Annotated in this window: 61 protein-coding genes, 1 tRNA gene and 1 riboswitch (1 of these 63 cut by a window edge); of the genes, 32 read left to right on the forward strand and 30 right to left on the reverse strand. The window is 61.3% G+C overall.

Features of this window, described 5'->3' with window-relative positions; genetic code table 11:
* A protein-coding gene (locus GRF63_RS14470) for a sulfatase family protein (RefSeq protein WP_160486731.1) crosses the window boundary here: on the forward strand, positions 1-203 show its end. It extends 1,504 nt beyond the left edge of the window; only the last 203 of its 1,707 coding nucleotides appear in the window; its start codon lies off the left edge, out of view; the stop codon is at positions 201-203.
* 71 nt (positions 204-274) lie between these two features.
* Positions 275-1,615 (forward strand): sulfatase-like hydrolase/transferase, encoded by a 1,341-nt coding sequence (locus GRF63_RS14475; RefSeq protein ID WP_160486732.1) that lies wholly within the window; start codon positions 275-277, stop codon positions 1,613-1,615.
* A 21-nt stretch (positions 1,616-1,636) separates the two neighbouring features.
* On the opposite strand, the gene GRF63_RS14480 is transcribed toward GRF63_RS14475, so the two are convergent.
* The gene (locus GRF63_RS14480) at positions 1,637-2,935 is read right to left on the reverse strand and encodes an MFS transporter (RefSeq protein ID WP_160486733.1); all 1,299 of its coding nucleotides are present in this window, start codon (positions 2,933-2,935) and stop codon (positions 1,637-1,639) included.
* A 78-nt stretch (positions 2,936-3,013) separates the two neighbouring features.
* Positions 3,014-4,513: a sulfatase gene (locus GRF63_RS14485; RefSeq protein ID WP_160486734.1), complete on the reverse strand. Its 1,500-nt coding sequence runs from the start codon at positions 4,511-4,513 to the stop codon at positions 3,014-3,016.
* A gap of 253 nt (positions 4,514-4,766) precedes the next feature.
* Between GRF63_RS14485 and GRF63_RS14490 the strand changes: the two genes are divergently transcribed.
* The 4 genes from GRF63_RS14490 to GRF63_RS14505 all read left to right on the forward strand — a co-directional run bounded on the left by GRF63_RS14490 (position 4,767) and on the right by GRF63_RS14505 (position 8,622).
* Positions 4,767-5,930 carry a DUF2235 domain-containing protein gene (locus tag GRF63_RS14490; protein WP_160486735.1) on the forward strand — a complete coding sequence of 388 codons (1,164 nt, stop codon included), beginning with the start codon at positions 4,767-4,769 and terminating at the stop codon, positions 5,928-5,930.
* A gap of 93 nt (positions 5,931-6,023) precedes the next feature.
* Positions 6,024-7,358 (forward strand): alkaline phosphatase PhoX, encoded by a 1,335-nt coding sequence (locus tag GRF63_RS14495; protein ID WP_160486736.1) that lies wholly within the window; start codon positions 6,024-6,026, stop codon positions 7,356-7,358.
* Positions 7,358-7,831, forward strand: coding sequence for a low molecular weight protein-tyrosine-phosphatase (locus tag GRF63_RS14500; protein ID WP_160486737.1), 474 nt, complete (start codon positions 7,358-7,360; stop codon positions 7,829-7,831). Before GRF63_RS14495 ends, GRF63_RS14500 begins: the two co-directional genes overlap by 1 nt.
* Complete coding sequence (locus GRF63_RS14505) at positions 7,831-8,622, forward strand: fructosamine kinase family protein (protein WP_160486919.1); 792 nt, start codon at positions 7,831-7,833, stop codon at positions 8,620-8,622. The genes GRF63_RS14500 and GRF63_RS14505 overlap by 1 nt, the downstream gene beginning before the upstream one ends.
* A gap of 1 nt (position 8,623) precedes the next feature.
* Here GRF63_RS14505 and GRF63_RS14510 read toward each other — a convergent pair whose 3' ends face one another.
* The 5 genes from GRF63_RS14510 to GRF63_RS14530 form a co-directional block, all read right to left on the reverse strand.
* The gene (locus tag GRF63_RS14510; protein WP_160486738.1) at positions 8,624-9,688 is read right to left on the reverse strand and encodes an enoyl-CoA hydratase/isomerase family protein; all 1,065 of its coding nucleotides are present in this window, start codon (positions 9,686-9,688) and stop codon (positions 8,624-8,626) included.
* A gap of 8 nt (positions 9,689-9,696) precedes the next feature.
* The gene (locus GRF63_RS14515) at positions 9,697-10,842 is read right to left on the reverse strand and encodes an acyl-CoA dehydrogenase family protein (protein ID WP_160486739.1); all 1,146 of its coding nucleotides are present in this window, start codon (positions 10,840-10,842) and stop codon (positions 9,697-9,699) included.
* A gap of 127 nt (positions 10,843-10,969) precedes the next feature.
* Entirely contained in the window at positions 10,970-11,344 is a 375-nt protein-coding gene (locus GRF63_RS14520; RefSeq protein WP_160486740.1) for a hypothetical protein, read from the reverse strand.
* On the reverse strand, positions 11,341-11,745 hold the full coding sequence (locus GRF63_RS14525; protein WP_337189683.1) for a Rid family hydrolase: 405 nt from the start codon (positions 11,743-11,745) through the stop codon (positions 11,341-11,343). Before GRF63_RS14525 ends, GRF63_RS14520 begins: the two co-directional genes overlap by 4 nt.
* Entirely contained in the window at positions 11,738-12,058 is a 321-nt protein-coding gene (locus GRF63_RS14530; protein WP_237392509.1) for an I78 family peptidase inhibitor, read from the reverse strand. The genes GRF63_RS14525 and GRF63_RS14530 overlap by 8 nt, the downstream gene beginning before the upstream one ends.
* Positions 12,059-12,220: 162 nt before the next feature.
* Here GRF63_RS14530 and GRF63_RS14535 point away from each other — a divergent pair, with 162 nt between their 5' ends.
* Positions 12,221-13,180 carry a TauD/TfdA dioxygenase family protein gene (locus tag GRF63_RS14535; protein ID WP_160486741.1) on the forward strand — a complete coding sequence of 320 codons (960 nt, stop codon included), beginning with the start codon at positions 12,221-12,223 and terminating at the stop codon, positions 13,178-13,180.
* A gap of 6 nt (positions 13,181-13,186) precedes the next feature.
* On the opposite strand, the gene GRF63_RS14540 is transcribed toward GRF63_RS14535, so the two are convergent.
* From GRF63_RS14540 to GRF63_RS14560, 5 genes are all read right to left on the reverse strand, one after another.
* On the reverse strand, positions 13,187-13,750 hold the full coding sequence (locus GRF63_RS14540) for a septal ring lytic transglycosylase RlpA family protein (protein ID WP_237392510.1): 564 nt from the start codon (positions 13,748-13,750) through the stop codon (positions 13,187-13,189).
* A gap of 112 nt (positions 13,751-13,862) precedes the next feature.
* Positions 13,863-14,858, reverse strand: coding sequence for a dihydroxyacetone kinase subunit DhaK (gene dhaK, locus GRF63_RS14545; protein ID WP_160486742.1), 996 nt, complete (start codon positions 14,856-14,858; stop codon positions 13,863-13,865).
* Between the two features lie 28 nt (positions 14,859-14,886).
* Entirely contained in the window at positions 14,887-15,567 is a 681-nt protein-coding gene (gene dhaL / locus GRF63_RS14550) for a dihydroxyacetone kinase subunit DhaL (RefSeq protein ID WP_160486743.1), read from the reverse strand.
* Between the two features lie 28 nt (positions 15,568-15,595).
* Positions 15,596-16,339 carry an HAD-IA family hydrolase gene (locus GRF63_RS14555; protein WP_160486744.1) on the reverse strand — a complete coding sequence of 248 codons (744 nt, stop codon included), beginning with the start codon at positions 16,337-16,339 and terminating at the stop codon, positions 15,596-15,598.
* Complete coding sequence (locus GRF63_RS14560; protein WP_160486745.1) at positions 16,339-17,226, reverse strand: class II fructose-bisphosphate aldolase; 888 nt, start codon at positions 17,224-17,226, stop codon at positions 16,339-16,341. Before GRF63_RS14560 ends, GRF63_RS14555 begins: the two co-directional genes overlap by 1 nt.
* Before the next feature lie 346 nt (positions 17,227-17,572).
* Here GRF63_RS14560 and GRF63_RS14565 point away from each other — a divergent pair.
* From GRF63_RS14565 to GRF63_RS14600, 8 genes are all read left to right on the forward strand, one after another.
* Positions 17,573-17,646: transfer RNA gene (locus GRF63_RS14565), tRNA-Gly, on the forward strand.
* 228 nt (positions 17,647-17,874) lie between these two features.
* Positions 17,875-18,912 carry an FUSC family protein gene (locus tag GRF63_RS14570; RefSeq protein ID WP_160486746.1) on the forward strand — a complete coding sequence of 346 codons (1,038 nt, stop codon included), beginning with the start codon at positions 17,875-17,877 and terminating at the stop codon, positions 18,910-18,912.
* Between the two features lie 160 nt (positions 18,913-19,072).
* Positions 19,073-19,780, forward strand: coding sequence for a DUF6629 family protein (locus GRF63_RS14575; protein ID WP_337189684.1), 708 nt, complete (start codon positions 19,073-19,075; stop codon positions 19,778-19,780).
* A gap of 128 nt (positions 19,781-19,908) precedes the next feature.
* A complete protein-coding gene (locus GRF63_RS14580; RefSeq protein ID WP_160486747.1) occupies positions 19,909-21,105 on the forward strand; it encodes an NAD-binding protein in 1,197 nt (398 codons plus the stop codon).
* Positions 21,106-21,209: 104 nt separating this feature from the next.
* Positions 21,210-21,758: a hypothetical protein gene (locus GRF63_RS14585; RefSeq protein WP_160486748.1), complete on the forward strand. Its 549-nt coding sequence runs from the start codon at positions 21,210-21,212 to the stop codon at positions 21,756-21,758.
* A gap of 110 nt (positions 21,759-21,868) precedes the next feature.
* Positions 21,869-22,330, forward strand: a complete 462-nt coding sequence (locus GRF63_RS14590; protein WP_160486749.1) for a Dps family protein — start codon at positions 21,869-21,871, stop codon at positions 22,328-22,330.
* A gap of 75 nt (positions 22,331-22,405) precedes the next feature.
* A complete protein-coding gene (locus tag GRF63_RS14595) occupies positions 22,406-23,026 on the forward strand; it encodes a 6-phosphogluconolactonase (protein ID WP_160486750.1) in 621 nt (206 codons plus the stop codon).
* Positions 23,014-23,484 (forward strand): NUDIX domain-containing protein, encoded by a 471-nt coding sequence (locus GRF63_RS14600; RefSeq protein WP_160486751.1) that lies wholly within the window; start codon positions 23,014-23,016, stop codon positions 23,482-23,484. The genes GRF63_RS14595 and GRF63_RS14600 overlap by 13 nt, the downstream gene beginning before the upstream one ends.
* Here GRF63_RS14600 and dinB read toward each other — a convergent pair.
* The gene (gene dinB / locus GRF63_RS14605; RefSeq protein ID WP_160486752.1) at positions 23,481-24,632 is read right to left on the reverse strand and encodes a DNA polymerase IV; all 1,152 of its coding nucleotides are present in this window, start codon (positions 24,630-24,632) and stop codon (positions 23,481-23,483) included. The two genes, GRF63_RS14600 and dinB, sit on opposite strands and share 4 nt — an antisense overlap.
* A 75-nt stretch (positions 24,633-24,707) precedes the next feature.
* On the opposite strand from dinB, the gene GRF63_RS14610 reads away from it, so the two are divergent.
* Both GRF63_RS14610 and GRF63_RS14615 read left to right on the forward strand, forming a co-directional pair.
* On the forward strand, positions 24,708-25,973 hold the full coding sequence (locus tag GRF63_RS14610; protein WP_337189685.1) for a multidrug effflux MFS transporter: 1,266 nt from the start codon (positions 24,708-24,710) through the stop codon (positions 25,971-25,973).
* Positions 25,973-27,445 (forward strand): glycerol-3-phosphate dehydrogenase, encoded by a 1,473-nt coding sequence (locus GRF63_RS14615; protein WP_160486924.1) that lies wholly within the window; start codon positions 25,973-25,975, stop codon positions 27,443-27,445. Before GRF63_RS14610 ends, GRF63_RS14615 begins: the two co-directional genes overlap by 1 nt.
* Here GRF63_RS14615 and GRF63_RS14620 read toward each other — a convergent pair.
* From GRF63_RS14620 to crtY, 5 genes are read right to left on the reverse strand one after another with little or no spacing between them, the layout of a single operon-like run.
* Entirely contained in the window at positions 27,442-29,313 is a 1,872-nt protein-coding gene (locus GRF63_RS14620; RefSeq protein ID WP_160486753.1) for an acetyl/propionyl/methylcrotonyl-CoA carboxylase subunit alpha, read from the reverse strand. The genes GRF63_RS14615 and GRF63_RS14620 overlap by 4 nt on opposite strands.
* Positions 29,314-29,363: 50 nt before the next feature.
* The gene (locus tag GRF63_RS14625; RefSeq protein WP_337189694.1) at positions 29,364-30,407 is read right to left on the reverse strand and encodes a phytoene/squalene synthase family protein; all 1,044 of its coding nucleotides are present in this window, start codon (positions 30,405-30,407) and stop codon (positions 29,364-29,366) included.
* Positions 30,408-30,445: 38 nt separating this feature from the next.
* Complete coding sequence (locus tag GRF63_RS14630; protein WP_160486755.1) at positions 30,446-31,039, reverse strand: LOG family protein; 594 nt, start codon at positions 31,037-31,039, stop codon at positions 30,446-30,448.
* Positions 31,040-31,063: 24 nt separating this feature from the next.
* Entirely contained in the window at positions 31,064-32,560 is a 1,497-nt protein-coding gene (locus tag GRF63_RS14635; RefSeq protein WP_160486756.1) for a phytoene desaturase, read from the reverse strand.
* Complete coding sequence (gene crtY / locus GRF63_RS14640) at positions 32,557-33,771, reverse strand: lycopene beta-cyclase CrtY (RefSeq protein ID WP_160486757.1); 1,215 nt, start codon at positions 33,769-33,771, stop codon at positions 32,557-32,559. The genes GRF63_RS14635 and crtY overlap by 4 nt, the downstream gene beginning before the upstream one ends.
* A gap of 127 nt (positions 33,772-33,898) precedes the next feature.
* Here crtY and GRF63_RS14645 point away from each other — a divergent pair, with 127 nt between their 5' ends.
* The gene (locus GRF63_RS14645; protein ID WP_237392511.1) at positions 33,899-34,798 is read left to right on the forward strand and encodes a MipA/OmpV family protein; all 900 of its coding nucleotides are present in this window, start codon (positions 33,899-33,901) and stop codon (positions 34,796-34,798) included.
* 109 nt (positions 34,799-34,907) lie between these two features.
* On the opposite strand, the gene GRF63_RS14650 is transcribed toward GRF63_RS14645, so the two are convergent.
* From GRF63_RS14650 to GRF63_RS14665, 4 genes are all read right to left on the reverse strand, one after another.
* Positions 34,908-36,950 carry a S9 family peptidase gene (locus GRF63_RS14650; RefSeq protein WP_160486758.1) on the reverse strand — a complete coding sequence of 681 codons (2,043 nt, stop codon included), beginning with the start codon at positions 36,948-36,950 and terminating at the stop codon, positions 34,908-34,910.
* A 227-nt stretch (positions 36,951-37,177) separates the two neighbouring features.
* Positions 37,178-37,798 (reverse strand): SOS response-associated peptidase family protein, encoded by a 621-nt coding sequence (locus GRF63_RS14655; protein ID WP_237392512.1) that lies wholly within the window; start codon positions 37,796-37,798, stop codon positions 37,178-37,180.
* A 50-nt stretch (positions 37,799-37,848) separates the two neighbouring features.
* Positions 37,849-38,253 (reverse strand): DUF6152 family protein, encoded by a 405-nt coding sequence (locus GRF63_RS14660; protein WP_160486759.1) that lies wholly within the window; start codon positions 38,251-38,253, stop codon positions 37,849-37,851.
* A gap of 82 nt (positions 38,254-38,335) precedes the next feature.
* The gene (locus GRF63_RS14665; protein WP_160486760.1) at positions 38,336-39,934 is read right to left on the reverse strand and encodes an AbgT family transporter; all 1,599 of its coding nucleotides are present in this window, start codon (positions 39,932-39,934) and stop codon (positions 38,336-38,338) included.
* Between the two features lie 139 nt (positions 39,935-40,073).
* Here GRF63_RS14665 and GRF63_RS14670 point away from each other — a divergent pair, with 139 nt between their 5' ends.
* Positions 40,074-40,670: a DUF2585 domain-containing protein gene (locus GRF63_RS14670; RefSeq protein WP_160486761.1), complete on the forward strand. Its 597-nt coding sequence runs from the start codon at positions 40,074-40,076 to the stop codon at positions 40,668-40,670.
* A 19-nt stretch (positions 40,671-40,689) separates the two neighbouring features.
* Here GRF63_RS14670 and GRF63_RS14675 read toward each other — a convergent pair whose 3' ends face one another.
* A complete protein-coding gene (locus GRF63_RS14675; RefSeq protein ID WP_160486762.1) occupies positions 40,690-41,286 on the reverse strand; it encodes a hypothetical protein in 597 nt (198 codons plus the stop codon).
* 108 nt (positions 41,287-41,394) lie between these two features.
* Positions 41,395-41,505: riboswitch (TPP riboswitch) on the forward strand.
* Positions 41,506-41,543: 38 nt separating this feature from the next.
* On the opposite strand from GRF63_RS14675, the gene thiC reads away from it, so the two are divergent.
* A complete protein-coding gene (gene thiC, locus GRF63_RS14680; RefSeq protein WP_160486763.1) occupies positions 41,544-43,457 on the forward strand; it encodes a phosphomethylpyrimidine synthase ThiC in 1,914 nt (637 codons plus the stop codon).
* 178 nt (positions 43,458-43,635) lie between these two features.
* Positions 43,636-43,950 (forward strand): hypothetical protein, encoded by a 315-nt coding sequence (locus tag GRF63_RS14685; RefSeq protein WP_160486764.1) that lies wholly within the window; start codon positions 43,636-43,638, stop codon positions 43,948-43,950.
* Here GRF63_RS14685 and GRF63_RS14690 read toward each other — a convergent pair.
* Positions 43,947-44,471: a PIN domain-containing protein gene (locus GRF63_RS14690; RefSeq protein ID WP_160486765.1), complete on the reverse strand. Its 525-nt coding sequence runs from the start codon at positions 44,469-44,471 to the stop codon at positions 43,947-43,949. The genes GRF63_RS14685 and GRF63_RS14690 overlap by 4 nt on opposite strands.
* On the reverse strand, positions 44,468-45,217 hold the full coding sequence (locus GRF63_RS14695; protein WP_160486766.1) for a hypothetical protein: 750 nt from the start codon (positions 45,215-45,217) through the stop codon (positions 44,468-44,470). Before GRF63_RS14695 ends, GRF63_RS14690 begins: the two co-directional genes overlap by 4 nt.
* A 157-nt stretch (positions 45,218-45,374) precedes the next feature.
* Between GRF63_RS14695 and GRF63_RS14700 the strand changes: the two genes are divergently transcribed.
* Complete coding sequence (locus tag GRF63_RS14700) at positions 45,375-45,680, forward strand: hypothetical protein (RefSeq protein WP_160486767.1); 306 nt, start codon at positions 45,375-45,377, stop codon at positions 45,678-45,680.
* A gap of 82 nt (positions 45,681-45,762) precedes the next feature.
* Here the strand turns inward: GRF63_RS14700 and GRF63_RS14705 are convergent, their stop codons facing one another.
* Entirely contained in the window at positions 45,763-46,275 is a 513-nt protein-coding gene (locus tag GRF63_RS14705; protein WP_160486768.1) for a YaiI/YqxD family protein, read from the reverse strand.
* Positions 46,276-46,440: 165 nt separating this feature from the next.
* Here GRF63_RS14705 and GRF63_RS14710 point away from each other — a divergent pair, with 165 nt between their 5' ends.
* Complete coding sequence (locus GRF63_RS14710) at positions 46,441-46,731, forward strand: hypothetical protein (protein ID WP_160486769.1); 291 nt, start codon at positions 46,441-46,443, stop codon at positions 46,729-46,731.
* Between the two features lie 71 nt (positions 46,732-46,802).
* Here GRF63_RS14710 and GRF63_RS16705 read toward each other — a convergent pair whose 3' ends face one another.
* Complete coding sequence (locus GRF63_RS16705; RefSeq protein ID WP_272914674.1) at positions 46,803-46,937, reverse strand: hypothetical protein; 135 nt, start codon at positions 46,935-46,937, stop codon at positions 46,803-46,805.
* A 194-nt stretch (positions 46,938-47,131) separates the two neighbouring features.
* On the opposite strand from GRF63_RS16705, the gene GRF63_RS14715 reads away from it, so the two are divergent.
* Entirely contained in the window at positions 47,132-47,470 is a 339-nt protein-coding gene (locus tag GRF63_RS14715; RefSeq protein WP_160486770.1) for a hypothetical protein, read from the forward strand.
* Between the two features lie 295 nt (positions 47,471-47,765).
* Positions 47,766-48,185 (forward strand): DUF6491 family protein, encoded by a 420-nt coding sequence (locus tag GRF63_RS14720; RefSeq protein WP_160486771.1) that lies wholly within the window; start codon positions 47,766-47,768, stop codon positions 48,183-48,185.
* Here GRF63_RS14720 and GRF63_RS14725 read toward each other — a convergent pair.
* Positions 48,182-48,490 (reverse strand): alkylphosphonate utilization protein, encoded by a 309-nt coding sequence (locus GRF63_RS14725; RefSeq protein ID WP_160486772.1) that lies wholly within the window; start codon positions 48,488-48,490, stop codon positions 48,182-48,184. The genes GRF63_RS14720 and GRF63_RS14725 overlap by 4 nt on opposite strands.
* Positions 48,491-48,752: 262 nt before the next feature.
* Here GRF63_RS14725 and GRF63_RS14730 point away from each other — a divergent pair, with 262 nt between their 5' ends.
* The 4 genes from GRF63_RS14730 (at position 48,753) to GRF63_RS14745 (ending at position 50,579) form a co-directional block, all read left to right on the forward strand.
* A complete protein-coding gene (locus tag GRF63_RS14730; protein WP_160486773.1) occupies positions 48,753-48,965 on the forward strand; it encodes a cold-shock protein in 213 nt (70 codons plus the stop codon).
* 27 nt (positions 48,966-48,992) lie between these two features.
* Complete coding sequence (locus tag GRF63_RS14735; protein ID WP_202131757.1) at positions 48,993-49,295, forward strand: hypothetical protein; 303 nt, start codon at positions 48,993-48,995, stop codon at positions 49,293-49,295.
* Positions 49,296-49,448: 153 nt separating this feature from the next.
* Positions 49,449-50,027 carry a fasciclin domain-containing protein gene (locus GRF63_RS14740; RefSeq protein ID WP_160486774.1) on the forward strand — a complete coding sequence of 193 codons (579 nt, stop codon included), beginning with the start codon at positions 49,449-49,451 and terminating at the stop codon, positions 50,025-50,027.
* A gap of 147 nt (positions 50,028-50,174) precedes the next feature.
* On the forward strand, positions 50,175-50,579 hold the full coding sequence (locus GRF63_RS14745; protein WP_237392513.1) for a DUF3429 domain-containing protein: 405 nt from the start codon (positions 50,175-50,177) through the stop codon (positions 50,577-50,579).
* Positions 50,580-50,591: 12 nt separating this feature from the next.
* Here the strand turns inward: GRF63_RS14745 and GRF63_RS14750 are convergent, their stop codons facing one another.
* Entirely contained in the window at positions 50,592-51,104 is a 513-nt protein-coding gene (locus tag GRF63_RS14750; RefSeq protein WP_160486775.1) for a hypothetical protein, read from the reverse strand.
* A gap of 220 nt (positions 51,105-51,324) precedes the next feature.
* On the opposite strand from GRF63_RS14750, the gene GRF63_RS14755 reads away from it, so the two are divergent.
* Positions 51,325-51,741, forward strand: coding sequence for a COG3650 family protein (locus GRF63_RS14755; RefSeq protein WP_237392514.1), 417 nt, complete (start codon positions 51,325-51,327; stop codon positions 51,739-51,741).
* Positions 51,742-51,750: 9 nt separating this feature from the next.
* On the opposite strand, the gene GRF63_RS14760 is transcribed toward GRF63_RS14755, so the two are convergent.
* A complete protein-coding gene (locus GRF63_RS14760) occupies positions 51,751-53,139 on the reverse strand; it encodes a S41 family peptidase (RefSeq protein ID WP_237392515.1) in 1,389 nt (462 codons plus the stop codon).
* Between the two features lie 327 nt (positions 53,140-53,466).
* On the opposite strand from GRF63_RS14760, the gene GRF63_RS14765 reads away from it, so the two are divergent.
* Both GRF63_RS14765 and GRF63_RS14770 read left to right on the forward strand, forming a co-directional pair.
* The gene (locus GRF63_RS14765; protein WP_160486778.1) at positions 53,467-54,069 is read left to right on the forward strand and encodes a YbhB/YbcL family Raf kinase inhibitor-like protein; all 603 of its coding nucleotides are present in this window, start codon (positions 53,467-53,469) and stop codon (positions 54,067-54,069) included.
* Between the two features lie 50 nt (positions 54,070-54,119).
* Positions 54,120-54,371, forward strand: coding sequence for an SWIB/MDM2 domain-containing protein (locus tag GRF63_RS14770; RefSeq protein WP_160486779.1), 252 nt, complete (start codon positions 54,120-54,122; stop codon positions 54,369-54,371).
* The last annotated feature ends 195 nt before the right edge of the window (positions 54,372-54,566 follow it).

Here is a 54,566-nt window from a genome sequence, read left to right on the forward strand (position 1 = left end):
GGCGCATGGAAGGCGGCACGCGCGCTGCCGATTTTCCCGATCGCTGGTATGTTGAGCCCAACCGCCTGGACCGGCTGGACGATATTTTCGCTGACAGTCCAGCCAAGGAAGCAGCGCACGAACGCGGAGAGGCCATGTCCGAATTCCCCGTTCTGGGCACCGGCAGCAACAGCGTGGAGCAGGCCAGCAAGGGGCTGGAATAATGATGACTGGCGGTGCAAAATTGCGCACAGGAGCTCTTTGCCTCATCGCCTTAGTCGCGGCCCTGGCAACCGTGGCCCTGTCATCCGCGGCTGGGCTGGCGCAGGATAATTCGCCCCGCGAACGGCCCAATGTCATCGTGATCCTGGCTGACGATGTCGGCGTGGAAGCATTCCGGGCCTATGGCGGAGAGCACGATACGCCCAACATCGATCGCCTGGTTCGCGAAGGTGTGACTTTCGACCATGCCTTTTCCACTCCCCTGTGTTCGCCCAGCCGGACGCGCCTGATGACGGGCAAGGAAAATGCACGCAATTACGAGGCTTTCGGATATCTGGGGCCGGACGAGCGGACTTTCGGCAATCTCTTCAGCGATGCAGGATACGTCACCGGTATCGTGGGCAAGTGGCAGCTGAGCGGCAACGGGTTCGACGGGCGCACCGGCATCAGCCCCGCGCAGGCGGGCTTTGGTCAGTCCCTGCTCTGGCAACTGGAGCCCGGTCCGCAGAAAGGCTCCCGCTATTGGGGGCCGACCCTGTGGCGGGACGGCGGCTGGCTGATCCCGGAAGAGGGGTTCGGCCCCGATTATCTGAGTGATTATGCATTGTCCTTCCTGGACGAGCACGCGGACAGTCCGTTCTTCCTCTATTACCCTATGGTGCTGGTGCACGATCCCTTCGTCGCCACCCCGGCAGAGCGCGTGGGCGGTGATGAACAGCACAATTTCGGCCTGCTGATGCAATATATGGATCGCATGGTGGGCCGCCTGCTAGACCGGCTGGATGCGCTGGAGCTGACAGACGATACGCTGGTGGTGTTCACGGCGGACAATGGCACCAACCGGCGCATCTATTCGCAGCGTAACGGGCAGCGGATCAGGGGCGGCAAGGGTTTGCCCACGCTGACAGGAACCCACGTACCGCTGATGATGCGATGGCCGGGCACCATCCCGGCGGGCGAAAGGCGCAGTGGCCTGTTCGACTTTACCGATGTCCTGCCCACCATTGCAGAGGCCGCCAGCCTGCCTGTTGCCGCAGATGTAGACGGCGTGAGCCAATTGTCCGTGGCGCAAGGCAGATCACGCTCCGCGCGCGAGACGATTTTCCAGCATTACGCCCCTGTGTGGAGATGGCCGTCGACCCGCTTCGTGTTCGACCTTCAGAGGAAGCTTTACGAAGATGGCCGCTTTGTCGCGCTGGACCTTTCGCTGGGAGAGGAAACCGAGCTGGATCGGCAATCCCTTACCGCTAAGGATAGTGAGCAACTGGCGCGGTTCCAGGCCATTCTTGATGCCGATACAGCCCCGCTCGATCAGGAACGCTACCCCTGGTGTGCAGGTCTTGAACCGAGTGTCGAGGGTGGTGACCCCGTGCTCGTCGGATGCGGTACGGCTCCGGGCAACAGGGCTGACTGACAGGGCCAGCTAGCCGAATGCCTATGAAGTGACCGTGGCAGGCACGCTGGCTGGCGCAAAGAGGCTGCGGATGCCTGTCAGCAGGATGGCCAGCGCAGCCACCGATCCAACAGCGGTCACGATAGCCAGCGAGTCCGCCAGCCTCTGCGGGTCTGCGAAGACGAAATCCGTTGTCAGCGCCACCGCCACCGGAGCCAGCGCGCCGCCAATCAGGTTGAGCGTGATGCCCGCCACCGCCAGCAGGCGCGCCCTTTGGGCCGTCGGCGCGAGATTGAGCATGATGGCGTAGCCGAGCGAGACAATGATCCCGCCCAGCAGCGAACGGCAAAAGAATAAGGCCAGGCACGCATAGGGAGAGGCGACCAAAGGCAGGCCGATGGCGAGCGGTGCCGAGACCGACGCCGCCATGATCAACAGCAGCACTTGTGGCTTGCGGGTGCGCGTGATCCGCTGCAGCAGTTCGACGAGATAGCCGCTGCCAAGGGTGCCCAGCAACCCGGCTGCAATCGTGATCGCGCCTGCCCAGAACCCGATATCCTCGATGGCCCAGCCATGCTTGCGCAGGAACAGCGCAGGCAGCCATGCGCCGACAGCGGTCGCCACGAACACCAGCATGGTCAAGGTGAGCATGACCCGCAGATAGTTCGATGGGGGCGCAAACAGGAAGGTGAACACCGGCCCTAAAGGTTTGCGAGGTGCGGAGCTCGTTTTGCTGCGGCCATGGTCCGCCTGTCCAAAAAGTACGGCGGCGAGGACAAGGCCGGGCAGCCCTGCGATCAGGTAGATGATTTTCCACCCGCTGATCGCTGGCAGGGGACCGATCGCGAAAATGCCGAATGGATCGAACCAGGCGGCCAGCGCGCCGCCGATCAGCATGGAACTCCCCACGCCGAAATAGATGCCACTGGCGTAGACGCCCATGGGCTTTGCGATTTTCGGGCCAGCGTAGCGTTCGGCAATCAGCGAACCGGCTGCGGGCGTGATGCCCGACATCGCGGCCGCCGAACCCACTCTCAGCAACAGCAGAGCGGCAAAGCTGGACGCAGCTGCCGCAAAACTGGTGAGCAGGCTCCAGACCGTGACGAGAATGCCGAGCAGGCGGAACCGATCCTCATGATCCGCCACGTGCCCCAGGGGCAGTGCGGCAATAACGTAGCTGATGGAGAACGCAGCGCCGATAAACAGCCCGATCAGCGTATCGCTGACGCCGAATTCAAGCCGGATCGGCTCTGCCAACAGCGTGGCGAGGGTGCGGTGGAAAAAGGCGAGCGTCTGCACCGACGCCAGCAAGGCAACTGCTTTCCAGCCCGCAGACAACATTGCTTGCTTTCCCTCGCCCGTACACCTTCCCGGTTTCATCGGGCACTAGCGAGGAAGCTGCGGTTTGTCTCGGCTCTCTTACGGATCGATATACCTGGCGCATGGCGTGCCCAGCGTGATCGTGGCCCGTTCCGGCTGGTGAAGGCAATCGCGCTCCGGGTCGTAACGCAGCGGAGCGGGGCGATCTTCCACCTCGTCGGGTAGGAGTGCGCCCAGGCGTTTCACGACATCTGCATAGCGGGGATCGTCCGCCAAATTGCGGGTTTCATCGGGGTCTACCGAGTGATCAAAAAGCTGCCTGCCTTTGCGGCCCGCCTCGAATTCGGCGTAGTGCCACCGCGCGGTGCGCACGCTGCGCCCGCCTGCGATCTGCGTGTAGACGGGTCGATCCCAGCCTTCCAGTGCCGGTTCGGACAGCAGCGGCATCAGGCTGCGGCCCTCTACGGCGTCCGGCACAGATAAGCCAGCCAGTTGGGCAAGCGTTGGGAAGAGATCGATCAATTCGACAAGGCGCGATGAAGCAGCGCCATTGCCCATCGCATCAGGTGCATAGATCACCAGTGGAACGAGGGCCGAAGGCTCCCACAAAAGGCGCTTTGCCCACTGATCATGTTCACCCAGAAGGAAACCGTGATCGCTGACGAACACGACGATGGTGTTATCGGCAAGACCGTTTTCATCCAGCGCGGCGAGCAGTCGGCCAACCTGTGCATCCACGAAGCTGGTGGCGGCGTAGTATGACTGGATAAAGCGGCGCTGCTCAAGTTCGGTCATGCCCATGTCATCCGGAATGAACAGGGCGGCGGCTTCCGGCGGCGCTGTCTGATCGGCAGCAGCCCAGGCCGGTATGTCAGCCAGATCGTAAAGATCGAAATAGGCTGCTGGGGCAACCTCTGGCACATGCGGACGGTAGAAACCTGCCGCGATAAAAAACGGTTCGTCCCGGTGCTGCGTAATCAGGTCGATGGCCTTGGTCGCAACCATTCCGTCGGTCTGCTCAAGATCTCCCACCTCGTCCCGATAGAACGCGAGGGCGGAGCCGATATGATTGCCGGGCGTCATGTTCTGAAGGCGATCGAGAACCTCCAGGTCATGACCTGCAGGATCGATAGCGATGTCCCAGCTTTGCGGATCGTCGGGGCCGGGGCGGCCCACACCGCCGGGAACGCCCTGGTGGAAGATTTTCCCCACGCGCCCGGTAAAGTACCCATTCTGCCGGAACAGTTCCGGGATCGTCACGAGGTCCGGGCGTTTTGCGCGAAGGGGCGTGGATAGATTGGTGACGCCCACGGTATCGGGCCGAAGTCCGGTCATAAAAGAGGCGCGGCTGGGCGCGCACCACGGATATTGGGAATAGGCACGGTCGAACCGCACGCCCTTGCTGGCCAGTTCATCGATATGCGGGGTCAGCACTTGCGCGCCGTATGTTCCCAGGCGGGCATTGAGATCGTCCGAAACGATGAAGAGGACGTTCGGCCTTTTCGCGGATGTTGCAGCGGCAGACGGCTGCGGATTGCTGACGCACGATGTCAGCAAGGCGGCTGAGAGAATGAGCCATAGTGATGCGAAAAGTTTCATGTCAGATCTCAACCATATGCCTGCTTTGCCAGCAGTGGATTCATGATCTAGCCGCTTGTGACAACGTTGTCCATCGCTCCTGCCGGCTAACCGCAGGCCGTGCCTTTTGCGCCCTTCACACAAGCAGCTTGGTGCGAATACTTCTCCCGCAAGCGTCGGTTTTCAATAGTTTGCCGCTTTATGCTAGTCAGGCTGTCCCGCATGGGTAGCCACTTACGTTTGGAGCTGTTTTCGCGGGGGAAGGGGATGCGCTTTGGCGAAGAATATCGTCATTCTGCTTGATGGAACGTCGAACCAGATCAGCAGCAACCGATCCAATGTGCTGCGGTTTTACGGTATCCTTGCCAAGAGCGATGAGCAGGTCGTCTATTACGATCCGGGCGTCGGCACATTGGGAACGGGCAGCCGCTTCTCGCACTATCGTACCAAGATGGTTGAACTGCTGGGCCTGGCGACAGGATACGGCCTGGATGACAATGTGAAGGAGGCTTATCGCTTCCTCGTCGAGAATTACGGAAGCCGGGGCGCTGACGAGGAGCGCGACCGCATCTACATCATCGGTTTCAGCCGCGGCGCGTATACTGCGCGTGTCCTGGCGGGATTTCTGAACGCGTTCGGATTGATGGAGAAGCGCAACCTCAACCTGCTGGACTATGCCTATCGCGCCTACAAGCGGATTGGGGAGGAGGGGCAGGACGAGGCGACCGCCTTTGCCGAGATGCGCCTGTTCGAACGCATCCTGCGGCCCGACCGTGCTCCGGTGCGCATGCTTGGCCTGTTCGATACTGTGGCCTCTGTGATCGAGCATGGCCGATATGGCCTGCGCCTGAAATCCCACGCTTTCACCAGCCGTAACCCGTCTGTCGAAAGCGTGTTTCATGCCGTTGCGATAGAGGAACGGCGAACGATGTTCAGGCCCGTTCTGTGGGAGAAGGACCAGGAATATCGCGGCAATCCCTTCAATGCGAAAGGGGCCAGACCGCAGCAGCTGAAGGAAGTATGGTTTCCCGGCTATCACGCCGATGTCGGGGGCGGCCATGCAGAAGAAGAAAGCGGTTTATGCAAGGTGCCACTGGTCTGGATGATAGAGCAGGCGCGCACCGCGGGACTTCAATTTACCACGCGCAGCGTCAACAGCCTGGTGCTGGGGTCCGATCCCGCTTCCAAATATGTTCCGCCAAACAGGCTGGGTGAAACCCATGATTCAATGAATCTGGCCTGGAGCATCCTTGAGATGCTGCCGCGCCGCAAGGCGGTCTGCTCCAGGCGTCCTTCCATCTTCGGGTGGTCCATTCCATGGTTTGAACGGCGCCATATTCCAACGGGCGCCAGTATCCATCGCGCGGTGGAGGATCGAAAGGCGGCAGGGATGGGGTGGCCAAAGAATATCCCGGAGGATTTTACCTTCGTCGAATAGGGCACGCACCGGCACGGGCTGTCATAACCTTGGCGCATTTGGCATGTATTGCGCCGTCTCGAATCGAAACTCCTTAATAGGCACGCATTAGTTATGATGGCAGCAGACCGCCGCAAGTTCCTGGCCGCAACGGGTACGGCTTTTGCCGGGCTTTTCCTCAATTCCTGCACGGCGACCGGGGCGCGCGTTTCCAGCAGCCCTGCGCTATCGGGCGCGGATAGCCCAGTCGGCCCGCTGGTTCGCGATCCGGCGGGTATCCTGGATCTGCCGCAAGGCTTCTCCTATCGCGTGATCTCCCGCCATGACACAGCGATGAGCGATGGCGGCACCGTGCCCGATCGCGCCGATGGCATGGGCTGTTTCGATCTGGGCAATGGCAAGCTGGCACTGGTGCGCAACCATGAATTGCAGCCGCAGCATGATGGCGGAAGCATCCCCGCCGGCCCGGCCTTCGATACAGTCGCGCGATCGCTGCGCCCGCTGCCCGGTGGCACCACCACGCTAGTGCTGGACGCCGCCACGCTGGAGGTTGAACGCGAATATCGCAGCCTTGCCGGCACGATCCGCAATTGCGCCGGCGGCATCACGCCCTGGGGCAGCTGGTTGACTTGCGAGGAGAACACCGCGCGCGCGGACGGTCGTATCAACAAGGATCACGGCTGGGTTTTCGAAGTGCCGGCCAGCGCACCCGGACTTGTCGATCCCGTGCCGCTCACCGCTATGGGTCGCTTCAATCACGAGGCGGCCTGCGTCGATCCGGCCAGCGGCATCGTCTATCTGACCGAAGACCGTGACGATTCCGTGCTCTACCGTTTCCTGCCCCTGCGCCCCGGACAATTGGCGCAAGGTGGCACCTTGCAGGCGCTGGTGCTGGAGAACGTCGCCGATACGCGCAACTGGTCGAATCGCAGCGTGGCCGTGGGGCAGCAAATACGCGGATCCTGGATCACGCTGGATAATGTGGAGGCCCCCGATGACGATCTGCGTGAGCGTGCGGCGGCGCAAGGTGCTGCCCTGTTCGCACGCGGAGAAGGCATCTGGATGGGCGATGGCGAAATGTATTTCACCTGCACCAGCGGAGGCGTTGCGCGGCAGGGGCAGATATTTCGCCTGAAGCCAGCCATCCACGAGGCCGATATGCTGGATCTCTTTTACGAGAGCCCGGAAGAAAGCGAATACAGCTTTGGCGACAATATCACCGTTGCGCCTTCGGGCCATTTGGTGGTGTGCGAGGATTCCTACAATGACGTGGTGCACAATCACCTGCGCGGGATTACGCCTCAGGGCGCTGCATATGCACTTGGTCTGCTGACCATGCAGACGGAGCTCGCCGGGGCGTGTTTCTCTCCAGATGGCAAGACGATGTTCGTCAATGCCTACAGCCCCACGATGACCTTCGCCATCACCGGCCCGTGGCCCGCGGCCTGATGTCGTCTGCTGAAGACCCGCCTGCCATTCTGTTCGTCTGCCTCGGCAATATCTGCCGCTCTCCCATGGCGGAAGGGGCCATGCGCGCCGCGATCAGCCGCGCCGGGCTGGACCTGCAAATTGACAGCGCCGGAACGGGCCACTGGCACGTGGGCAATCCGCCAGACCCGCGCGCCATCGAAACCGCGCGCCGCAACGGCGTGGACATTGCGGATCAGCGCGCGCGGCAGGTTACGGCAGAGGATTTCACGCGCTTCACCCATATCTTTGCGCTGGATGCCGATAATTTGCGGAACCTTCGTGCGTTGGCGCCAGGCAGCGCAACTGCCGAGGTGGCGCTGTTGATGGATGCAGTGCCAGGGCGCGGGGGGCAGGCCGTGGCCGATCCCTATTACGGCGGTGATGACGGGTTCATGGAAACCTGGCGCGATGTATCGGCCGCGGCAGAGGCGCTGGTGTCGCGCTTCTCGTGATGTTGGCAGATCGGATCGGCGCGGCACTGGGATTGGCGGTGCGCGAGATCCGGCAATTGCCGGGCGGCGATCTGGGCGGTGCATCACTGGCGACGCTGGCTGACGGGCGGCGCGTAGTGGCCAAAACCGGCGCGCTGGTGGCGAAGGAGGGCGCAATGCTGCGCGCAATCTCTGCCACGGGCGCCGCCTCACCATCGGTGCTACATTGCGAGCCCGAATTGCTGGTGATGGAATTTATCGAAAGCGATGGCCGCGCAGGCTGGCAGTCGCTGACGGAAAATTTGCACGCTCTGCATGCGCCGCAGGATCGCCCCTACGGCTGGCATGCAGACTATGCCTTTGGTGAAGTGGCTATTCTCAATTCTCCGCTGAATGATTGGGCCCAGTTCTGGGCGCAGCGGCGGCTCTTGCCCTTTTGCGATCACGTGGACGCCTCAATCGCCGTTCGGATAGAGGCGCTGTCTGCTCGGCTCCCGCAAATGCTGCCAGCATCGCCGCCCGCAGCTTTGCTTCATGGCGATCTGTGGGGAGGTAATTTCCTGTTCAACGACGGATGTCTGGCAGGATTGATCGATCCCGCCAGCTATTATGGCGATCGCGAGGTGGATTTCGCTATGCTGCAGGTGTTCGACAATCCGCCCGACGCCGTCTTCGAGGCAAGCGATCTTGCGCCGGGGTGGCAGGACCGCGTGCCGGTCTATCAGCTCTGGCCGATGCTGGTGCACCTGCGCCTGTTCGGCAGTGCCTATCGCAGCCGGGTAGAGAGATTGCTGTCAGCCTGCGGCGTGTAAATCAGGCGCTTGCCGCCTCAGGGAAGGGCGTCCACTCCTCGCCTTCGGGCATATCTTCGAATATCGCGCTCACCATATCGTCATCGATGTCTGCCGGATCGGACGGTTGCCATTGCGGATTGTTGTCCTTGTCCACCAGCACGGCGCGCACGCCCTCTGCAAAGTCTGGCCGCATGATCATCCTGCTGGCGATGCGATATTCCATGGCCATGTTCGCGGCGAAATCCCGGCAGTCGGCATTCTCTGCAAACTGGCACAGCGCCACCTTTGCCGTCATCGGGCATTTCGCTTGCACTGCGGCCAGTTCCTTGGCCGCCCAGGCGCTGTCATCATTCTGCAGGGCGGCGATGATGCCTTCCAGCGTGCCGGGCGCGAACAGCGTATCGATCTTGCGCTTGTTTTCGGCGATGCGCGCCTGGGGCGCTTCGCTGGAAAATTCGTCGAGAATGCGCCCGATTGCGGCAGGTTCCGCGATGATGCGTGCCTTCACCTCGGCCAGCTTTTCGCTTTCGATATAATGCGTGGCAAGGCCCGCCCACAGACATTCCGCCCCGTCCAGCCGCGCACCTGTCAGCGCCAGGAACTTGCCCGTCTGCCCCGGCAGGCGCGGCAGGTAATGCCCGGCGCCCACATCGGGGAACAGGCCAATTGCGCCTTCGGGCATGGCGAACTTGGTATTCTCCGTGGCGATGCGGAACTTTGCCGGCTGGCTGATGCCCACGCCGCCGCCCATCGTCACCCCGTCCATGAAGGCCACAACGGGCTTGGGATAGGTGAACAGCAGGTGGTTCAGCCTGTACTCCGCATGGAAGAACTCGCGCCCGCGCGCGCCGCCGTCTTCCATTGCCGAATTGCGCAGCAGTGCCACGTCGCCGCCGGCGCAAAATCCGCGCCCCTCGGCATGATCGATCATCACCGCCTCAATGGCATCGTCAGCAAGCCAGCACAGCAATGCCTCGCTCATGCTCTGGCACATGTCCAGCGTCAGCGCGTGGATCGCCTTTGGACGGTTCAGGGATATATGCGCCACGCTGGCGTGGCTGTGAATGTTCAGTTGTTCGGTCATCGGGGGGGTCAGTCTTTCAGAAGGTCGCGGCCCACGATCATGCGCATCACCTGGTTAGTGCCCTCCAGGATGGAATGCACGCGCAGATCGCGCCAGAAGCGTTCGATCGGGTAATCTTTCAGATAGCCATAGCCGCCCAGCAGTTGCAGTGCATCGTTCACCACCTTGCTGCCGGTGTCGGTGGCAAGCCGCTTTGCCATGGCGGAGAACTTGCTCTTGTCAGGCGCGCCGTCGGTGACCTTGGCGGCAGCGAGGTACAGCAGCGCGCGCGCTGCCTCCAGTTCTGTGGCCATGTCGGCCAGCATGAACTGGGTGTTCTGAAATTCGGCGATCGGCTGGCCGAACTGCTGGCGATCCTTGGTGTAGGCTACCGCCTCGTCCAGGCAGCGCTGCGCCCCGCCCAGCGAGCAGGCGCCGATGTTCAGCCGTCCACCGTCCAGACCCGCCATGGCGAACTTGAAACCGTCGCCCTCGTCACCGATGCGATTGGCCACGGGCACGCGGGCATCCTCGAAGATCAGCTGCGCAGTCGGGCTCGCGTTCCAGCCCAGCTTCTTCTCCGGCGCGCCGAAGCTGAGGCCGGGGGTATCCTTGTCCACCACGATGGCAGAGATGCCGCGGCTCTTGTGCTCGCCCGTGCGCACCATCACCACGTAGACATCGTTCACCCCGCCGCCGGAGATAAACTGCTTGGTGCCGCTCAGCACATAGTGATCGCCGTCCAGCTTTGCCGAGGTCTTCAGCGCTGCCGCATCGGAGCCGGAGCCCGGCTCGGTCAGCGCATAGCTGGCGAGCTTTTCCATGGTGACCAAATCGGGAAGGTAGCGATCCTTCAGATCCTGACCGCCGTAAGTGTCGATCATCCAGGCGGCCATATTGTGGATGGAAATAAAGGCGCTGGTGGTGGGACAGCCATAGGCCATCGCCTCCATGATCAGCGCAGCCTCCAGCCTGCCGAGCGCAATGCCGCCAGACTCTTCCGACACGTAGATTGCGCCGAAGCCAAGCTCTCCGGTCTGCTTGATCACGTCCACCGGGAAGTGGTGCTTCTCATCCCACTGGGCTGCGTGCGGCGTGATGTTGTCCGCCGTGAAGCGCCGCGCCATCTCCTGGATGGCGAACTGGTCTTCTGAAAGCTGGAATTGTCCGGTCATGCGGGTCTCCTGCGCGGCATTGGCGCATGGGGTGAATGCCCGGCCGCAATGTCAAAAACTGCGATGCGTTACAACCGGTTGCTTGCGTAACTTTAGGCAATTCGCGGCCCGCTTTGCGCGCCTGAAATTACTCTGCGAAGGATTCAGGCTCTATCGACTCCGGCGCGAAACCCTGCGGTGCTTCTGGGGAGGGGTTGAGGCCCGACGTATCGTCAATCGGATCGGTGGAGAAGCCTTGCGCACTGTCGATCAGCGCATCGGGCGTGGCGTCTTCAATGACCTCGCCATCATCGGAAAGCGCGTCATCATCCGCGAAGCCTTCTGCCTTGGTCGCGGGGGCAGGCTGTACCGTAAGCCGCGTTTCGCGGGGCTGGGGCTGCTGACCGGAAAGGTCGCGCCCCGGCGTGCGTTCCTGCACAGCCGACTGGCGGCTTTCAAGATCATCCCCGCAGCCTGCCAGCGCGGCTATTGCGGCGAGACCGATAAGCAGGCGTGTTGTCATTGCAGGCTTCCTATCACGGCTTCTGCCTCGATCTCGCATTTCCATTGCACATCATAAAGCGCCGATATCGCCACCAGCGTAGCGGCCGGGCGGGCATGGCCGACGGCGCGGGTGAAGGCGGCGGTTACCGCATCGGCATCGGCCATATCGGTTACGAACATGCGCACGCGCACCACATCGCCCGAATATCCGCCAAGCTGTTCGATATAGGCCAGTATCTGTTCGAAACAGCGATCCGCCTGTCGGCCAGCATCGGAGCTGACGCTGCCGTCTTCCTCCACGCCGACATTTCCCGACACGATGATGCGATCTCCCACGCGGATGGCGCGGGTGAAACCGGCCGCTTCCTCAAACGGGGCAAGCGGCGGGATGCGCTGGCGGCCGTCCTCGGGGTCAGCCACACGTGATCCTTTCGATGATCATGTCGTCATCATAGGAAACCGTCAGCCGATCGGGCCGGAAATCCATGGTCACCGCGGTGCGTGGCGGCACCCAGCGAAGGCTGCGTACGCCGCTTTGGCTCAGCAGGCTGGCGCCCACTTCGGCGCTGGCACGCTGGCCGAGATGACCCTGCACAGCGTCCGCATCGCATTGGCCGGCGGATTCACGAGCCCTGGGATTGCCATCCTCGTCGAATGGTGGGGGCGTTGCCGTGGCGCAGGCGGCCAGCACCAATGGCGAAAGGCACAGGATGATGTTTCTCATACCGCGCATCTTAACGCCAAGCCGGGCGAGAGACCAGACGGGACTGATGTTTTGGGCATAGTCAATTTGCCGAAAGTGGCGTATACAAGTGGGGAAGGCCAAAGGCGCGCGCAAACATGCGCCCGCGCCGCACCAGGCCAATGCCGACAGAGCAAGATTGGAGAGCGAACGATGGCCCTTAAGTGTGAACCTATTCTACCCAATTTCGGGGCGGTGTGTTCCGGGCTGGACCTGACGCGTGAACTGAACGCGAACGAGGTGCGGCAGATTACCGATGCGATGGACAAATACGGTGTCACCGTGTGGCGCGATACCGGCATGAGTGACGAGGACCACGTGAATTTCAGCCGCAATTTCGGCTATCTTGAACGGGTGCCCAAGCGCGCCGAAGGTGCCCGCACACGGCTGCCCTATCGCGAGCTGTTCGATGCTTCCAACCTCAACATCGATGGGGAGATCACCCATGATCCTGCCGCCGTTGAATATCGCAAGGGCGACAGGCTGTGGCATACGGACAGCGCATTCCTGGACAAGCGCACCAGCTATTCCATCCTGCTGGCTCATATCACGCCGCCTGCCGAGGCTGGCGGAGAGACCTGGTTCGCCGATGCGCGTACCGCCTATGACGATCTGCCGCAGGAAACGAAGGACCTGATCGAGGACAAGATCGGCGTCAATTCATTGTGGTGGAGCCGCAAGAAGGCGGGGGCAGAGATCGAGGAAGCAGAAGTTTACGAACGTCCGCTGGCCCATCATCCGCTGGTCCACACCCATCGCGGATCAGGTCGCAAGAGCCTGTTCATCGCGGCGCACACGATGGATGTGAAAGGCATGGACAAGGCGGAGGGTCGCCAGCTGATCGAAGACCTGATCGCCCACACCACGCAGGACAAATACACGTTCAAATGGCAGTGGCAGCCGGGTGACATGGTAATTTGGGACAATCTGTGCAGCATGCATCGCGGCGGTGAATATGATTACACCACCTACAAGCGGGACATGCGCCGCACGACGGTGCGTGAAGGAACAGAGCCGCACACCATGGAAACAGGCGACGATCCCTACACTGCGCTGTTTTCCAAAAGCCCGAAGGCGGTGGACATCAATACCGCGCGGGATGCGGGCCGATAAGAATGGTCAGGTGATCAGCGCCAGGCTTACGCGGCCTGTGCCGCTGCGGATAAGCCCGATTTCCTGCGCTGCGGCATAGCTGAGATCGATTACGCGGTTGCCATGGTATGGCCCGCGATCATTGATGCGAACGATAACGCTCTGGTCATTGCGCGGATTTGTCACCCGCACTTCACTGCCGAGCGGCAGGGTGCGATGCGCGGCGGTAAGCTGGTGGGGATCGAAAATCTCTCCATTCGCCGTGCGGTTGCCCGCCAGTTCTGTGCCGTAATAGCTGGCATGCCCATCACCCATGGCGCTTTCGCGCGGTGTGGGCGTCTTCATCACAGGCTCAATGTCCGAGACCGGCATGGTTTCCACACTGGCCACGCCCTTGCCAAGTTTCACCACGTCAGGCTGAGCACGGTCCTGCATCAGCCCTGCACCAAGTGCCAGCGAAAGCGCGGCGAAAATGCCGGTGCCCGCCAGCGCCATCTGACGCTGTGATTTCAGGCGCATGAAGGCGCGCAGGCGCTCCCTCCGGCTGGGCAGATGAGGGGTATGCGGGGTCGCCTGATTGTTATGTTCCATACCAAATCAAGGGATGGGAGGGGGTGGATGTTCCGAGAAAGACAGCTTCGCAACAAAACGCCCGACTCCCAAGGGAAGCCGGGCGAATCTTGCGTGAGGATGTTGCAATCAATCAGAAGATACGTGTCGCCGTTTGCGCAGGAGCGGCCAGATATGCCTCCAGCTCATCGTCCAGTTTCAGCATGGTGATGCTCGCACCGGCCATTTCCAGCGAGGTGCAATATTCGCCCACGTAGTTGCGCGCCACGGTCAGCCCGCGCTCTTCGCAAAGCTGTGCGGCCTTGTTGTAAAGCACGTAAAGCTCGGCAGGCGGGGTGCCACCAAGGCCGTTCACCATCAGCGCCACGCGGTCACCATCGTTGAACGGCAGATCATCGGCAACGGCATCGAACAGCGTCTTGGTGATCTCGTCCGCGCTGGTGATCTTGGTGCGTTCGCGGCCCGGCTCGCCATGGATGCCCACGCCCACTTCCATCTCGTCGTCAGCAATCTCGAAGATCGGCGTGCCCTTGGCGGGCGGAATGCAGCTGGTGAGCGCCACGCCCATCGTGCGCACGTTGTTGTTCACCTTTTCCGCAACGGCCATCACCTCTTCCAGCGACTTGCCTTCCTCGGCAGCGGCACCGCAGGCCTTCATCACGAAGAAGTTGCCGGCCACGCCGCGGCGACCCACGGTGTAGAGCGAATCCTTCACCGCCACATCGTCATTGATCCAGAACTGTTCGACCTTGATGTCTTCCGCCTGGGCCAGTTCCACGGCGGTGTCCCACGCCATGCGGTCGCCCTGGTAGTTGTTCACCAGCACCAGCACGCCCGCAGGGGTCGCCAGCGCCTTGATCGTTTCATAGCAGGCATCCACTGGCGGTGCGGCGAACACGGGGCCCTGGCAGGCACCGTCCAGCATGCCGGGGCCAACGGCCATGACATGCGCAGGCTCGTGACCGGAGCCGGAGCCCTGCACGATGGACACCTTGTTGTCGACCGGACGATCCTTGCGCTTCACCATCTGGAATTCCAGATCGCCTTCCAGCAGATCGGGGTTGGCGGCCAGCACGCCAGACATGAATTCCGGCACGAAATCTTCGGCTTTGTTGACGAACTTCTTCATGGATTTCCTCTCCGTATATGTATCGATATCAGGCCTTGGCCTTGTTTACTTCGGCGGCCTTGGGCGTGAAATCCACGCCGTTCGCGGTGCACCAGTCTGCCAGGATGGTGGCGATGGCCACGATGCCGGGATCGGGCGTATTGGCGCTGCGTTCACCCACCTGGCTGGCCCGTCCGCGATGGGCGACGAGGGTGCGTGTTTCATCCACGGCATTGTCAGCGATTTCGGCGCAGTCGCGCAGCACCGCGCCTAGATCCTTCGTGCCGGTGGCGGCGTGATCCTTCAGCTTGTCCGAAACCGGGATCAGCGCATCCAGCAACGTCTTGTCACCCAGTTGCGCGCCGCCGCGCGCCATGATGCCATCCACCGAATTGCCGATCATGGCGGCAAATTCGGTCAGCGAAACCTCTGATTTGCCCTTGGAGGGAAGGGCAGCCTTCATGAAACCGGTGCCCCAGATGGGGCCGGACGAACCGCCGATATGCTTTGAAACAAGCATGGAGATCTTCAGCAGCATGGCACCGATATCGGGCTTGTCGAGATCGGGCAGGTCCTTCTTGATCACCTTGAATCCGGTGGCCAGCGATGTGCCGAAATCACCGTCTCCGGCCAATCCGTCGAGGTCGGAGAAATAGTGTTCGTTGCGGATCACCGTATCGGCGGTGGTGTCGATACCCTTCTCTATGGTGTCTAGCGATATGGTCGCCATTATCGTTGTCTCTCCCGTGTTTGCCCGTTTAGTGGTTGGAACCCGCGTCCGTCAGGGCGGAAAGATCCGCCAGCGTGATAATCGCGTTCGGCGCATCGCCCAGTTCCGGCACGACGCGCGCGGCTTCGCTGAAATCCTCGTCGATCGTGTATGTGCTGGTGGTGATCAGCGTGGGATAGCCCGCGCCGGTTGCTGCCAGCAGACCGTTGCGGCTGTCCTCTATCACCACGCATTCCGATTGCGGCAGGCCCAGCGATTCCTGGGCGAGCATGTAAATCTCCGGATCGGGCTTCTTCTTGCTGACCACGTCGCCCGCATGCACGAATTCGAACTTTGCCTTGCGCTCCGGCCCCATCAGATCCAGCACGGCATCGATGAATTTGGGATTGGACGTGGTGCAGACGCCAAGCCGCACATCATTGGCAATCGCTTCATCGACGATGCGCAGCACGCCGGGGCGCAGCGGCAGGTCCGTCACGATCTGGCTGACCTGATCGGTCTTGTACTTGTGCAGCGCCTTGATCAGCGCATCCTTGCCCGTATCGCCGCCGCCGTATTCCTCAACCAGCGCATCGGGCCAGCCATCATCATCGAAATAGGCGCGCATCCGTTCCTTGCCGCCTGCCACTTTCAGCAGCTCGGCATAACGCTCCACGCTCCATTTTGCATCGATATCGAAGTGGGTGAACGCCTGGTTGAAGCCAACGCGATGCGCATCCCGCTCCGTATCCACGAGCACGCCGTCACAATCGAAAATCAGCGCCTTCAGCATCAGGCGCTCTCTTTTTGCATGGCGAGGAACTGGCTGCCCTGTCCCTTGCCGCCGAACTTCTCGATGAAGTCGGAGAACAAGGTCTTGCAGGCCTGATATTGTGCATCGATCACGCGCAGCGGTTCGTAATCGTCGGGGTTGGCCTTGCGATAGGCCTCGAAACTTTCGACGAAGACGTGCTTCAGATTGGTGGAGATGTTCACCTTGGCACTGCCGCGGGCGATGGCCTTGGCGAATGTCTCGTCAGAAAGGCCCGTGCCGCCGTGCAGCGCCATGGGCGTTTTGGTGGCCTCGTTGATCGCCTTGATCCGTTCGAAATCGACCTTGGGCTCGCCCTTGTAGAATCCGTGCGCGGTGCCAACGGCGCAGGCGAAGGCGGAAAGGTCCAGCGCGTCACAGAACTTGCGAGCATCTTCCGGGTCGGTGAGGACGCTGTCTTCCTCTGCCACCACCATGTCGTCTTCCACGCCCATGATCTGGCCCAGCTCGGCCTCCATGCCAACGCCGTATTTCTCGGCGATGTCACGCACCCGCTTGGACATTTCCAGGTTCTCCTCGAAAGGATATTCGGAGGCATCGATCATGATCGAGGTCCAGCCCGTGGCCGCGCATTTCTCGATCATGGCAAGATCCTTGCAGTGATCCAGATGCAGCACCACCGGCACGCTGGAATCCGCCGCTGCCGTGCGCACCCAGGACACGATTTCCTCGTGGCTGTAATAATCGATTGTCTTGGAAGAGGTCTGGCAGATCACCGGAGCGTTCAGCTCCTCTGCCGCCTGCACCATGCCCTTGGTGGTGTTGTAATCGACAAGGTTGAAGGCAGCCACGGCATAGCCATTGTCCATGGCGTGCCGCAGCAGTGGTTTCATATTAACAAGTGGCATCTCGTGCTCCCTACGAATAGCCGCCGTGAAACGGTTGGTCCGGTGATTGTGTCCGGTCAATTCGAATCAAGTCCATAGCGAGAGAACAGGCGGTAAACCACCCGTCTTTGCGCCTTTTTACAGGCGCGAGATTGAATATGTCCGAAATTCGCATGCGCGCCTGCTGTCTGCTGGCAGGGTCGGCAGCAGAGCCGATTTCTTGCGGCGCTTTGGGCGATCACCGGCCCCGCGCCTGCATCGGTCCTAATGGATCCCTGTCCCGGCGAAGTCCATTGACCGGATCGGCGGAATACAGCAGAGAGCCGCGCATAGCGGCAGCGCGTTCAAGCGTGCCCAACTGCGCTAAGCGGGTGTAGCTCAATGGTAGAGCAGCAGCTTCCCAAGCTGACGACGAGGGTTCGATTCCCTTCACCCGCTCCAGCACCGCCCCGTCGGTTACGGCGCCCGGCATGACCGCCCCAGCGTCAAGCGCGTCTTGTCACCCTCCTGCAGATCGCTAAATGCATCGACGGCCGCGATCGGTTTTGCGGAGTTTTAACCCGGTCCGGGGTGGGAAATGAGCAGGATTACTACGATCAGCAGACCGGCCCCTGCCTTGACTCTCAGAACGGGCGAAAGCGGTTGGCAATCTGTCAGGATTGCTACGGCATGAGCAATCCGCAGAACAATAGCGAGTTTCAACAGGAGCTCGGCGATTCCGTGCCGCGGCAGGATTTGACTGCGCTTGAGTTCTGGCTGATTGATGGCGATGCAACGCCCTGGAAATCCGTCGCGGTGAATTGCCTTGCTATCCTGGCGCTTCCGCTGGTGCTTGGCCTATCCTTTGGAATGATCGCGGGCATCGGTGCATTCATGGGGGCGTTCCCCGGAACGATGGGCGCGCGGCGGACCGGTGTCCTCTACACCGCGCCCTTTGTTCTCCTGGCGATCATTGCAGGATATTTCACCCTGCATCACGAGGCGTGGGCACCGGCTATTGGTGCGGCCCTGGCGATGGTTGCCGGGCTGGCAGGCCGCCGCGGGGTATCCATGCCTGCGATTATCGCGATGGTGACCTGGACGATCTACACAGGTTCGATCCTGCCTGTTGAAAAGGATCTGGTGATTGCCGCTGCCCAGGTCGGCGGATTGGCGTGGAGCCTTGCGATCATCAAGCTGTTCGGAGGGGGCGGGGACCACACCGATTCAAAGCCGTCGCGCGCCTATGCGCTGATCTTCGGCGCACTGTTCGCGGTCGGCATCGCCTTTTCCACCTGGGTCGGGCAAAATCTGCTGGGCGGCCATGGCTTCTGGTTTCCCCTGTGCCTCGCGATCCTGAGCCTGCCGCCGCACACGCGATATTTCACCCGCGCAGCCAAGCGCGTCATCGGAACGGCCCTTGGTTGCGGGCTGGCTTACATAGTCGGCAGCCTGGCCCTGCCGCCCATGCTGGTGGCAGCGATCGCTGTCACCGCGTTTGTCTTCACGCAAAGATACATCCCGAAAACCCAGATCTTCGGGTCTGCCTCGATCACCTTGGCGATCATCCTCATCGTCAGCGAACACTCTCCGCTCAAACAGCTTGCCGTTGCGCGATTGGTGGACTTCGCTGCCGGAGCGGGTCTGGCCGCCTTGCTGGCGGCATGCGGCGTGGCGTTGCTCTATGTTTCCGACAAGGAAGCGTTGAGAGCCTTGCAGCAACGCTAGTTGGAGGATGTGACCACCGATTGGCGGTGCACCGGGCATGGGAAGGCAGGCTTGCCGCGGAAATCTTGCCCGCGGCCTGTTGCAATGGCTTTTGCAAGAGGTTCTAACTGAGGTCGGCGGGCGGAGGTCTCGCCTGCGACGAGAAGATGGGGCGGATCACGTGTGTATTTCGGCGGAAGTGAATTTTGCTGCTGCAGCGATCATCGGCACAGTAGGCATTGCGACATTGCGACATGCAAAGCATCCGCGCGAAGTGCTGCTTGCCTCGATGCCGCTGCTGTTCGCGCTTCACCAGTTCATCGAAGGCTTCGTCTGGCTGGGGCTTGGCGGTACGATCGGCGATCTGGCGCTGCAGAACTCGTCGTTACTTTTCATATTATACGCACAGGCGATCCTGCCATTCCTCATGCCTCTCAGCGTCCTTCTGATCGAACAGCCGGGCTGGAGGCGCACTGTCATAAGCGTGATCGTCGCCATTGCCTTCGGACTGATGATCTACATGACCTATGGGGTGATGGGCTTCCAGACACAGGTCGCGGCAGAGCATCACTCCATCGCCTATCGCAATGCAGAGACCGAAAGCCTTGTGACAGGCGGCCTCTATATATTCGTGACCTGCGGCGCGCTGATCCTGTCCGGGCACAAGGTCGTTCGCTGGTTCGGCATCCTCAACCTGATCGGCCTGAGCGTGGTGGCTTTGGTGAAGCAGTACGCGTTTTCATCCGTCTGGTGCCTCTATGCGGCTATCATCAGCGTGATGCTGTATTGGCAGTTCAGCCAGGGAAACATTCGCTGGATGCGGCATCGCGACAAGGATGCGGAGAAGAATTCCGCTTCCATAGGCGCCACGGCGAGCCCCTCGGCTTGACGCGAATCCGGATCCGCATTTGAAGCGTCCCTTCGTGAGGCTATGCCCTTTTCTCGTCAAGGAACCTTTCCCACGGGGATGCCCGATGAAGCGAAGGACCTTGTGCGCGCCGATATGAGAACCGACACATGCACCTTGTGAAACTCAAGCCGATGACGGCCTTCGCCCGCATTCGCGAGTTTTCCCATTTGTTCATCGCCGCAGGCGTGTTGGTGATGGGTCTTGTGCAATTGGGCAGCCTGTGGGCCGAATTGCGAACCGGCGGCTTTACCGTCGACACGCTGCAAAAGCTCCCCCAGCTGATCGAGACCAGTCTGATATCGGGCGGCAACAGGATGGTGTCGGGCGTGTTCATGGTGATCATGGCCCCTGGCCTTGCCATGCGTTCACGTCTTGCGTGGGTGGTGGTGACCCTGCTGACGATCATTGACATCGCGCTCTGGCTATCGGTCTCCCACACGCATTTCGTCTTCGGCGCTCTTCAGATTGCGTTGCTGGCAGCGCTCTACCTGTTTCGCGCGCAATTCAGCCATACGAGCATTGCAGCAGCCTCGATCTTCTCCACCGGGAGCCTGTTTCTGGTGGTGGCCTATGGCGTGCTGGGTAGCCTTTTCATGGGCAGCCAGTTTTCCACCCCGATCAATGATCTGGGTACGGCTTTCTATTTCACCATCGTTACCATGTCGACGGTGGGGTATGGCGATATCTACCCGACGACGCCCGATGCCCGGCTCTATGTCATTTCACTCATTCTGCTGGGTCTGACGGTCTTTACCGCCGCAATCAGTACGGTGCTGCTTCCCTTTTTGCAGAAGCGCCTTCAAAATTTCCTCGCCGGAAAGGAAAGAGCCATGAAAATGTCTGGCCATTATGTGATTACGAGCAGGTCGAACCTGGCGCTCAACACATGCCGCGAACTGCAGGAGCGCGGAGAGAGCGTGATGTTCATCGTGGAAACGCCGGGGGATGACCTCCCCGACGATGCGCAGGTGGTTACCGGCAATCCTACCGATATCGAAACGCTAAAACACGCATCGGGCAAGACGGCGAGAGCCATTATGGCGCTGGGCGAGGACGATGCCACCAATGCCTTCGTCGTTCTGGCGGCCAAGGAATTGCAAGGATCCGCGCAGACGGTGGTGGCAGTCAACAACACGAAGAACCTGGCCAAGGTGCAACGGGTGCAGCCCGACATGGTGATCGCACCCACCATTCTGGGCGGGGAGCTGCTGGCCATGGCATTGACCGGTGAGGAAGTGTCGGATCAAAGTTTGGTCGATCGGCTGATCAACCCACACGCGTCCGATCGGGAAAACGCGACATAGAAACGCAATCGCCAGTCTTGTTCATCGCCATCCCCTCAATCTCTCGACCAACCGCCCGCATCGAAGGAATAGCGCCTTAACCGGGCGCTGTTATAGGGGCGGGCATGCCTGCCTTTTTCCTTACCTTCATCGCCGTTGCGGCTGCCATGCTGGCGGGGCGCGATGCTGTGCGTGTTGCGCGGTTACGGGCCGGGCTTGGCTGGATAGGGCCGCTGCTGGTGACTGTGCTTCTGGCCGCGCTGGCAGGGGCCGGACTGGCGGCATGGATCGCGCAGGAGCTTTCACCGCTGATCCGCCCGCATGTGAAGCCGCTGGTCGTGGGGTTGGCGCTGGCGCTTGCGGCTGGCGAGGTGTTGCTGCGATCATCGCCTGCTACCCCGAAAGAGCCAACGCGGTCCATGGGCGCGATCACGCTGGTATTGCTGCTGGGCATGGTGACCGATGCCAGCGGCTTCATCATCCTGTCGCTGGCCATCGCAACGGGGGAGCCGATGCTGGCAGGCGCGGGCGGCGCGCTGGGTGCCATCGTGGTGCTGGGGGCCGCGATCGTGGCGGGGGAGGACTGGCACGCGCTGCCCTTGAAGCCGATCCGCATCTTCGTGGGCGCGGCCCTGCTGGTGACGACAGCCGTGATCGTATTTAGCGCGCTTTAGCGCGCCGAGTGATCGCGTAAGGCGATCACCGTGGCCGGTCTATTGCATGAAACGCGAAGCCGCCTCGTCCGTTGGTTTGATGAACCGATAAACGAGGACAGATACATATAATGGCTACCACCGGAGACAATTCGAAGACCGCGCTGATCGAGGAGCTGAACGGCTTGCTGGCAGATCACACGGCCTTGTATTTCAAGACCAAGAACTTCCACTGGCATGTCACGGGGCCGCGCTTTCGCGATCTGCACCTGCTTTTTGACGAGCAGGCCGTTGAACTTCGTGACCAGATTGACGTGATCGGGGAACGGGTGCGCAAGAACGGCGCCGCCACTCTTACCTCCATCGCCTCCGTCGCCAAGCATACGCAGATCAAGGATCAGGATGACACCAATCTTGAAGCCGAAGAAATGGTGCGAGAGCTGCGCGACGATAACCAGAAGGTGGTCGACAGGCTCAAAGGAATGAAGGAACTGGCCGAAAAGGCGGGCGACAATGCCACCGATGGCCTGCTGGACGATTGGACCGACATGGCCGAACAGCGCGTGTGGTTCCTCACTTCCACGCTGAAATAAGCGCCTCAAAACCTGTAGTCAAATCCGCCACGTTGCCCCTCGCACCGTGGCGGTTTTGCGTCTAGGTATCGCGGCATGACCGATATCGAAATCGTAGAGAACGCCAGCGTCACGCAGATCGCCCAATTCATCGAGACCGCGCTACGCAATGCGCTGTCGGCAAATGATGATCCGGTGGCGATCAGCGTGCCGGGCGGCTCAACCCCGTTCCCGATGATGGAAGAGCTGGTGAAGGCCGATCTGGAATGGTCTCGCGTTACCGTGTGGCCGGGCGATGATCGCGTGGTTCCGGAAGATCACGAGGCCAGCAATACCGGCAAGATCCGCGCGCTGTTCGAACCCGTTGGCGCGCATGTTGCCACGTTGACGGTGATGGAACAGGTGCCGCATTTCGCGCTGGTGTGGCTGGGCATGGGCGCAGATGGCCATATCGCCAGCCTGTTTCCCAACACCGATCCCAAGGCGGACGATCCCGCCCCGATCCGCCGCCTGACGCCCGATCCCCTGCCGCCGGAGGCTCCGTTTGACCGGGTGACGCTGACCATGCCTTCGCTGCTGAACAGCGATGCACTGATGTTCGTGATCCGCGGTGATGACAAGCGCCCCGTGTTTGACGCTGCGGCCGCTGGCGAATCCGATCTGCCGGTTGCGCGCCTGCTGAAGGCGGCGCGCCAGAAGGTGACATGCTTCACCTGATACCCGCGCCGCTGCACCGCGCGCTATACCGGTTTGGCCACGGGCTGCGGCGGCTGTTCCTGCGCCATATCGCGGGCGAAGTGCACGGCTGCTGTATCATCGGGCGGGACGATCAGGGCAGGGTGCTGCTGGTGCGCCATTCCTACGGCCCGCCGGTGTGGGCCTTGCCGGGCGGGGGTATGCACCGGGACGAGGACCCGCAAACCGCCGCCTTGCGCGAATTGCGCGAAGAGCTGGACTGCGGCCTTGCAGAGCCCATTCACCTCGGCATGCAGAGCAATGAATTCCTCGGCTCCACCAATCATGTGCAGATATTTACAGGCGTGGTGGTGGGCGAACCGACGCCGGATATGCGCGAAGTGGTGGAGTGCCGCTTCTTCGCGCTGGATGACCTGCCGCAAAAACGCAGCGCGACGATCAACATGCGGCTGAAACTGCTGCAGGACAGCGCGGACTAGAGCAGCGGGAGCTGCGCACCATTCTCGCGGCGGGCCGTATCCCCATCGTCACGATCAAGATTGCTGAGCGTCAGCCCCATCAGGCGGATCGGCATGGGCAGCGGCATCTCGTCCTCCAGTATCTGCCGCGCAATTTGCGAAAACCGCGCCTTGTCCGCCACGCCCTGCGTCTGGCTGCGAGAGCGTGTGGCAATCTGGAAATCGTTGAATTTCAGCTTCAACGTAACGGTGCGGCCCGTCGCCTGTTTGGCGGCGATGCGATCCCACACAATGTCGATAATCCGCTCCAGCGTTTCGCGCAGTTCATCCTCGGCAGAGATATCCTCGCTGAAGGTGCGCTCCCCGCCAATACTCTTGCGGATGCGATTGGTGCGCACGGGGCGAAGATCAATCCCGCGCGCCGCCCGGTACAGGTAATCGCCGAAACTGCCGAAATTCGCTGCCAGCCATTCGCGATCCTTCTGCGCCAGGTCCGCGCCTGTTTCTATGCCCAGCCGCGCCATCTTCTCCGCGCCCTTGGGGCCGACGCCGTGAAAGCGCCGGATCGGCAGGCTCTGCACAAAGGCCGCACCCATGCCGGGCCGGATCACACACAAACCGTCCGGCTTGTTCTGATCGCTGGCGAGCTTCGCCAGGAACTTGTTGTAGGAAACGCCGGCGCTGGCCGTCAGCTGCGTTTTCGTGCGAATATCCCTGCGAATGGCCTCCGCAATGGCGGTGGCAGAGCCGAGGCCGTGCAGGTCTTCGGTCACGTCCAGATAGGCTTCGTCCAGGCTCAGCGGTTCGACATGCGGGGTATAATGGTTGAAAGTCGCGCGAATCTGCTCGGACACTTCGCGATAAACATCAAACCGGCTTTTGCAGAAGATCAGGTCCGGGCATTTGCGCTTTGCGGTGACGGAAGGCATGGCGCTGCGCACTCCGAACTTGCGCGCCTCATAACTGGCGGCGGCCACCACGCCGCGCCCGCTGGACCCGCCCACGGCCACGGGTTTTCCTCGTAATTCAGGGTTATCGCGCTGTTCCACGCTGGCGAAAAAGGCATCCATATCAACATGGATGATCTTGCGCAGGCCTGCCGCCTCATGCGGCAGTGCATCACCGTCTGCGTCCGTATCTTCGGGTCCGAAAGGCTCGGGATTCGTCATCGCATCGCTATAGCCTTTTGGCGCTTGCTTGACTTAATCCTTTTCTCGCCAGCAAATCTTGGCCAAAGGGGCCGGGTGACCACCCTGACTATCTCTGCCGCCGACGGCTCGGGCCGAAAGGTCGGTCAACGCGAGTTCATCACCTTGATGGCCGCCTTGATGAGCCTGAACGCGCTCGCCATCGATGCAATGCTGCCTGCGTTGGACGATATCGCCAGCAGCTTTCAGATCGCCGATCCCAACAAACGGCAATATGTCGTGGGCATCTATCTGCTGGCCACCGGCTTTGGTAGCCTGGTGCCCGGCCTGTTTGCCGATCGTTACGGCAGGCGGCCCGTGCTGTTTATCAGCATGGCGATCTATATCGTCACCTCCCTGCTGTGCATGATCGCACCCACGTTCGAGGTGTTGCTGGGCCTGCGCGCGTTGCAGGGTTTCGGCACGGCGGGCCTGATGGTGCTGCCCGCCGCGATCATCCGTGATCGCTTTGAAGGCGACAAGATGGCGCGGCTCATCTCTATGATCTTCATCGTTTTCATGGCCGTACCCGTGCTGGCGCCCAGCGTGGGGCAGGCCGTGCTGGTGTTTGCCAGCTGGGAATGGATCTTCTTCACGCTGGCCCTGTTTGCCATTGCCGCATGCACATGGGCGGCCCTGCGCCTGCCCGAAACGCTGGACCCGGATCACCGCCAGAAGATCGATCCACGCACCGTTGTTCGCAATCTGCCACTCACCCTGCGCACCCGCGCGGCGGTGGGCTATGTGCTGGCCGCAGGCCTAACCTTTGGCGGCATGTTCGGCTATATCAATTCGGCCCAGCAGTTGATCGGAGAGCATTTCGGCGCGGCGGAACAATTCCCGCTGATCTTCGGTGCATCGGCCGCAACACTGGCATTTTCCAGCTGGGCGAATTCTCGCATCGTCGAACGTTTCGGCGCCCGCCGCGTATCGCATACGGCACTGATCGCGTTCTTCCTCGTCAGCGCGGTGCAGGTGTTTGCGGCGATCGAGAAAGCCGATTCGCTGGCGTGGTTCTTCCCGCTGATCAGCATCAACCTGTGCCTGCTGGGGTTCCTCGGTGCCAATTTCGGCTCCATCGCGATGCAGCCTTTCTTTAACAGCGCGGGCGCGGCCAGCTCGGTGCAATCGGCAATTCGCATGCTGCTGGGCGCAGCCATGGGCATCGCGATCGGCCAGCTTTACGATGGCACGGCGCTGCCACTGGCGATGGCGCTGCTGATCAGCAGCGTGCTGTCCCTCTGCCTCGTATTGTTCAGTGAAAAGGGCAAGCTGTGGACCCGTCCGCGCCAGCCACGCTATATCGGGGAAAGCCCGCATTGATGGATGCCACGTTCGATCTGATCGTGATCGGCGGCGGCGTGAATGGCGCAGGCGTTGCCCGCGATGCGGCGGGTCGCGGGGCAAAGGTCCTGCTGCTGGAAAAGGGCGATCTGGCCAGCGGCACCTCCAGCAAGAGCACCAAGCTGGTGCATGGCGGGCTGCGTTACCTCGAATATTACGAATTTGCCCTGGTTCGCGAAGCGCTGGGTGAGCGGGAAATGCTGTGGAACATCGCCCCGCACATCATCCATCCCATGCGCTTCATCCTGCCGGTGACGAAGAACATGCGCCCGCGCTGGATGCTGCGTGCCGGCCTGTTCCTGTATGATCATATCGGCGGCAGGGGATCCCTGAAGAAAACCCGCAGCGTGGACATGCGCAGGCATCCGGCGGGCGTGCCGCTGGAAAAGCAGTATCGCCACGGTTTCGAATATTCAGACGGCTGGGTGGACGATGCACGGCTGGTGGTGCTGAACGCGCTGGATGCCGCCGAATGCGGCGCGGAAATCCGCACGCGCACCGCCGTCACCGCCGCAAGGCGCGAAGGCGATTTGTGGCATGTCGAGGCAGGGGCTGAGAGCTTCACCGCGCGCGCCTTGGTAAATGCCGCGGGGCCGGGGGCGGACGATGTTGCGCGGCTGGTGGGAGAGAACCCCGCCTATGGCATTCGCCGCGTGCGCGGATCGCATATCGTGGTGCCAAAGCTGTTCGATCACGATTGCGCCTATATCCTGCAGCAGCCCGACACGCGCATTTGCTTTGCCATACCGTGGGAGAATGATTTCACCCTGATCGGCACGACCGATGCAGACCATCCTGGATCGCTGGACGATGTGGAGGCCAGCGAGGGCGAGATCCGCTATCTGTGCGACGCCGCCAACCGCTATTTCGAGCAAGACGTGACACCGGACGATGTCGTGCACACCTATGCAGGGGTTCGCGCGCTGGTGGATGATGGCTCCGGCCGTCCCGAAGCAGCCTCTCGCGGATACGAGCTGGCGCTGAGCGATGCGGGGCGTGGTGCGCCGATCCTCGCCATTTATGGCGGCAAGATCACCTCCTATCGGCACGTAGCTCAGGACGCGATGGAGAAGCTGGCCGAGCGGCTGCCGGTGCTAAAGGGCAAGGGCTGGACAGCCAACACTCCGCTGCCCGGCGGTGATTTTGACAAGCACGCGCAGCCCTATCTTTTCGAAGTGCTGGGCGAGGATTATCCCTTCCTCTCCGCAGAAGACGTTGTCCGCATCGGCCGCGCCTATGGCACCCGCGCGGTGGACTGGCTGGGCGAAGCGAAATCGTGGGACGATCTGGGTCGCAGCTTCGGCGCGGGCCTGTCAGAGGCCGAAGTCACCTACCTGCGGGACAGGGAATGGGCGCAGACGGCCGAGGATATCCTCTGGCGGCGCACCAAGCAGGGATTGCAGATGAGCGATGCTGAAGGGGCCGCGCTGACCGAGTATCTCGGCGGTTAATCTCCGGCTGGCTCCACCACCGCCAGCACCGCTTCTACCTGAACCTGCCCGCCTTCGCTGGCGGAAAGCTGCGTCACGGTCCCGTCGAACGGCGCGGTGAGCGCGTGCTCCATCTTCATTGCTTCCAGTACCATTAGACGCTGGCCTGCCGTCACGGCATCGCCCTCGGCCACATCGACGGCGATGACCTTGCCCGGCATCGGCGCAAGGATCGCACCGTCGCCCGCTGCGGCTGCGCCGGTGCCGCGCGCATCGCGGGCGAATTCGAAGCTCTGGCCGTCTGCGAAGACGAGGGTTCGCGCTTCTTCCACAAAGCCCGTGACATGGGCTGCCATCTCGCTGCCGGACGCAGAAACCGTGCGCGTTTCGCCGCGGTGCGTCAGCGTGGTGGCAATGCGCGGGGCCGCGTTCAGGCGAAAGCCCAAGGCGCTGGGCACATCCTGATCCAGATCTGCCATCAGCGTGAAATCGGCAGCTGACTGCCAGATCGCGTCATCGGCATCGTCAGCGGGGACGAGGCTGTCCAGCTTTCGTTCGATGAAGCTGGTGTCCAAGACGGCATCGCCAAAATCATCGTCCAGCAGGGCGTTTGTCAGGAAGGCGGCGTTGGTCTTCACCGGCCAGATTTCCACGCTGCCCGCGATCTCGGCCAGTTCATCGATGGCATCATCGCGCGTTTCGCCCCAGGCCACCAGCTTGGCCACCATCGGGTCGTAATGCGGGGAGATGACATCGCCCTCTGCAACGCCGGTTTCGATGCGGCCCACGATGCCGAGGTCAAAATGGTCGAGCGGTCCGGTGCTGGGCAGAAATCCGCTGGATGGATCTTCCGCATAAAGCCGCGCCTCGATGGCGTGACCGTTGATGGAAAGCTCTTCCTGCTTCAGCGGGATCGGCTCACCGCTCGCCACGCGCAATTGCCATTCCACCAGATCGACGCCGGTGATTTCCTCGGTCACCGGATGCTCCACCTGCAGGCGGGTGTTCATTTCCATGAAGAAGATGCGATCCGCGCGCAGGCCTTCGCTGGCGTCGGCAATGAATTCGATCGTGCCCGCGCCTTCGTAATCCACCGCCTTGGCGGCGCGGACGGCAGCGGCGCAGATTTCCTCGCGCGTGGCATCGTCCATGCCCGGAGCGGGCGCTTCCTCGATCACCTTCTGGTGGCGGCGTTGCAGAGAGCAATCGCGTTCGAACAGGTGGACGACATTGCCATGACTATCGCCAAAAACCTGCACCTCGATATGGCGGGGCGAGGTGATCCATTTTTCCAGCAGCACTTCATCGTTGGAGAAGCTGGCCTTGGCCTCTCGCTTGCACGATTGAAGGTCCGCCTCGAAATCTGCGGCCTTCTCCACCTTGCGCATGCCCTTGCCGCCGCCGCCTGCCACGGCCTTGATCAGCACGGGATAGCCGATGGCATCGGCCTCGGCTTTCAGCCGATCTACCGACTGGTCTTCCCCCAGATAGCCGGGGGTGACGGGCACGCCTGCATTCATCATCAACTGCTTGGCCGAATCCTTCAGGCCCATCGCCTCTATGCTGGAAGGCTTGGGGCCGACCCAGATCAGCCCTGCATCGATCACGGCCTGCGCAAAGCCCGCATTTTCGGACAGGAAGCCATAGCCGGGATGGATCGCTTCGGCCCCGGTCTGTTTCGCGGCGGCGATGATCTTCTCGCCCAGCAAATAGCTTTCGGCAGCGGGGGAGGGGCCGATATGCACGGCCTCGTCAGCGGCTCGCACATGCAGCGCCTTGGCATCGGCATCGGAATATACCGCCACGGTGGCAACGCCCATATCACGGGCTGTGCGGATGATGCGGCAGGCGATTTCGCCGCGATTGGCGATGAGAAGTTTTGCGATCATAATCCTGTGCTTTCGCGAATTTCGTCACAAATGCAACCGGAGTAGCGCCGTCAGTCTTCCTTGCGCCTGACGCTTTCGTCACGAATGGGCGTGTTGGGAACGCCTGCCACGGGGCCATCCATGCGCGCCATCACCATCAGCTTGCCACGATCCCATTTGGGATCCTTACCCGGCTCCCACGAACCGGAGATCGTTTCCTTCAGGGCGGAGAAGACATGGCCGATCTTGTCGAAGAAGCCTGTGTGGATGCGGTGATCCCACGCCAGTTCGGCCTGCTGAACCACCTCTTCCCCGATTGCGCCATAGATATTGGCGGCGGACAGCACGGCCCAGCGCTGCCGGAAATTCAGCCGGCCTGCACCGATGCGCGCGCGGGCATCGTGCAATTCTGCCATGCTCACCAGGCGCTGCGCCAGCTTCACCAATTGGGGACGGTATTGCGGCCTCATCACCTCGCCCGGCGGAATATCATATTCGGCCAGCCATTCCGTGGGCAGGTAACAGCGGCCCGCGGCATCATCTTCAGAGATATCGCGGGCAATATTGTTGAGCTGGAAGGCAAGGCCAAGATCGCAGGCACGATCCAGCGTATCCTGCGCATCGCCGGGCACGCCCATCACCTTTGCCATCATCACGCCAACGGCGCCTGCCACGTGATAGCAATAGCGCATCAGATCGCCCTCGGTACGCGGGCGCCATCCCCTGGCGTCGAGCTCGAAACCGTCGATCACATCGTCAGCCATGTCGCGGGTGATGCCTGTTTCGGCGGCCACCAGACCCAGCGCATCGAAGGCAATGTCCGCCGTCGGCTGGCCATCCAGCGCGCGGTGGGTGAGGATGCGCACGGCCTCCACCCGGTCTTTCGAATTGGCGTTGGACAGGTTCAGCGTTCCGCCGTGATCCTGCCCGTCGGCAATATCGTCACACCGGCGGCACCACGCATACAGCAGGTGCGCGCGTTCGCGAGTCGGCTTGTCGAACAGCAGGCTGGCCGCCATGAAGCTTTTGGAACCCCTGGCGATGCTTTCGCGCGATCGGGAGACCAGAGCCTTTCGCGAGCGTCCGCCACCGGCCTGCCGGGGTGTGTTCTTCACCAGCTGGCTGGCCACCAGCGGACGGGGCTTTACGCGTTTCACAGGTCTTCGCCGCGCATTTGCACGATTGTTTCGATGGGCTCGTAAGCTGCCATTTTCTCGAGCAAGTCCCTAATATTGTCGCCCACGATCACGATGCCGCGGTGCGCTTCCCTGACGAAGCCTGTATCGGCCATATGCCGGTTAAAAGCCACAAGTCCGTCATAATATCCCAAGGCATTGAGAAGTCCGACGGGTTTTGCGTGGTAGCCAAGCTGCGCCCAGCTTACCGCTTCCCACAATTCATCCATCGTTCCAACGCCGCCGGGCAGGGTAACGAAACCATCCGAAAGATTGGTAAACGCCTGTTTGCGCTGATGCATGGTGTTGACCACGTGCAGCTGCGTGCAATCCCGATTTGCCACCTCCATATCCATCAGCGCCTGCGGGATTATGCCGATCACTTCGCCGTCCGCTTCCAGCGCGGCATTGGCCAGCGCCCCCATCAGCCCCGCCTTGCCGCCGCCGTAGACGACCCCGATGCCAAGCTGCGCCAGCGTGGTGCCCACCTCGCGGGCAAGGTCGATATAGCGCGGGTCTGCCGGTGTGGCAGAGCCGCAATAAACGGCGAGGCGATTGAAGCTGTCAGACATGGCAGTCAGCCCTAGTGAGGCCAATCAGGATGACAAGTCATCGATCATCAGGCCCGCTGTCGCCTTGGCGCTGCCGACAACGCCGGGGATGCCAGCGCCTGGATGCGTGCCTGCGCCGACGAGGTAGAAATTGTCGATCACGTCATCCCGGTTGTGCCCGCGGAAGAAGGCGCTTTGCCACAGCACCGGCTCCAGGCTGAAGGCGCTGCCGTGGTGGGCGTTCAGGTCTACCGCGAAATCCAGCGGGGAATAGCTGAACTTGGTCACGATGCGATCATGAATATCGGGGATGAGGCGGCGGCCCACCTCGTCCAGAATGCGCTTTTCCAGTTGCGGGCCAACCGTGTCCCAGTCGATCGGCATCTTGCCCAGATGCGCCACGGGCACCAGCGCGTAAAAGGTGCTCATGCCCTCCGGCGCCATGCTCGGGTCTGTCACCGTGGGATGATGCAGGTAGATGGAGAAGTCGGCGGGCAGTATGCCCTTGGAATAGATATCGTCCAGCAGGCCGTGATAGCGCGGGCCGAACAGGATCATGTGGTGCGGGATGCCGGGCCAGGTGCCCTCTATGCCGAAATGCACGACGAAGAGCGACGGCGAAAAGCTCTTTTTCTGCAAGGCCTTGGCCTCCGTCTTGCCGCGGTGGCTATCGCCCAGCAAATCCTTGTAGGAATGCATGATATCGGCATTGCTGGCCACGGCATCAAAGCGCTGGGTCCACCCGCTCTTGGTGTGCACGGCCCTGGCGCGCTTGCCCTCCGTCTCCACGCGAGTGACGGGATCGCCCACGCGCATCGTGCCGCCCAGCCGTTCAAAATGGCGCACCATTCCGGCGATCAGGCGATTGGTGCCGCCGCGCGTCCACCACACGCCGCCATCCTTCTCCAGCTTGTGGATCAGGGCATAGATGCTGGAGGTTTTCATCGGGCTGCCGCCCACCAGCAGGGTGTGAAAGCTCAAAGCCTCGCGCAGCTTCTCGTTCTTGATGTATTTCGACACCATCGAATACACGCTGCGCCACGCCTGCTTTTTCGCCAGCGCGGGGGCGGCCTTGATCATGCTCTTGAAATCAAGGAACGGCACGGTGCCCAGCTTGACGTAGCCTTCCTCGTAAACCTCTGCCGCATATTCGGAGAAGCGATCGTACCCCTCCACATCCTGCGGCTCCAGCTTCATGATCTCGTTGCGCAGGTTCTTTTCATCGTTCGAATAATCGAAATTGGTGCCGTCGGGCCAGTTCAGCCGATAGAACGGCATGACGTTCATCAGCTCCAAATCGTCATCCATGTCGTGGCCGCTGATGGCCCACAGTTCGCGCAGGCAATCAGGGTCTGTCACCACGGTTGGCCCGGCGTCGAAGGTGAAGCCGTCCTTCTCCCAGTAATAGGCGCGGCCACCGGGCTTGTCGCGGCTTTCGACGACGGTGGTGGCGATGCCCGCGCTTTGCAGGCGAATGGCCAGCGCCATGCCGCCGAAACCGGCGCCGATGACGCAGGCGGTCTTGCCTTCGGGAGTGCTCATGGAATGTCCTTCCGGGGGGAATTGCTGAGGGGAGGGGAGGAGGATAGCAGCGCCGGAATGGCGCGGTGGACGGGAACGGGCGGCTTGCCTACCAGCACGCGCAGTTTCTGCGCGATGGTGGATCGCCCGGCGTAGAAGCGTTCGATCAGGTCGGGCGACAAGCGATAGAAGCGCTCGAACACCTTGTATCGTTCCTCCGGCCGGGCAGCACCGAACAGCATGGAGCCAAGGAAGCGGTAATAGCCCATGGCAGACCAGTGGCGGCGGGCCATGGCATCCAGCTTTGCGGCCATCTGATCGCCCGGCGGGTCCGCATCTTGCGCCACGGCCAGCGCCACCTCTACTGCAATGGGCAAGGTATAGCTGGTGAGCGGGTGGACAAAGCCGCCCCGCGCGCCCGCCACGGCCACGCCCGCTATGTGGTGCTCATCCTGAAAGGCGCGAAAATCGCCGCCAGTGATGACGGGAAGAACACCGGTTTCAAAGCCCACAGGCTCTCCATGCCAGCCCATCTGCTGCTGATACTGATCAATGCGGGAAGACAGCATGGAGCGATCGATATCCGGCTTATCGGCATAATAGGTGTCTTCGATAAACAGGTCATGCGCGCCCAGCGGGAGGACGTAGACGAAGCGATAGGCCCCGCCATTGCCGTGCGGCGCATGCTGATCGACCGTGGCATCCATGATGATGGGATCGGCCACGCCATGCGGCTGCGGCGTGCGCAGGTGGCGGCCCATGAACACCTGCCACCCGCCTTCAAGATGAGAGGTGGGGGCAAAGCCGCGGCAATCGATCACCGCGCGTGCCGTGATGCGCCTGCCATCGGCAAGGTCCACCCCGTCTGCATCCACGGCGGCCACTTCCTGCCCTGTCATGATGGTATCGCCCGGCAGTTCCCTGTGCAGGCAGGCGGCAAAATCCGCGCTGGCCAGCGATCTGTAGGCCGTGTCCAGCTTGCGCTGGTGGCCGGGGAAGCACACGTGATAGCCATCGTTCCACTCGGCCCTGCGGAAATCGGCCATCAGTGCCGTGCCCGCCGGTGAAAGATCGCTGGCAAACCAGCTCCACCGGTGATTTCCGCCAAGCTGCGCGCCAGCCTCCACCAGCCTTACGGTGAGCTCCGGGCGATGCCGCGCCAGCGCCAGCGCGATCAATCCGCCGGAAAGACCGCCTCCGATAATGGCAATGTCGCAGTCGCGTCCACTCATGCTGTCGGCCTTAGCCTATTGACACTGCGGCGCAATCACGGCCCTTGGTCCGGTATTGAATTGCAACGCGTGCGTGGAACCGGCTGGGCCAAGGCACGTTCTAGCGCAAAACAGGACGGGAATATTCATGCAGATCAAGCCAAACACCACCACCACCGCTGCTTTTGCCGCGATTATCGCCGCTTTCATGGCGCAACCCGCGCTCGCCCAGGATATTGGCGAGGCAGAGGTTGGTCCGCCGGTGATCGATATGGACGATACGGTGTTCTCTGGCGATTTCATTTCAATAGGTGCGGGCGTGGCGATCAGCCCGTCCTATACCGGTTCGGATGACTACGTATTTAACGTTCTGCCCATCGTGCAGGGTTCGCTTGGCGGGGTGGATATCAATCCGCGCGCTGGCGGCATCACGCTGGATTTCATTCCGGACGCGGCAGAGGGCGTTGCCTTCGATCTTGGCGTTGCAGCGCGTCTTCGCTCCGATCGCGCGCAGCAGATCAAGGATGAAGTCGTCAAGAATTACGGAGAGCTGGACCGCGCCATCGAAGTCGGCCCCAGCGCGGGCGTAAAATTCCCGCAGGTGCTGAACCCTTATGACAGCCTGTCCATCAGCACGGCCGTGATGTGGGATGTAAAAGGCGCGCATGATGGGATGGTGGTTTCGCCATCCATCACATATTTCACGCCGCTGTCGCGCGCGATGATCGCCAGCCTTTCCGTCTCTGCCGAATGGGCGAACGAGGATTTCCAGGATTACTACTTCGGCGTGGACGATGCCGATTACATCGGCCCCGGCATCGCGCCGCTGGCAGAGTTCGAACCCGATGGCGGCGGCTTTACCAAGGCAGGCGTAAACCTGCTGCTGGGTTATGACCTGGATGGCGATGTCACCAACGGCGGATTTGGCATCATCGTGGTGGGCGGATATTCCCGCGTGCTGGGCGATGCTGCCAAGACGCCTTTCACCACCGTTCGCGGTTCGAAGGATCAGTTCCTGGGCGCCGTGGGCGTCGGCTACACGTTCTAGACAGTATCTTGCGCCCCTCCAATGGTGGGGGCCAGAACTGCAATACGCATAAAAAAGAGGAGCAACCCATGCAGGGCTGCTCCTCTTTTTTCGTTGATGGCGGATGATCCTATTCGTCGTCGATCATCAGGTCCGGGCGGCTAGGCGGCAGCGGCGCGCTGCGATCCCCGGTTTTCAGATAGGTGTCGAACCAGCGCATCATCCGCAGGTTGTAATCATAGCGGGACGCGGCGGAAGAATTGCCGTGGCCTTCGCCCGGATATTGCACCAGACGCAGCGGTGTGTCTGGCTGGCGCAGCTTGATATAGCGATACAGCTCCAGGCTCTGCCCCGGATCGACGCGGGTATCGGCGGTGCCGCCCATGATCAGCAGCGGTGTTTCGGCGCGGTCGGTGTAGTAGATGGGGCTGACTTCAAGGAAGTGCTGCCAATCCTCCCACGGCCACTGGCGCGCGTGGACGAGGTACATCTCGTTCGGAATGTCGCCCGTGCCCACCTTGCTGATTTGGTTGGAAATGCCCACGAACATCACTCCCGCGGCAAATTCCTGCGAATTGAAGGTGGATGACCATGCCGTGGCATATCCGCCGTATGATCCGCCGGTCATGCCCACCCGGTCAGGATCGGCCACGCCCGTTTCCACCAAGAAGTTCTTCGCATCCACCAGATCGGTGAATTCAGGATCGGTGTAATTGCCCGAATGCTGCTTTGAAAACGCGGTGCCATAGGCGGTGGAGCCGCGATAGTTGGGCAGGAATACGGCATAGCCTTGCCCGGCGGCAACTTGGCCCGGACCGCTGTAATTGGTGTTCCAGCCATTGCTCTCATGCGCTTCCGGCCCGCCGTGCACATCGAAAATGGTGGGCGCGCCTCCTGCGGGCACACCGTCCACCGGCAGGATCAGGATGCCTTCAACCTGCTGCCCGTCACGCGCCTGATAGGTGACGGTGCGCTGTTCGCCGAAATCGATCTCGGACAGCCAGGGATTGTGGTTGGTCCAGCGGGTGAATTCGCCGCGGTTGAACGAGAACAGTTCATTGGGGTGCTGCGGCGAATTGGCCTCCACCACCAGACGATTGCCGCCCTGTTCCAGGCTGGTGAGGATCAGATCCCCCGGATTGAACTCACGCTGCACATCGCCGGTGTCGGAATAGAAGCGCAGCAGGCTTTGCGCGCCCACGTGGATCACGGCGGCGAGGCGCCCGTCAGCCATCCACTCTGCATCCACAGCAGCTTCGGCAGCGCCTTCGTTCAACGCGCGATATTCGCCTGTGCTCACGTCTACCAGGTGCAGCGTGGTGGCGGCGGGATCGTTCTCGTCCACGCCGGCGATCAGCGAAAGCTGCCTGCCATCGGGAGAGAACTCCGCATCGCCGATCTTGCCCGGCGTGGCCACTGTTACCAGTTCGCCATTGGCCAGGTTCAGCAGGTTCACCCGCTGTGACGTCAGCGAATCGTCAACCAGCGGGCTGGGCGCGGACATTACTGCAACGGTTTGCCCATCGGGCGCGATCTCGATGCCGCTCACATATCCGGGCACCTCGATCTCGGCCGGCTCTGCATCCACGTCACCGCCGGCCATGCTGCCCGTCACATCGGCTACGAACATGCGGTTGAACTTGAACTCTTCCTCGTAAACGATGGAATCGAAGCCATCGTCGGCCTCAGCCTCCCGATCATCATCGGGCGCGGCAGAGGTGAGCATGTAGACCCGGCTGCCATCGGGAGAGAAGGCATAGTCGCGCACGGAGGCATCGGTTACGCCCGCCAGCTTGCGGTAGGACCCGCCATTGATGGGTATGCCCCACACGGCGCGATCGTCATCCTCGTCCGTCCACAGGAAGGTGGCCATCGATCCATCGGGGGTGAAGCCGATGGAGGATACGCTCATATCCTCGGGCAGATAGGCGCGCACATCCATCGCGCCATCGGCCAGGAACAGCTGCTGCTTGGCAGAGCCGTTCTTCTCCCCCTTCGTGACATCGGGATAGTGCACGCGGGTATAGGCGACATGGCTACCATCCTGCGAAACGGCGACGGTGCCGGTGTATTCGATGCGGGCCACATCCTCTGCCGTCATGTCACGGGCGAGGGCGGGGGTGGCGGGAAGGGTCAGAACGGATGCAAGCAAAGCAAAGCGTAGGCTGGTCATATCTATGGAGCGTCCCGTTTTATAGTTACAATAGCAACCGCATATAGCGGCTGAAATTCTCGGCGCAAATGCCGGCTTTTGTCCGGGAATTCTCGCGACCCGGAAATGTGGCGACTGAACCGGTGAAGGAATGGTCGCTACAAAGGTGAACACATTAAGGCGCTGATAGTGCCCGTGAAACCCATCGGCCTCGGCATAACTGGCGCGCGGGATGCTGCGGTTTTAGATCAACGTAACGCCTCCTGCATCAGGGAGGAGGAATAGGGCTGGAGCAGCTTGGCAGCCTTGTCCCAACCGCCGTGCAGCCAAGTGGCCCATGCGCCCCTGTCAGGCGGCAGGATGGCCGGCATGGCATCGCGGCCAGCCTGTTTCAGCACGGCGTTGGGCGCACAGGTGACGAGCGCCATGCCCGGCACTTCGCTATCCTTCCACACGCCAGCAAACGCGAACACCGGCTGGTCTGCACAGGCGAACCAGTGCTGGCGGCGCTTGCCATCGGGTCCGATGCGGCCCCATTCCATGAAGGCGGTGGCAGGTACCAGACAGCGAAATTCGGGATTGCGCAAATTTCCGATCCAGAACGGACTATCGAGATTGCGCACGCTCAACACGGCACGCGCGGCGTCATGTGCGGATGGCGGAGGCGGCACGCCCCACAAGCGCGGCACCATGCGCCACGGCTGGCTGGGTTTGCCCGGCCCGGCGATGAATTCGCGCCCCGCGGTGATGATGGGCGCAAAGCCTTGCGGAGCGACATGGCCACCCGCCCACGGATCGCCGCCCGTATCCACGCCGAACGCGCGACCAAGTGCCGCGGCATCGGCATCCAGACGGTAGAGCATGGTCATGGCCCGCGCTCCCTAGCCCGCTGCATCAGGGAATGGGAGGGGCCTTGCGTCTATTCTGGCTGGAGCGATTTCTCGCGCTGCGGATAGACGTTGAAGGTGCGGCCCCTCACCGTGATCGTCTCTGCCTTGAAGCCAAGCGTATCTTCGTCGCGGGCACGGTGGCCGGTCAGGATAACCATGTCGCCCGGCCCGGCATGTTCTGCAGCAAAGCCGGATCGGCTGGCCACGATGGGCGGCGACAGGTCGACTTCCCAGATCTCGCTACCACCAAAGCCGCTGCGCTCCCGCTCCAGTTGCAGGTGCATATGCGGATTGCCGAAACTGATCGTCACGATCTTTCCGTCGAGGCGGCTTTCCTCGTCCTGTGTCCAGCCCCAGCCGTGATGGGCAAATGCGGCGGCGGGCAAGGCAAGGGCCGCGAGGGCGACCGTCAAACGCGTTGCAGAAAAGCGCATGGTTCTCTCCTTCTTCCCCCGTTGGGATGGATATTACCATCACTGCAACCGATTGTCTCGCCCGCGTGCCGACGCCAGCCTGCTAAGGGTTATAAAGCGTGGGCGAGCCCGGTCCCACCGGCAGGCCGAACACGAAGGTCCACAGGTAGAAAAACACGCTCCACGCCGTGATGAAGAAGATGGTGTAGGGCAGCATCATCGCGATCAGAGTGCCGACGCCCAGATCCTTCTGATAACGCGTGGCCCAAGCCAGGATCAGCCCGAAATAGCTCATCATCGGGGTGATGATATTGGTGGTGGAATCCCCGATGCGGTAAGCCGCCTGGATGACTTCGGGCGAATAGCCGATCAGCATCAGCATGGGTACGAAGATGGGGGCCGTCACCGCCCATTGCGCCGATGCAGAGCCCAGCGACAGGTTGATGACGGCGCAGATGGCGATGAAGGCGAAGAACACCACCGGCCCCGTCATCCCGCTTTCCACCAGGAAATTGGCGCCCGTAACGGCGGTGATCGCGCCAAGATTGGTCCAGCCGAAGAACGCCACGAACTGCGCGGCGAAGAACACGAGCACGATATAGAGGCCAAGCGCGGACAGCGCGGCGGACATCGCATCGATCACGTCGCGGTCCGTCTTCATCGAACCCGTGGCGCGGCCATAGGCATAGCCGATGGCGATGAAGAAGATGAGGATCCACACCACGAAGCCATCGAAGAAGGGCGAATCCATCCGGTCGCCCGTTTCGGCGTTCCGCAGCACGCCCCATTCGGGAACCAGCGTCAGCGCCATCAGGGCCAGCACGCCCACCAAGGCCACGCCTGCCCAGCGAAGGCCCTTGCGTTCCGTATCGGTCAGCGGCTGCATCATGCCTTCGTCCAGCACGTCGGGATCGGCTTTGCTGGCGTCATACGGCCCCAGCTTTGGCTCCACGATATAGATCGAAACGAGAGAGCCGATCCCTGCAACAAGGAAGGTGGAGACAAACATGAAATACCAGTTGGCGGTCGCCAGCACGGTGTATTCCGGGTCGATAAGCTGCGCCGCTTCCTGCGTGATACCGGCCAGAAGCGGGTCAATCGTGCCGATCAGCAGATTGGCGCTGTAGCCGCCCGAAACCCCGGCAAAGGCCGCCGCCATGCCTGCCAGCGGATGGCGGCCCAGCGCGTAATAGATCGCGCCGCCCAGCGGGATAAGAACGACATAGCCCACCTCGCTCGCGGTGTTCGAAATGATGCCGGCAAACACGATGGCCACCGTCACCAGCTTTGGCGGCGCGCCCAGCACCATGGAGCGCACGGCGGCGGATAGCAGCCCCGATTTCTCCGCCACACCCACGCCCAGCATCGCCACCAGCACCACGCCAAGCGGGGCAAAACTGGTGAAATTGTCCACCAGCCCGGTGAAAATGCGCCGCACCCCATCGCCATTCACAAGGCTGACGGCGCGGATCATGCCATCCTCTGCCACATTGGGCGATCCGGCCGGGCGCGGGTCTTGCACCGCCACGCCCATCCATCCCATCAGGCCGGACAACAGCACGATGCCCAGCGCCAGCAGGGCAAATAGCGTGACCGGGTGCGGCAGCAGATTGCCCAGCCATTCCACTCCGTCCAGGAACCGGGTGAAGGCATTGCGCTTGCCTTTTTCGTGCTGGGCGGTGGGCGTGGGAAATTCTGTCATGAAGCGGCCTCGTCGAAAGGTCGGAAGGGATTGTTATTGCTTTGCCTACGGGCTTTGGTGGCTTTCTCAAGACCTTCCCCTTGCCCTAAGCTGACTCGCCACTTGCCACGCGGGCCGATTTGATTAGCGTCCCGGCGCAATGGCCCGACTTGCTCCCAACCGCCTTGCCCTCATCGTCTCGGCAGTTATTGCGGTGCTGGCCATCGTCATCCTGCTGGCGATGGGTCGGCCGCCCATTTGCGAATGCGGGTATGTGAAATTGTGGCACGGGCAGATCAACGATAGCGGCAACAGCCAGCATATCGCGGACTGGTACACGCCTAGCCACATCATCCACGGCATGCTGTTCTACGCGCTCGGCTGGTGGCTGTTCGTGAAGCGCGGGATTGGCGGCAAGAATGCCGCGCGCTGGGGATTGGCGCTTGCGGTGTTTCTCGAGGCCGCATGGGAGGTGGTCGAGAACACCCCCTTCGTCATCAACCGCTTCCGCGAGGCGACCGCCAATGTCGGCTATTCGGGAGACAGCGTGCTCAATTCTGCCGCCGATATCGGCTGGATGGCGTTCGGCTTCTGGCTGGCATTGCGCCTGCCGGTGAAGTGGACGATTGCGCTTGCATTGATCGGAGAGTTGGTCGCGGCCTACGTGGTGCGCGACAATCTGACCTTGAACGTGATCATGCTGCTGTTTCCGATCGAAGCCATCGCCGAATGGCAGGCCTCGGGCGGGGTGAAGTAGCGGGCAGACCCGGCAGGCGTCAGTTTCCCCAATCGCTTTCGTTTGCGTCCGCGCGTCGGCTCTGGCTGCGCAACGCGGCGGCTTGAGCCATCCGGTCGTGATCGCGCACGATGTTTTCGGTGCTGTGCCCGACATACATCCAGGCGCCTTGGGTCTGATAGAAATAGCCGCGCGCGGTTCCCTTTGCCTTGATGTTGTGCTGCTGGGTCAGGAACACCTCGACATCGCAGCGCCAAGCAGGGAAGGGATCGCCCGCAACCCGCGGCTCCGACACCCGGCGCACTTCCTCAGGATCGACCCAGCCCCATTCGCAGTTCGACGGGAGCACGCGGTCATAGGCCTTGTTGGAATTGCGCAGCGCGGCGATCGAGCCGCTCCGCTGCATTGTGTCCCACCCTGCCGACCATTCGGGCGCCACCAGCTCGATTGCAATCGGCAGGTCGGTAAGCTCGCCGATCTCGAGCCCTGTCAGGATTTCCGCGTCGAGGGTGTTTGCGGCCTTGAAGGCGGTGATAGCTTCCTTCTCATCGGGCGGGTCGTAGCCCGGCTCGGGCAGGCTGTTGCACCCGCTGAGCGCGAGCGGGACTACGAGGAGAGGGCTGAATTTGAAAGACATTAAGAGCGACCCCGTCCAGACTCGATGTGCATCAGGCTTCTAGGGGCACAATCCTAACGCTTGGTATCCGGCATTTCTGGACCTCGGCTGCAAAAGCCTATAGACCCGCGCACATCCCCGGGGAGCGCAGCTTTGCGCTGAGAGGGACGGGTAAGCGCCGTCCGACCCGTTGAACCTGAACCCGTTAGCACGGGCGGAGGGAAGGGCCGGCACTTTTGCCCGAAGTCCTTTTCCCGCTCTTGAGGAGAGACTTCGTTATGGCCGACATCAATTCCCAATTCGAAATCGGCGTCACCACCGGCCCCATTCGCGGCAGCCGCAAGGTGCATGTCGAGGCGAACGGCAACCCTGAGATCAAGGTGGCCATGCGCGAGATCGATCTGGAACCCTCCAGCGGCGAACCGCCGATCCGCGTCTATGACACCTCCGGCCCCTACACCGATCCGAATGTTAAGATCGACATTGCCACCGGCCTGGCGCAGCTGCGCCGCCAGTGGCAGCTGGATCGCGGCGATATCGAGGAGTATGCGGCGCGCGAGGTAAAGCCCGAAGATAACGGCCAACTCGGCCCCGATCGCAGCGGCGGCGTGCCCGCTTTCCCCAATGTCTCCAAGACAGTGTACCGCGCGAAGCCCGGCAAGAACCTCAGCCAAATGCACTACGCCCGCCGCGGCATCATCACGCCGGAAATGGAATATGTGGCAGAGCGCGAGAACCTGGGCCGTGCCGCGCTGAAGAACGTCGACCGTGACGGCGGCGAGAGCTGGGGCGCCGAGATCCCCGACTACGTAACGCCCGAATTCGTGCGGGACGAGGTCGCCCGTGGCCGCGCCATCATCCCATCCAACGTCAACCACCCGGAGGCCGAGCCCATGGCCATCGGGCGCAACTTCCTGGTGAAGATCAACGCCAATATCGGCAACTCCGCCGTTGCATCCGACGTGGCGAACGAGGTGGACAAGATGGTCTGGTCCATCCGCTGGGGCGCGGATACGGTGATGGACCTGTCCACGGGCCGCAACATCCACGACACCCGCGAATGGATCATCCGCAACAGCCCCGTGCCCATCGGCACCGTGCCCATCTACCAGGCGCTGGAAAAGGTCGGCGGCGTGGCAGAGGACCTGACGTGGGAAGTCTTCCGCGACACGCTGATCGAGCAGGCGGAGCAGGGCGTCGACTATTTCACCATCCACGCCGGCGTGCGCCTGCCCTATGTGCCGATGGCCGCCAAGCGCGTGACCGGCATCGTGTCGCGCGGCGGCTCCATCATGGCGAAATGGTGCCTGGCGCATCACAAGGAAAGCTTCCTTTACGAACGCTTTGACGAGATCACCGAGATCATGAAGGCCTACGACGTCGCCTATTCGCTGGGTGACGGCCTGCGCCCCGGCAGCATCGCGGACGCCAATGACGAGGCGCAGTTTGCCGAGCTGTATACGCTGGGCGAACTCACCCACCGCGCGTGGAAGGAAGACGTGCAGGTAATGATCGAAGGGCCGGGCCACGTGCCCATGCACAAGATCAAGGAGAACATGGAGAAGCAGCTGGAAGTGTGCGGCGAAGCGCCCTTCTACACGCTTGGGCCGCTCGTCACCGATATCGCGCCGGGGTATGACCATATCACCAGCGGCATCGGCGCAGCGCAGATCGGCTGGTACGGCACGGCGATGCTCTGCTACGTCACGCCCAAGGAACACCTTGGACTGCCGGATCGGGACGATGTGAAAGTGGGCGTCGTCACCTACAAGCTGGCCGCCCACGCGGCGGACCTGGCAAAAGGCCACCCGGCCGCCAAGGTGCGTGACGATGCCCTGTCAAAAGCCCGCTTCGAATTCCGCTGGCGCGACCAGTTCAACCTGTCGCTGGACCCCGACACCGCCGAACAATACCACGACCAGACCCTGCCCGCAGAAGGCGCAAAAACCGCCCACTTCTGCTCCATGTGCGGGCCGAAGTTCTGCTCGATGAAGATCAGCCAGGAAGTGCGCGACTTCGCCTCGAAGCAGAATTCAGACCCCGACAGCTTCCTTGAGTCCACCAAGTCCGGCGCCGACACCGCCGAAGCCAGCCGCCAGGCCGCGCTGAGGGGTATGGAGGAGATGAGCCGGGTGTATAACGAAACCGGTCGCGAGCTGTATATCGGCGCTGGTGATCGGGAGCATGATTGAGGGAAAGCCCCTGCAACGGGGCCATCCGAGATGACAAATTGGCTAGATCGGAAGATCAACAATCGAACATCAGCGCGTCCTTTTCGCGTGGACGGCGGTGAGAGTGGCCGAGCTGTATGAGCCGACGCCGCTGGTGGAGATCAACGCTGCGACGCGGAGATGAGGGGGTAACACGGACATGAGCGAAAGCCTGCTTGAGAAGCAGTTCACTGCGGCGCTGATGGAAGCCTATCTGAGAGCCAAATCAGAAGCTGGCTATCATGCGACTGTGTTCTTCAGGATGTTGAATGACTATGGAGGTCTTGAGACAGCCAGACGGTTGATAAGCGCCCCAAAGGAGTCCGAGGGCTATACGGCGCTTTGGGAACTCGGTCGGCTGGATTTGACTGTCGAAGCCGTAGTTTGGGACAATGCCAAATGGCATAGCCTATTCACTGAGGAAGAAATGGCGAGAGCCAGAAAGCGCCTGAGCGACTATCGATATTTCGATTAGTCTTGGGCAAAGAGGTCGGGTGTTTTTTCAGGGACGGGAAGGTCCCAAGTGCTTTGCGCAGACATACCTACGGAATTAGCAAAATCACATAGCGCCTTGTCATCGCTATAGATCGCATCCGATCTATGCACTCGCGCAATGGCTATAATTTGCCGATCAAATTTTACCTTTTGCCACGGCTCGGTGGATGTTCCTTTCTTTGAACTGGTTGCTTGGAGTGCTTCGCGATGCATCATAGCAAGCTCAATAGCCGCGCGCTGGTCGAACGAAGCTATGAGGATGCGTGCCATAGTCTGTAGTTTCTCGGTCACCTCGGGCGCAGCATTCTCTGCGATGACGAGAGTCTCGGCTAACACCGGAGCAGGAATGATGAGCCTATCTTTTGCGCCGAGATCGTCGAGTAGGCCCTGCACACGTTCTTTTGTATGCGTTAGCTCGATGCCGGTGTTTGGATCAATTGGCGGCCCTGCATCAGGATTGATCAGCAAAGTGAAGGCAGAATTGTCGAGAGTGACAATCAATTTTCGGCCTCCTCGTCGTCCTCAGCAAGGCTACGTGCTTCCAAGTACGCGTTGCTGGACATTAGCCCATTGTTTTGGACGCTTCTCAGCGCCGCAATGCTCTCGCCGATCGTGGCATCATCAAGCACTTCGAAACGCTCCACCTTGAAGTCGAGCATTTTCCATTCGCCGTCTCGTAAGCGCTCAAATCGACCATTCCCGTGAAGCCGTACAATTGGACCGTAGAGTAACTGGGCCAAACGCTTCGCCGTGTCTCGAGACATGCTCAGATTGGTGTGAGAAGTGTCACCATCTTGGATTATTGCATGCGCAGTGCTGTCAGTGCCTCCAACACGCACAACCTGGCCTTGGATTGTTGCATCTTCCCGAAAAGCAGGGAAAGTCAGGGGCTTGGGGCGATTCCGTCCTTCAAATGGAATTACAACACGACCAGTCCCCACCTCCGAAAGCGTTCCAACCGCATTATCGTTTGCTAAGAGGTCATCAAGTTCAGCGCGTGCTTGCATCGCCTCTTTTGGCGCCTCGCCGGACCGAACCCGGCCAAGGCGCTTCTCAACCTTTGGTGCATCAACTGGTTCAACCATGTGCACCAGCTTCGCGCTGCCCTTCTCAATCTTGACGAAGTGGGTGTTGTCGCGATGACCGATAAGTTTGGCTAGTGCAGCCAAATACTCAGCCAATCGGCCCATTGGTAAGTTATCAGGCGTGAAAACATCGATACGGAAGACATATTCGACAGGTTTCATCGATGCCTCCCCTTGGTGCTAGTGACCTTAGAAAACTATCAGAAACAGGCGGTTAGTCAACAAATGTAAGTGACTCTAATCCTTTGATAATCCGCGAAATCGCCATTTCGACTTTCCCGCTTCCCTACACCCCCACCATCATGCTCCGCTCCCGCGCATGAGCACCGCCACACCGACCGACACGGACACCACCCGCTGGACCGGCCCCAAGGCCGCGATCTTTCTCAAGGCGCTCGCCCAACATGGCAAGGTGGCGAAGGCGGCGCGGGAGGTGGGGATGAGCCGGCAGGCGGCGTATCGGCTGCGGTCTCGCGCGCCGAAGTTTGCGCAGATGTGGGATTGGGCCATGCGGGAGGCGGCGGATCGGCGGGCGGAGGCACTTGCCGCGCGCCGCGCCGTGCATCCCCTGCTCGCGCGCGATACGGCGGGCGGTGCGGGTGACAGTTTCGGGGGCGCGGGGTGACAGATTCAGCCCCGATGGTCACGCCTTTGGCGGGCGGGGTTACGGTTTTGCGCCGCAAGGTCACACAACGGGGTTTTTCCCCTCAGGACTGTGTTCCAGGTGTTCCACATTGGCGCGTCAGCACGCGGTCCAGCGCTTGCAGGAAGCGGGAGCGGTCTGCCTTGCTGAACGGCGGCGGGCCGCCGGTGATGCCGTCCATGCCGCTGCGCAGGTCTGCCATCAGGGCCCGCGTGGCGATGGCGCTGCCGATGCTGGCAGCGTCGAACGGCTTGCCATTGTGGGCCAGCACACTCGCGCCCGCTTTCAGGCAGCGTTCGGCCAGCAGGATGTCCGCCGTGATCACTACGGTGCGTGGGCTTGCGTTGTCCGCGATCCAGTCGTCGGCGGCGTCAAACCCGTCGGACACCACCACGCGCTTCACCCGATCGCTGACGGGCACGCGGAAGGGGGCGTTGCTGACGATGCGGACATGGGCGCCGAAGCGCTCTGCCACGCGGTACACCTCTTCCTTCACCGGGCAGGCATCGGCATCGACGAGGATGGTAACGGGTTGGGGCGCGGTTGCAGGCACGGTTTCTGGCACGGTTTCAGGCATGCGTGCGGGGGTAGCGGCCCCGCGCGCCTGTCGCCAGTCCTCTCTCAGGCCGTTGGGGCAGGCTGGGAAAAGACGCGCGCAAACTCGCTTGGTCGCATTTGCTGGCACTTTTGCGCTGGTCCGCTATTGTTGCAGTGCAGCATCATGCTGGCGGAGTATAGTATCATGTCCAAGTCCACCACGAAGTCCTGGCCCGAAATCGCATTCGAAGGCTGGATGCTCAGCGCGCAGATGGGTGCGGTGATCTGGCTGCGCTCCATCCGCATGATGCAGGGCGGCAAGCTGGCCGAGCGGGAGGCGCAGCGGATGATATCCGAGAAGGTGTCTGCCGGGATGACCCTGCTGCCCGCGATCATGGCAGGCGGGCTGAACCAGTCGGCAGAATCCGCCACGGGCCGCGCCATCGCGCATTACCAGAAGCCCGTCAGCGCCAACCGTCGCCGCCTTTCGAGGTAATTACCGGGAGGGGCCGGATGGGTTGGCGATCTGCCTTGCACTTCCGGCCCCGCCATTCAGGGTCAGCGGCCTCAGCCGTTCTTCATATTCTCCAGCCCCTTGATCCCGCCGGGTTTCAGGCTGGGCTGGCTGGCATTCTGCTTCGGCCCCTTGTCCGCCTTCGGCTTGCGGTGTTCGCGACTCTTCTTCTGTTGGCCCTTGGCCATGGTGTGTTCCAATAAGGGCGGCATGCCCCGATAGTCAGCATACGCCCGTTGCGAAGACAAAGCGCGCTTAATCGCCTTGGCCGGAATGGCAGCGGGCGACTTGCCTACACTCGACACGGAGTGTTCAGGCCGCCGCCTTGCACAGCACGCCGCCTGCGCTACGCTCAGCCCTTAGATAGTAAGGGGCGCGCAGCATGACCGATACTGACGAGATACTCGATGATCGCCGCGAAAGGCGCCGACTGCCGATTATCGGGTTGGCGCTGTCTGCGATATACGTAGCGGGGGTGGCGATCTACCTCGTGCTGCAAGGGCAGAACCCTGCCGATCTGCGGCTGAACGAGCTGGGCGATTTCCTGGGCGGCGTATCCAGCCCGCTGGCATTCCTGTGGCTGGTGCTGGGTTTCTTCCAGCAAAGCCGGGAAATCCGCCTCAGCAACAAGGCCCTGCACCTGCAGGCGCGCGAGATGCGTCGCAGCGTGGATGAACATCGCAGGATTGCAGGCGGTGCAGGAGATGCAGGTAGCGCGTGAAGGGGTTGCAGATCGGGTCGCCCGAAACGAGGATCGCACCAACTCCGCATAGGTGCTGGTGCGATCTACCGCCATGCCTGGCGTAACCCGCTGTCCGGCGGGCTCGAGGACCGGTCGATGGGTGGCAACCGGTCCGTTGCATTGCTTGGGCAGTTCAAAGATTGCGCCCGCGCGTTAACCATGTCCAGCGCCCTGGTGCAGGATGTGTGGGGATTGCGGCAGAATGCCGGAACGCATTGGGCGAATAGGAACCGCCAACAAGGCTTGGCGGTTGGGGTGAAAAAGGAGAGTGGTAATGGGTCGCGAGTTTTCCGCCATGGTGGGCATTGCCGCAGCGCTGGGCCTTTCGGCCTGCGCACAGGCGGATCGCGCCGAAGTTGACGAATATGATCCGGTGCTGGCCGCGCTGGACACGCAGCGGGCCTGCTTCTCCACGCGGGAGATCCAGGGCTATTCCAACGCTCCTGCAGGATCGAGCCGGCATGAGCGCATTCTGATAGATGCCGGCCCGAACGAAAGCTGGCTGCTGGAAACCACCGGCCCGTGCCCGGAACTGGATGCCAATCTGCGCGTGGCGCTGGATGTGCGCGGCACTGGCAGTGTGTGCACGGGCGATTGGGAGACGCTGCTGGTTCCCTCAAGCTTTCGCGGAGACATCAATCGCTGCCCGGTGCGCGTGCTGGGCCGGGTTATGGGCGACGTGACGCAGGACTAGCGTTTTTTCACGAACTCGGCTCTCAGGACCAGGCCCTTGATACCGGGATATTTGCAGTCGATTTCCTGCGCATCGCCGGTCAGGCGGATCGATTTGATCAGGGTGCCCTGCTTCAGCGTCTTACCCGCGCCCTTTACTTCCAGATCCTTGATCAGCGTGACCTGATCGCCATCGCTCAGCCGGTTGCCTACAGCATCGCGAACTTCCACGGCATCGGCTGCCGCCTGCTTTTCTGCAAGCTGCGAGGCAGGCATCCATTCGCCACTTTCCTCGTCATAGACATAATCTTCGTCATCGCTGGCCATTGCGGCAATCTCCTTTGGGCGGCCATGGCAGGCATCGGTGAAAGCAGCAATCGTTAGGTGTTCGGCAAAGCCCGTGCTACATGCGCTGCTGCTGACGTCGAAATTTGCGACGGACTTCGAAATTTGCCTACCGCCGACTGCCTTTCAATGCAGGCCCCGGCGTAAACCAGACGACGTTTTCCTTTCATCGGACGATTTGACGCACGACCCTCGGGCACTCTCGTCCGGGGGCAATAAGTACGTTCTTGAAAGGAACTCAATCATGTCGAAGACCGGCACAGTCAAATTCTTCAACACCGACAAGGGCTATGGCTTCATCCAGCCTGACGATGGCTCCAACGACAGCTTCGTGCACATCACTGCCGTTCAGGCAGCTGGCATGCAGTCTCTCGATAAAGAACAGCGTCTGAACTACGACGTTGAAATGGGTCGTAACGGCAAGGAAAGCGCCGTGAACCTGTCGGCCGCTGACTAAGCGTTCCAATCGGCATCCTCCCGCTGCGTGCATCATGCGGCGGGAGGGGCCAATCCTATCCGGTCGTTAAATGGGAGAGACCAAATCGCCCAGACTTATGCATTTTACAACGCACGCGCCGATGAAGCTGCAGCGGAAGCGTCCAAGGCCACGCTCGACAATGTGCGTGATCGCGCGCTGAGATCGGAAAAAACCTGGCGCGGCCTCGCCCACCAGGCGCAAAAGGTTGAAAGCGACCGGGCCAAGGCAGTTCAGGTGCGCAAGGAACGGCAAGAGGCGGAAGCCGAGGCCGAAGCTGCGCTGGAACAGGTGCCTCACAACGTTGAATAAGCACATAATGACCAGCCACTACGTGCTTTCGGCCATGTTTCTGCCATAATTGGAACAAGCAGGCGATCGAGCCATTGCAATGTTGAACGACGGGTAAACAGAGGCCGAAACTCGGACCCTCACCCGCTTCAAAACTTTGCAAGGAATTCAATTATGAAGACCCTCCATATCCTCACCGCATCTGCCGCTGCACTTGCGCTTGCCGCCTGTGGCGAGCCTGCCGAAGATACGACGATGAATGACGATACGATGATGGCCGATGAAATGGCCAATACCGAGGCTTCCATGCCCGGCACCATCGTGGAAGTTGCGCAGGGCAATCCCGATTTCTCGACCCTGGTCAGCGCTGTAACAGCTGCAGATCTGGGCGAGACTCTTTCGGGTGATGGCCCGTTCACCGTGTTTGCCCCAACGAATGCCGCATTCGATGCGCTTCCCGATGGCACGCTGGAAACGCTAACCACCGAAGACACCGAACAGCTGGGCAATATCCTCAACTACCACGTTGTATCGGGTGAAGTGATGGCAGCCGATCTGATGGCAGCCATCGCAGCTGCGGGCGAAGAAGGCTACACCATCGAGACCGTGAATGGTGGCACGCTGACCGCGATGATGCAGGACGGTAATGTCGTGCTGCAGGATGCGCAGGGCAACACCGCCACCGTGGCTTCGACCGATGTCGATGCTTCGAACGGTGTGATCCACGTCATCGACACCGTGCTGATGCCGTAACAGGTTCAAATCTGTACAACGAACAAAGGGCGGGCCTTCGCGGGCTCGCCCTTTTGCTATGCTTTCGTGGAGCGGTGCAGTTGTGTAAGGCTGGCCGACCATGAAGCCCACTCCTCCCGCAGCCCGTTTCCTTGGTTACGCAGCCTCTTGCCGCAACTGGCATGTGTTGCTGCTGCATGGCTTGGCCCACCCGAATGGCGCTGGAGCGCGCTGGCAATCGGTTGGGGCTATGCCGCGCTGATCCTGAGTTTTCTGGGTGGATTGCGGTGGGGGCTGGCAGCAGCAGCGCCTGACAGGGGACGCAGGGCACCCAACTGGCTGTGGGTCGCATCCGTCGCACCCAGCCTGCTGGCGCTGGTGACATTTCTGCCGTGGGTGTTCGGCCAAGATTGGCCCGGGCCATCGCTATACATACTGGGGGCGGCCATAGCGCTCAGCCTGCTAATAGATGCGCGGCTGGTGACGGTCAGGCCGGTGTGGTGGATGGCTTTGCGCATACCACTATCGCTTGGCCTTGGCGGCGCGACAATCCTGCTGGCGCTGGCCGCTTAAAGGCCTGCTGGTTTAATTGAGCGCGGCGAGCTCGCCTGCGACATTGATCATCTTGGCGTTGCCAATCGTCGCCTTCGGGCTTTCGATCTCGATCACACCGTCAGCGATTTCTACAGCGCCGTTGGCGACATTCTCACCGGTCCGCGCCTGCTGCGTCGCAGAATAATGCGGCACCGTTGTCAGGGCCGCCGCTTGCTGGGTGGGTGCGGATGCCGAGGCGGGGCTTTCCTGCGCCAATGCGCGTTCGGCACGGGCATCAAGCTTTGTTTCGTCCCACTTTGCTTCCATGCTCGCAATGTCATCTTCGTAGGAGTAATCATAGTTCACGTCTGCGCCGTATCGGTCCTTCAACCGGCCTCTAAGGGCCAGTTCGTGCACCTCAACCACCCCTTCGGGCGTTTCCATGGCATAGTGATCGGGAAGGCGCGGCTGCGTTTGTGCAGAGGTGTTGGTGCGGGCGATCACCGGGCTGTGCGGCAAAATGGTCGACAATCCGCCGTTAACGCCAATCGGGTCCGTGCTCATTTGAGAGCCGATGACACCCCCAGCTATGGGAACAAGCGCGGCGGCGCCTATAATCCAGGGTGAGACTTTCATTTTGGAACTCCGGCTTTAAACTTGTTTGACCTATCAACGCCTTGGCCGGGCCGGATGTTCCTGAGCATGCCGCATGGTGCCGGGCTGACACACAGATGCATAAACGAAAGTGACACGAGCAATGCCGTCAAAACAACTCGCGCCGATCATGGCATTGCTGCTGGCGTCCTGCGGGCAGGGCGGGGTTGGCAATGTGCCGGGCGATACCTCTGATGAAAGCGCATATTCCGGGATTGCGGAGGGGGAGGTGATCAACCTTACCGGGACGGAACCGTTCTGGAATGCGCGTATAGAGGGCAAGACAATGCTCTACCGCACGCCGGAGAACATGGATGGGCTGCGGGTGCCGGTAGCGCGCTTTGCGGGGCGTGGCGGGCTGGCGTTCAACGGCATGCTTGATGGGCGCGACCTCGATCTTGCGATCACGCCCGCGCAATGCTCCGACGGGATGAGCGACCGCAGCTATCCCTACGTCGCGACCCTGCAAATCGGCCGCGACCTGCGCGAGGGATGCGCATGGCTTGAGGGGGACGATATCGGGGAGCCCCAGGCGGCGCCCCGATAAGTCCTGGCATCAATAAACGCCGGGCGCCTCACGCTCGATCACGCTGGTAGGCCTGTCGGGCTTCAGCAGCTTGCGAGAATTGACCGATTGCGTGGTGGCCGGGCCGCCGGCGATTGGCGTACAACTGCGCCCCGCCAGGAAATCCAGCGCGGTGGCCAGCATTTCCTCCTGCGGGTCACCGAAATTACGCGTGAAATCGTCATCGGCGCGGCAGGTGTTGGGCACCGTGTCAGCCAGCCCGTTGAAATATTCGCCCTGGCCGTTCGCATTTTCCAGCTTCAGCGTCACGATCCGCAGGCGATCATCGCACGCCGAAAGGTCGAATGCCGATTGGCCCACGGGTTTGCCGAAGGTGTTCTCACCCACGATCGCCAGATTATTGCCGAGATAGGGCTGCATGCCGTTGATCAACGCCTCACTGGCGGAGGCTGAGCCGCGGGTGGTGATGAAGGCGATGCGCGTCGGCGCAATGGATTCTGGCCGCGCATTGAAGCGATAGGTTTCATTATTGGACGATTTGCTGTCACGAAAAGCAATCGTTTCAAAAACTTCACCGTCCAGATCGCGGCCCAGCAGATCGCCAAAATATTCGTTCACATTGATGCCGCCCCCGCCATTGTAGCGCAGATCGATCACCAGTTCGGTGACGCCAGCGGCGCGGAAATCGGCAAAGGCCCGGCGCAGATCTTCGATGGCCGGATTGATGAAATTCGTCAGCCGGATATAGCCCACCTGCTTGCCGTTATCGTTGATGATCTGAGATCCATAGCGGGGCACGGGGTCGAGCTCGAAGTCTGCCTTGGTAATGCTCACCTCACGCTCCACGCCGCTGGCATCCCTGATGCGCAGCACGCGCGTTACGCCGGGATCGGACGGGCCCAGCGCCTCTATCACGCCGTCCACCCCATCATTGGCGAGCAGGCTGTTCACGGTCACAATATTGTTGCCGGTGGTGCCGATGCCCAGGATTTCCGATCCGCGCTCAATATTCGCGCCAAGGGCCGGGGTGTCGTCAAAGGTTTCCAGCACGACAACCCGCCGGTTCGTCAGGTCATAGCCCAGGCGGAAACCGAAACCTGCGCTGGAGCCTTCGTTAAAGAAGGCATTCTCCTCCTCGATAGAGGTGATGTAGCTGAAGAAGCGATCCTTGTTCTGCGCCCGTGCCGGGGCCACCAGCGCATCGATGTAATCCTGCACATTGTTGTAATTGCTCGCATTCACCGATCTGTCGAGCAGGCTGGGGAAAAGATACCATTCGTCCAGCACGTCAAACGCGAATTGCTGCCGGTTTTCCAGCGAACAGGTTGCGCTGCTGGGCGTGGGGGTAGGGGCAGGCGTCGTCGCCACCGGGGAGGGCGTGGGCGTGGAAGAGCCGCCGCCACCGCAGGATACCGCCATTGAAAGGCAAGCTAGGGAGAGTGCAATCTTCGACGTGTGCATGAAATTGTCCCCGAATTTGAACCAATTGGCGCTGATGTGTCCTGATCTTCAAAAGCTAACCGGGGCATCACCCGATAGCAAGCTGCCCCGTGCTCAGCACCTGCCGCAGAACCGGCAAATCTCGCCTGCTGGTAACGATTGCAACCAGTACCGTTGATGAATGGCGAGGTGGCGTCAAGTTCGATGGGGAAATGAACCCCTTGAAAAGCGGGCATGCATTCTGCACATCGCGGCCTCGTGAGTGATCGGCATGCATGATGCGCCGCACGCAACAAGGAACACACAATGCTCGAACACGTCCCCGCCTGGCTCGGCAAGGCCCTCCGCAACGTTCGCGCGGGTCACGGCAAGCTCGCCGTCGCGAAACTGGGTGAGGAGGGGATGATCGGCAAGTCCGGCTTCACGCTGACATCCGCCGCGTTTGAAAACGGCGGCAAGCTGGACCCGTGCTTCACCGCAGACGAGGAAGACGCCGTCGCGCCGCCGCTGGAATGGACTGCGCCGCCCGCCGGCACGCAGGAAATCGTGCTTGTCGTGGAAGATCCCGATGCGCCCGCGCCGGAGCCTTTCTGTCACTGGCTGGTGTGGGGTCTGCCGGGCCAGAAGGGCAAGCTGCTGGAAGGCGAAACACCGCAGCGCGTGGGCAAGAACTCCTTCGGCAATTCGGAATGGTTGCTGCCCGATCCGCCAACCGGGCACGAAGCGCATGATTATGTGTTTCAGTTGTTTGCCCTGGACTTGCCGCTGGTGCTGATGCCGGGTGCAAGCAGGGATGACCTGATCGAAGCGATGAAAGGCCACGTGACTGCCGTAGCAATTCTTACCGGAACTTATGCCCGCGAAGAAGGCGGGGATTACGACTGGGATGATGAAGACGAAGCCGAATGAAGGGTGCTAGACCCGGTCGGCAAATTTTTGACTGAAAGGATACCAAGGAAATGGCTGCCAAGAACAATGCGCTGAACAAGCCTGTTACCCTGTCTTCGGAACTGGAGGCGGTAGTCGGCAAGGGTCCGATGACCCGCGCTGAGGTGACCAAGAAGGTTTGGGACCACATCAAGGCCAACGATCTGCAGGATTCCAAGGACAAGCGCATGATCAACCCTGATGACAAGCTGGGCGCTGTCATCGGCAAGGAACAGATTTCCATGTTCAAGATGACCGGTGCCGTCTCCAAGCACATGAGCTGATTGACGCCACTGTCATAAAGACAATTGAACGGGCGGGAGGTGCAAGCTTCCCGCCCGTTTTTTATGCGCGCCAAACGGAGCAGCCACCCTGTCGCCTGCTTCGCATATCCGAAGCTTTCGCATTTCCGGTGAATTGACTTGCTGCAAAGCGCGCACCCATGGCATTGTGCCGGGCAATTAAGAGCGGGCTGCTGT

Origin of the sequence: Aurantiacibacter rhizosphaerae (assembly GCF_009807005.1) — a bacterium.
Taxonomy (GTDB): domain Bacteria; phylum Pseudomonadota; class Alphaproteobacteria; order Sphingomonadales; family Sphingomonadaceae; genus Alteraurantiacibacter; species Alteraurantiacibacter rhizosphaerae.

Bases quoted from the DNA above. Each gene is read 5' to 3' on its own strand.
- GRF63_RS14480 (WP_160486733.1), bottom strand. From the start codon at position 2,935: ATGTTGTCTGCGGGCTGGAAAGCAGTTGCCTTGCTGGCGTCGGTGCAG.
- GRF63_RS14485 (WP_160486734.1), bottom strand. From the start codon at position 4,513: ATGAAACTTTTCGCATCACTATGGCTCATTCTCTCAGCCGCCTTGCTG.
- GRF63_RS14495 (WP_160486736.1), top strand. From the start codon at position 6,024: ATGATGGCAGCAGACCGCCGCAAGTTCCTGGCCGCAACGGGTACGGCT.
- GRF63_RS14500 (WP_160486737.1), top strand. From the start codon at position 7,358: ATGTCGTCTGCTGAAGACCCGCCTGCCATTCTGTTCGTCTGCCTCGGC.
- GRF63_RS14505 (WP_160486919.1), top strand. From the start codon at position 7,831: ATGTTGGCAGATCGGATCGGCGCGGCACTGGGATTGGCGGTGCGCGAG.
- GRF63_RS14510 (WP_160486738.1), bottom strand. From the start codon at position 9,688: ATGACCGAACAACTGAACATTCACAGCCACGCCAGCGTGGCGCATATA.
- GRF63_RS14515 (WP_160486739.1), bottom strand. From the start codon at position 10,842: ATGACCGGACAATTCCAGCTTTCAGAAGACCAGTTCGCCATCCAGGAG.
- GRF63_RS14520 (WP_160486740.1), bottom strand. From the start codon at position 11,344: ATGACAACACGCCTGCTTATCGGTCTCGCCGCAATAGCCGCGCTGGCA.
- GRF63_RS14530 (WP_237392509.1), bottom strand. From the start codon at position 12,058: ATGCGCGGTATGAGAAACATCATCCTGTGCCTTTCGCCATTGGTGCTG.
- GRF63_RS14535 (WP_160486741.1), top strand. From the start codon at position 12,221: ATGGCCCTTAAGTGTGAACCTATTCTACCCAATTTCGGGGCGGTGTGT.
- GRF63_RS14540 (WP_237392510.1), bottom strand. From the start codon at position 13,750: ATGGAACATAACAATCAGGCGACCCCGCATACCCCTCATCTGCCCAGC.
- dhaK (WP_160486742.1), bottom strand. From the start codon at position 14,858: ATGAAGAAGTTCGTCAACAAAGCCGAAGATTTCGTGCCGGAATTCATG.
- dhaL (WP_160486743.1), bottom strand. From the start codon at position 15,567: ATGGCGACCATATCGCTAGACACCATAGAGAAGGGTATCGACACCACC.
- GRF63_RS14555 (WP_160486744.1), bottom strand. From the start codon at position 16,339: ATGCTGAAGGCGCTGATTTTCGATTGTGACGGCGTGCTCGTGGATACG.
- GRF63_RS14560 (WP_160486745.1), bottom strand. From the start codon at position 17,226: ATGCCACTTGTTAATATGAAACCACTGCTGCGGCACGCCATGGACAAT.
- GRF63_RS14570 (WP_160486746.1), top strand. From the start codon at position 17,875: ATGAGCAATCCGCAGAACAATAGCGAGTTTCAACAGGAGCTCGGCGAT.
- GRF63_RS14580 (WP_160486747.1), top strand. From the start codon at position 19,909: ATGCACCTTGTGAAACTCAAGCCGATGACGGCCTTCGCCCGCATTCGC.
- GRF63_RS14585 (WP_160486748.1), top strand. From the start codon at position 21,210: ATGCCTGCCTTTTTCCTTACCTTCATCGCCGTTGCGGCTGCCATGCTG.
- GRF63_RS14590 (WP_160486749.1), top strand. From the start codon at position 21,869: ATGGCTACCACCGGAGACAATTCGAAGACCGCGCTGATCGAGGAGCTG.
- GRF63_RS14595 (WP_160486750.1), top strand. From the start codon at position 22,406: ATGACCGATATCGAAATCGTAGAGAACGCCAGCGTCACGCAGATCGCC.
- GRF63_RS14600 (WP_160486751.1), top strand. From the start codon at position 23,014: ATGCTTCACCTGATACCCGCGCCGCTGCACCGCGCGCTATACCGGTTT.
- dinB (WP_160486752.1), bottom strand. From the start codon at position 24,632: ATGACGAATCCCGAGCCTTTCGGACCCGAAGATACGGACGCAGACGGT.
- GRF63_RS14615 (WP_160486924.1), top strand. From the start codon at position 25,973: ATGGATGCCACGTTCGATCTGATCGTGATCGGCGGCGGCGTGAATGGC.
- GRF63_RS14620 (WP_160486753.1), bottom strand. From the start codon at position 29,313: ATGATCGCAAAACTTCTCATCGCCAATCGCGGCGAAATCGCCTGCCGC.
- GRF63_RS14630 (WP_160486755.1), bottom strand. From the start codon at position 31,039: ATGTCTGACAGCTTCAATCGCCTCGCCGTTTATTGCGGCTCTGCCACA.
- GRF63_RS14635 (WP_160486756.1), bottom strand. From the start codon at position 32,560: ATGAGCACTCCCGAAGGCAAGACCGCCTGCGTCATCGGCGCCGGTTTC.
- crtY (WP_160486757.1), bottom strand. From the start codon at position 33,771: ATGAGTGGACGCGACTGCGACATTGCCATTATCGGAGGCGGTCTTTCC.
- GRF63_RS14645 (WP_237392511.1), top strand. From the start codon at position 33,899: ATGCAGATCAAGCCAAACACCACCACCACCGCTGCTTTTGCCGCGATT.
- GRF63_RS14650 (WP_160486758.1), bottom strand. From the start codon at position 36,950: ATGACCAGCCTACGCTTTGCTTTGCTTGCATCCGTTCTGACCCTTCCC.
- GRF63_RS14655 (WP_237392512.1), bottom strand. From the start codon at position 37,798: ATGACCATGCTCTACCGTCTGGATGCCGATGCCGCGGCACTTGGTCGC.
- GRF63_RS14660 (WP_160486759.1), bottom strand. From the start codon at position 38,253: ATGCGCTTTTCTGCAACGCGTTTGACGGTCGCCCTCGCGGCCCTTGCC.
- GRF63_RS14665 (WP_160486760.1), bottom strand. From the start codon at position 39,934: ATGACAGAATTTCCCACGCCCACCGCCCAGCACGAAAAAGGCAAGCGC.
- GRF63_RS14670 (WP_160486761.1), top strand. From the start codon at position 40,074: ATGGCCCGACTTGCTCCCAACCGCCTTGCCCTCATCGTCTCGGCAGTT.
- GRF63_RS14675 (WP_160486762.1), bottom strand. From the start codon at position 41,286: ATGTCTTTCAAATTCAGCCCTCTCCTCGTAGTCCCGCTCGCGCTCAGC.
- thiC (WP_160486763.1), top strand. From the start codon at position 41,544: ATGGCCGACATCAATTCCCAATTCGAAATCGGCGTCACCACCGGCCCC.
- GRF63_RS14685 (WP_160486764.1), top strand. From the start codon at position 43,636: ATGAGCGAAAGCCTGCTTGAGAAGCAGTTCACTGCGGCGCTGATGGAA.
- GRF63_RS14695 (WP_160486766.1), bottom strand. From the start codon at position 45,217: ATGAAACCTGTCGAATATGTCTTCCGTATCGATGTTTTCACGCCTGAT.
- GRF63_RS14700 (WP_160486767.1), top strand. From the start codon at position 45,375: ATGAGCACCGCCACACCGACCGACACGGACACCACCCGCTGGACCGGC.
- GRF63_RS14705 (WP_160486768.1), bottom strand. From the start codon at position 46,275: ATGCCTGAAACCGTGCCAGAAACCGTGCCTGCAACCGCGCCCCAACCC.
- GRF63_RS14710 (WP_160486769.1), top strand. From the start codon at position 46,441: ATGTCCAAGTCCACCACGAAGTCCTGGCCCGAAATCGCATTCGAAGGC.
- GRF63_RS16705 (WP_272914674.1), bottom strand. From the start codon at position 46,937: ATGGCCAAGGGCCAACAGAAGAAGAGTCGCGAACACCGCAAGCCGAAG.
- GRF63_RS14715 (WP_160486770.1), top strand. From the start codon at position 47,132: ATGACCGATACTGACGAGATACTCGATGATCGCCGCGAAAGGCGCCGA.
- GRF63_RS14720 (WP_160486771.1), top strand. From the start codon at position 47,766: ATGGGTCGCGAGTTTTCCGCCATGGTGGGCATTGCCGCAGCGCTGGGC.
- GRF63_RS14725 (WP_160486772.1), bottom strand. From the start codon at position 48,490: ATGGCCAGCGATGACGAAGATTATGTCTATGACGAGGAAAGTGGCGAA.
- GRF63_RS14730 (WP_160486773.1), top strand. From the start codon at position 48,753: ATGTCGAAGACCGGCACAGTCAAATTCTTCAACACCGACAAGGGCTAT.
- GRF63_RS14740 (WP_160486774.1), top strand. From the start codon at position 49,449: ATGAAGACCCTCCATATCCTCACCGCATCTGCCGCTGCACTTGCGCTT.
- GRF63_RS14750 (WP_160486775.1), bottom strand. From the start codon at position 51,104: ATGAGCACGGACCCGATTGGCGTTAACGGCGGATTGTCGACCATTTTG.
- GRF63_RS14755 (WP_237392514.1), top strand. From the start codon at position 51,325: ATGGCATTGCTGCTGGCGTCCTGCGGGCAGGGCGGGGTTGGCAATGTG.
- GRF63_RS14760 (WP_237392515.1), bottom strand. From the start codon at position 53,139: ATGGCGGTATCCTGCGGTGGCGGCGGCTCTTCCACGCCCACGCCCTCC.
- GRF63_RS14765 (WP_160486778.1), top strand. From the start codon at position 53,467: ATGCTCGAACACGTCCCCGCCTGGCTCGGCAAGGCCCTCCGCAACGTT.
- GRF63_RS14770 (WP_160486779.1), top strand. From the start codon at position 54,120: ATGGCTGCCAAGAACAATGCGCTGAACAAGCCTGTTACCCTGTCTTCG.